Origin of the sequence: Streptococcus mitis, from assembly GCF_946190375.1 — a bacterium.
Lineage (GTDB): Bacteria > Bacillota > Bacilli > Lactobacillales > Streptococcaceae > Streptococcus > Streptococcus mitis_CJ.
This window is the reverse complement of the sequence record NZ_CAMIAF010000007.1, coordinates 1-57,671: the sequence shown is the minus strand read 5'-3', so window position 1 is coordinate 57,671 and position 57,671 is coordinate 1. Positions and strand designations below refer to the sequence as shown.

Below are 57,671 nucleotides of genomic sequence, written 5' to 3'. Positions count from 1 at the left end.
TTCTTTTTCTTCTTTATCAACATAAATCATCGTATCGACTTGATCTGTAAAGTTTGTATCCAGCTCCATGAGATTATGTTCTTTAAGGAAGTTACTGTACTCTTGATACTGAGCGTAAGACATTTGAATAGCAATGCCCGCCTGTTCCTTTATTTCAATGATGCCAATTTCTTTGACAGCTAAGGCAATACTGCCGGCGTAAGCACGAATCAGTCCTCCAGCGCCTAGTTTAATGCCACCAAAGTAGCGTGTCACTACCACACAGACATTGGTGAGGTTGTGATTTTCTAGTACCCCTAGCATGGGAACGCCAGCAGTACCACTAGGCTCACCATCATCACTTGTTCGTTTGATTTCACTACGTTCTCCAATAATGAAGGCAGAGCAGTTATGCGTAGCTTTGTAGTGCTCTTTCTTGATGGCAGTAATGAAGTCACGAGCCTCTTCTTCGCTATAAACACGCTTGGCATGACAGATAAAGCGGGATTTTTTGATTTCTTCTTGGACTTGTCCGTCCTCTTTAATTGTTCTAAATTCCATGATTTAATTGTACTAAAAAATCATCTAAAGTGCTAGTTTTTACGAATAAAGAAGTATGAAAGTAAATCCAAATTATCTCGGTCGTTTGTTTACGGAGAATGAATTAACAGAAGAGGAACGTCAGTTGGCGGAGAAATTTCCAGCAATGAGAAAGGAGAAGGGGAAACTTTTCTGTCAACGTTGTAATAGTACTATTCTAGAAGAATGGTATTTGCCCATTGGTGCTTACTATTGTCGGGAGTGCTTAATTATGAAGCGAGTCAGGAGTGATCAAGCTTTATACTATTTCCCACAGGAGGATTTTCCGAAGCAAGATGTTCTTAAATGGCGTGGTCAATTAACTCCTTTTCAAGAGAAGGTGTCAGAGGGACTGATTCGAGCAGTAGAGAAGCAAGAGCCAACTTTAGTTCATGCGGTGACAGGGGCTGGAAAGACAGAAATGATTTATCAAGTTGTGGCTAAGGTGATTAATAGGGGTGGTGCAGTGTGTTTGGCCAGTCCTCGCATAGATGTTTGTTTGGAGCTGTACAAGCGCCTGCAAGATGATTTTGCTTGCGAGATATCTTTACTACACGGAGAATCAGAGCCGTATTTTCGAACACCACTAGTTGTTGCGACGACCCATCAGTTATTGAAGTTTTATCAAGCTTTTGATTTGCTGATAGTGGATGAAGTAGATGCCTTTCCTTATGTTGACAATCCCACGCTTTACCATGCTGTCAAGAATAGTGTAAAGGAGAATGGCTTGAGAATCTTTTTAACAGCGACTTCTACCGATGAGTTAGATAGGAAGGTTCGTTTAGGAGAATTAAAAAGGTTGAGTTTGCCTAGACGATTTCATGGAAATCCATTGATTATTCCTAAGCCAGTTTGGTTATCGGATTTTAATCGCTATTTGGATAAGAATCGTTTGTCATCAAAGTTAAAGACTTATATTAAGAATCAGAGAAAGACAGCTTATCCGTTACTCATTTTTGCTTCAGAAATTAAGAAAGGGGAGCAATTAAAAGAAGTCTTACAGAAGGAATTTCCGCATGAGAAAATTGGTTTTGTGTCTTCAGTTACGGAAGATCGATTAGAGCAGGTGCAAGCTTTTCGAGATGGAGAACTGACAATACTTATCAGTACGACAATATTGGAGCGTGGAGTTACCTTTCCTTGTGTGGATGTTTTCGTAGTAGAGGCCAATCATCGTCTGTTTACCAAGTCTAGTTTAATACAGATTGGAGGACGTGTCGGTCGGAGTATGGACAGACCGACAGGAGATTTGCTTTTTTTCCATGATGGGTTAAATACTTCAATCAAGAAGGCAATTAAGGAAATTCAACAGATGAATAAGGAGGCGGGTCTATGAAGTGTTTGTTATGTGGGCAGATTATAAAGGCTGTTTTAACTTTCAGTAGTCTCTTACTTCTGAAGAATGATGTCTCCTGTCTTTGTTTAGATTGTGATTCTACTTTTGAGAGAATTGGAGAAGAGTACTGTCCAAACTGTATGAAAACAGGATTGTCAACGAAGTGTCAAGATTGTCAATTTTGGTGTAAAGAAGGAGTTGAAGTCAGTCATAGAGCGATTTTTACTTACAATCAAGCTATGAAGGATTTTTTCAGTCGGTATAAGTTTGATGGAGACTTCCTTTTAAGAAAAGTGTTCGCTTCATTTTTAAGTGAGGAGTTAAAAAAGTACAAAGAGTATCAATTTGTTGTAATTCCCCTAAGTCCTGATAGATATGCTGATAGAGGATTTAATCAGGTTGAAGGTTTAGTTGATGCAGCAGGCTTTGCGTATCTGGATTTATTAGAAAAGAGAGAAGAGCGAGCTAGTTCTTCTAAAAGTCGCTCAGAGCGTTTGGAGACAGAATTTCCTTTCTTTATTAAAAGTGGAGTCACTATTCCTAAAAAAATCCTACTTATAGATGATATTTATACTACTGGAACAACTATAAATCGTGTGAAGAGACTGCTGGAAGAAGCGGGTGCTGAGGATGTGAAAACATTTTCCCTTGTAAGATGAGGAAAAAATTTGCAAAAATAAAATGAAAGCGTTATAATGAAATCAGAAAAACAAAAATGTTTAGAAAGAAGGTACTCATATGATTAAATATAGTATCCGTGGTGAAAACCTAGAAGTAACAGAAGCAATTCGTGATTATGTAGTTTCTAAACTCGAAAAGATCGAAAAGTATTTTCAAGCTGAACAAGAGTTGGATGCTCGAGTTAACTTGAAGGTGTATCGTGAAAAAACTGCTAAAGTGGAAGTAACGATTCCGCTTGGCTCAATTACTCTTCGTGCAGAAGATGTGTCTCAAGATATGTATGGTTCAATTGACCTTGTAACCGATAAAATTGAACGTCAGATTCGTAAAAATAAAACAAAAATCGAGCGTAAAAATAAAACTAAGGTAGCAACTAGTCAATTATTTACAGATGCTTTGGTGGAAGATCCAAATGTTGTCCAATCTAGAGTTGTTCGTTCAAAACAAATTGATTTAAAACCAATGGATTTGGAAGAAGCTATTCTACAGATGGATTTGTTGGGACATGATTTCTTTATCTATGTGGATGTTGAAGATCAGACAACCAATGTGATTTATCGTCGTGAGGATGGCGAAATTGGTTTGTTAGAAGTTAAAGAATCTTAATTTCAATATGTGTAAAGGAAGGTTTACTGAATTGTAAACCTCCTTTTTCTTATAATTGATAGAATTACTGATTACACTTTTAAAAAGTCGCTTTTTGGTGGTTATTATGGTATAATGGGTGCCAAGAGGTTTGGAATGAAAAAATTTTATGTAAGTCCTATTTTCCCCTTAATATTAGGAATAGTGGCGTTCGGAGTGCTATCTGTGCAACTTGTTTTTGTAACGAATACACTGGTAACGCTATTTCTTTTGCTACTTATTTTGGGTTCATATATTTTACTATTCATCCATCAGAGAGACTACTACTCAAGGAGTGAAGTAGAACAAATCCAGTATGTAAACCACCAAGCTGAAGAAAGTTTGACAACCTTGTTAGAACAGATGCCTGTCGGAGTTATTAAATTAGACTTGTCGTCAGGTGAAGTTGAATGGTTTAATCCTTATGCTGAATTGATTTTGACTAATGAAGTGGGCGAGATTGATGTGGCATTAATTCAAACAATTATCAAGGCATCGGTAGGAAATCCAGGTTCTTATGCTACCTTGGGTGAGACCCGCTATTCGGTTCATATGGACAAGGTGTCTGGAGTTCTTTACTTCTTTGATGTGTCTGGAGAATACGAAGCGACTGTTGAGTTAGTAACGAGTCGACCTGTGATTGGGATCGTTTCCGTTGACAACTATGATGATTTAGAAGATGAAACATCGGAGTCTGATATCAGTCATATCAATAGTTTTGTAGCCAATTTTGTTTCAGAATTTGCTGGTAAACATGCCATGTTCTCCCGTCGAGTAAGTATGGATCGCTTTTATCTATTTACGGACTACACGGTGCTTGAGGGATTGATGAACGATAAATTTTCTGTTATTGATTCTTTCAGAGAAGAGTCGAAACAGAGACAGTTGCCCTTGACCTTAAGTATGGGATTTTCTTATGGTGATGGAAATCATGATGAGATAGGGAAAGTTGCATTGCTCAACTTAAACTTGGCTGAAGTGCGTGGTGGCGACCAAGTGGTTGTCAAGGAGAATGACGAAACGAAAAATCCCGTTTATTTTGGTGGTGGATCTGCGGCGTCAATCAAGCGTACAAGGACACGTACGCGCGCTATGATGACAGCTATTTCAGATAAAATTAGAAGTGTAGATCAGGTTTTTGTAGTTGGTCATAAAAACCTTGATATGGATGCTTTGGGTTCTGCTGTAGGTATGCAGTTATTTGCTAGTAATGTAACAGAAAATAGTTATGCTCTTTATGATGAAGAACAAATGTCGCCGGATATTGAACGAGCTGTTTCATTCTTAGAAAAAGAAGGAGTTACGAAGTTGTTGTCTGTTAAGGATGCAATGGGGATGGTAACCAATCGTTCTTTGTTGATTCTTGTAGACCATTCAAAGACAGCTTTAACTTTATCGAAAGAATTTTATGATTTATTTACCCAAACTATTGTTATTGACCACCATAGAAGGGATCAGGATTTTCCAGATAATGCGGTTATTACTTATATCGAAAGTGGTGCAAGTAGTGCCAGTGAGTTGGTAACGGAATTGATTCAGTTCCAGAATTCTAAGAAAAATCGTTTGAGTCGTATGCAAGCAAGTGTTTTAATGGCTGGTATGATGCTGGATACTAAAAATTTCACCTCACGAGTGACTAGTCGGACATTTGATGTTGCTAGCTATCTCAGAACGAGAGGAAGTGATAGTATTGCTATCCAAGAAATCGCTGCGACAGATTTTGAAGAATATCGTGAGGTCAATGAACTGATTTTACAGGGACGTAAATTAGGTTCAGATGTACTGATAGCAGAGGCTAAGGACTCGAAATGCTATGATACGGTTGTTATTAGTAAGGCAGCAGATGCCATGTTAGCTATGTCAGGTATTGAAGCGAGTTTTGTTCTTGCGAAGAATACACAAGGATTTATCTCTATCTCAGCTCGAAGTCGTAGTAAACTGAATGTACAACGGATCATGGAAGAGCTGGGAGGTGGAGGCCACTTTAATTTGGCAGCAGCTCAAATTAAGGATTCAACCTTGTCAGAAGCAGGTGAAAAACTGACAGAAATTGTATTAAATGAAATAAAGGAAAAGGAGAAAGAAGAATGAAAGTAATCTTTTTAGCAGATGTTAAAGGAAAAGGTAAAAAAGGCGAAATTAAGGAAGTACCAACAGGGTATGCGCAAAACTTTCTTATCAAAAAGAATCTAGCCAAAGAAGCGACTGCTCAAGCGGTAGGTGAGCTTCGTGGTAAACAAAAATCTGAAGAAAAAGCTCACGCTGAGATGATTGCAGAAGCAAAAGCAATTAAAGCCCAACTAGAAGCAGAAGAAACAGTTGTAGAATTTGTTGAAAAAGTTGGTCCAGATGGTCGTACCTTTGGTTCAATTACCAATAAGAAGATTGCAGAAGAACTGCAAAAGCAATTTGGAATTAAGATTGATAAACGTCATATTCAAGTACAAGCTCCGATTCGAGCAGTTGGTTTGATTGATGTACCAGTGAAAATCTATCAAGATATCACAAGTGTGATCAATCTTCGTGTGAAAGAAGGGTAAATTTACACTTTCTTGACAAGATTGTAAAAGGAAGGGAAGTCTGATGGCAGAAGTAGAAGAGTTACGAGTACAACCTCAAGATATCTTAGCTGAGCAATCCGTTTTAGGGGCTATCTTTATTGACGAGAGCAAGCTTGTTTTTGTGCGAGAATATATTGAGTCTCGAGACTTTTTTAAGTATGCCCATCGTTTGATTTTCCAAGCTATGGTCGATTTATCCGATCGTGGGGATGCCATAGATGCAACAACGGTTCGTACTATCCTTGATAATCAAGGTGATTTGCAGAATATTGGTGGCTTGTCTTACCTGGTTGAGATTGTCAATTCTGTGCCAACTTCTGCTAATGCGGAGTATTATGCTAAAATTGTTGCAGAAAAGGCTATGTTACGGCGATTAATCGCTAAGTTGACAGAGTCTGTCAATCAAGCTTACGAGGCTTCGCAACCAGCTGATGAAATCATTGCTCAGGCAGAAAAAGGCCTGATTGATGTCAGCGAAAATGCTAATCGAAGTGGATTTAAGAATATTCGAGATGTGTTGAATGTCAACTTTGGAAATCTGGAAGCTCGCTCGCAACAAACGACCGATATTACAGGTATTGCGACAGGCTATCGTGACTTGGATCATATGACGACTGGACTTCATGAGGAGGAGTTGATTATCCTAGCAGCCCGTCCGGCGGTTGGTAAGACAGCCTTTGCCTTGAATATTGCTCAGAATATTGGGACTAAGTTGGACAAAACAGTTGCTATTTTTTCACTCGAAATGGGTGCGGAAAGTCTAGTAGACCGTATGTTAGCTGCAGAAGGTTTGGTGGAATCCTATTCTATCCGTACGGGTCAATTGACTGATGAGGAATGGCAAAAGTATACCATTGCTCAAGGGAATCTAGCGAATGCAAGTATCTATATCGATGATACGCCAGGGATTCGGATTACAGAGATTCGTTCTCGTTCTCGTAAACTGGCTCAAGAAACGGGCAATCTTGGTTTGATTTTAATAGACTATTTGCAGCTTATCACGGGAACTGGTCGGGAAAATCGTCAACAAGAGGTTTCAGAAATTTCACGTCAGTTGAAAATTTTAGCTAAGGAACTGAAGGTTCCAGTAATCGCTCTAAGTCAGCTTTCTCGTGGTGTAGAACAACGTCAGGATAAGAGACCGGTCTTGTCTGATATTCGTGAATCTGGGTCTATTGAGCAGGACGCTGATATCGTAGCCTTTCTTTATCGCGACGATTACTATGAGCGTGGTGGTGAAGAAGAGGAAGGCATACCGAATAATAAGGTAGAAGTTATTATCGAGAAAAACCGTAGTGGAGCTCGTGGAACGGTGGAATTAATTTTCCAAAAAGAATACAATAAATTTTCAAGTATCTCAAAGAGGGAGGCATAAGATGTCAGATGCATTTACAGATGTAGCCAAGATGAAAAAAATCAAAGAAGAAATCAAGGCACATGAGGGACAAGTCGTAGAAATGACTTTGGAGAATGGTCGTAAGCGCCAAAAAAATAGATTGGGTAAGCTAATTGAGGTTTATCCATCCCTATTTATCGTTGAATTTGGGAACGTTGAAGGAGATAAACAAGCTAATGTTTACGTTGAATCCTTTACTTACTCAGATATCCTTACAGAAAAGAATTTGATTCATTATCTTGACTAAAGTGAGAAATTTTCTCACTTTTTCTTTTTTCTCCGAATAGTTTAAGTGAAGGCAATCTTCGATTTATATTATTTTTCAAGGAGGAAGAATGAAAGTTTTACCATTCAAAGTAACAGAGACAGGATTTTCTTTGAGAAAATCAGTTAAAAAGGTTGTTCCTTTTTTAGCAGTAGGATTGATGCTAGTAGCGAGTGATAGTGTATATGCCTATTCCTATTCTGGAGGAAATGGATCGATTGCGCGTGGGGATGATTATCCTACTTACTATAAAAATGGGAGTCAGGAAATTGATAAGTGGCGCATGTACTCTCGTCAGTGTACTTCATTTGCAGCCTTTCGCTTGAGTAGTGTCAATGGTTTTGAGATTCCAGGAGCTTATGGAAATGCGAATGAATGGGGGTATCGTGCTCGTCGTGAAGGCTATCGTGTAGATAGTGTACCAACGATTGGATCTATTGCTTGGTCTACTGCAGGAGGATATGGTCATGTTGCTTGGGTTTCAAATGTAATGGGGGATAATATAGAAATTGAGGAATACAACTATGGTTATACAGGATCCTACAATAAACGAATTATAAAAGCGAATACAATGGCAGGATTTATTCATTTTAAAGATTTGGATGGAGGGAATGTCGTAAGTAGTAGCAACGTATTCAATAGTCAACCTTTGTCTTCTTCAGGAGGAACACATTATTTTAAGAATAAGGCAGCTATTAAAAATCAACCTTTAGCTAGTGCAACTTCAATTGCCTATTATTCTCCAGGTGAGAGTGTTCATTATGATCAGATACTTGAAAAAGATGGGTACAAGTGGTTGAGTTATATATCTTATAGTGGAAGTCGTCGCTATATTCAGTTAGAGGAGGTTGTGTCATCGCAGATTCAAACAGAAGGTAGTTCCAATGATGTTCTGACTGTTGGTTGGAAAAAAATAAATGGTAGTTGGTATCATTTCAAATCAAATGGCTCTAAATCAACGGGCTGGTTGAAAGACGGTTCTAGCTGGTATTATTTGAAATCATCTGGTGAAATGCAGACAGGTTGGTTAAAGGAAAATGGTCTGTGGTATTATCTGGATAGTTCAGGAGCAATGAAAACAGGATGGTATCAAGTCTCTGGTAAGTGGTATTATTCTTACTCTTCAGGTGCCTTAGCTGTCAATACGACGGTGGATGGCTACAGAGTAAATAGTGATGGAGAACGAGTATAGAAAATTGGAGTAGGAAATTTTTCCTGCTCTTTTCTGTAAGCAGTTTCCTTGACATTTTTTTTATTTTGCGCTATCATATGTCCATATAATATATGGGAGTCTGTGTACAGTCTGAGAGGAAGTGTTAAACTTCGACCGCACCTGATCTGGGTAATGCCAGCGGAGGGAACGATACTTAGTCTATTCTTGACCTTTTTCCATATATGGTAAAGGTTTTTCTTTTTGTAAAAAGGAAAACGAGAAGAGGAGGTTTTTATGAAAGCAAGCATTGCCTTGCAAGTTTTACCCCTAACACAGGGGATTAATCGGATTGCTGTTATCGATCAGGTCATTGCTTATCTGCAAGCTCAAGAAGTGACCATGGTAGTGACACCATTTGAAACAGTCTTGGAAGGGGAGTTTGATGAGCTTATGCGCATTCTCAAAGAAGCGCTAGAGGTGGCAGGACAGGAGGCAGATAATGTCTTTGCCAATGTCAAAATAAATGTAGGAGAGATTTTAAGTATTGATGAGAAACTTGAAAAGTATACTGAGACGACACATTAGTCTATTGGGCTTTCTAGGAGTCTTGTCAATCTGGCAGTTAGCAGGTTTTCTTAAACTTCTCCCCAAGTTTATCCTGCCGACACCTCTTGAAATTCTCCAGGCCTTTGTTCGTGATAGAGAATTTCTCTGGCACCATAGCTGGGCGACCTTGAGAGTGGCTTTATTGGGACTGATTTTGGGAGTCTTGATTGCCTGTCTCATGGCTGTACTTATGGATAGTTTGACTTGGCTCAATGACCTGATTTACCCTATGATGGTGGTTGTTCAGACCATTCCGACCATTGCCATAGCCCCTATTCTGGTCTTGTGGCTAGGTTATGGGATTTTGCCCAAGATTGTCTTGATTATCTTGACGACAACCTTTCCAATCATTGTCAGTATTTTGGACGGTTTTAGGCATTGTGACAAGGATATGCTGACCTTGTTTAGTCTGATGCGGGCCAAGCCTTGGCAAATCCTGTGGCATTTTAAAATCCCAGTCAGCTTGCCTTACTTTTATGCAGGTCTGAGGGTCAGTGTCTCCTACGCCTTTATCACAACAGTGGTATCTGAGTGGTTGGGAGGCTTTGAGGGTCTAGGTGTCTACATGATTCAGTCCAAGAAACTGTTTCAGTATGATACCATGTTTGCTATTATTATTCTGGTATCGATTATCAGTCTTCTCGGTATGAAGCTGGTCGATATTAGTGAAAAATATGTTATTAAATGGAAACGTTCGTGAGATAAGAATGTTTCAAAAAAGAAAAGAGGAAATTGAAATGAAGAAAACATGGAAAGTGTTTTTAACTGTTTTAACAGCTCTTGTAGCTGTTGTGCTTGTAGCTTGTGGTCAAGGAACTGCTTCTAAGGATAATAAGGAAGCAGAACTTAAGAAAATCGACTTTATCTTAGACTGGACACCAAATACCAACCACACAGGGCTTTATGTGGCTAAGGAAAAAGGTTATTTCAAAGAAGCTGGAGTGGATGTTGATTTGAAATTGCCACCAGAAGAAAGTTCTTCTGATTTGGTTATCAATGGTAAGGCACCATTTGCAGTCTATTTCCAAGACTACATGGCTAAAAAATTGGAAAAAGGAGCAGGAATTACTGCCGTTGCAGCTATCGTAGAGCACAATACATCAGGAATTATCTCTCGTAAATCTGACAATGTAGCTAGTCCAAAGGACTTGGTTGGTAAGAAATATGGTACATGGAATGACCCAACTGAACTTGCTATGTTGAAAACCTTGGTAGAATCACAAGGCGGAGATTTTGAAAAAGTTGAAAAAGTACCAAACAACGACTCAAACTCTATCACACCGATTGCTAATGGAGTATTTGATACTGCATGGATCTACTATGGATGGGATGGAATTCTTGCTAAATCTCAAGGTGTAGATGCTAACTTCATGTACTTGAAAGACTACGTTAAAGAATTTGACTACTACTCACCAGTTATCATCGCCAACAACGACTATTTGAAAGATAACAAAGAAGAAGCACGTAAAGTCATCCAAGCTATCAAAAAAGGTTACCAATATGCCATGGAGCATCCAGAAGAAGCAGCTGATATCCTCATCAAGAATGCACCTGAACTTCAGGAAAAACGTGACTTTGTCATCGAATCTCAAAAATACTTGTCAAAAGAATACGCAAGCGACAAGGAAAAATGGGGTCAATTTGATGCAGCTCGCTGGAATGCCTTCTACAAATGGGATAAAGAAAATGGTATCCTTAAAGAAGACTTGACAGACAAAGGCTTCACCAACGAATTTGTGAAATAATGACAGAAATAAGACTAGAACACGTCAGTTATGCCTACGGACAAGATAGGATTTTAGAGGACATCAACCTGCAGGTGACTTCAGGAGAAGTTGTTTCTATCCTAGGTCCAAGTGGTGTTGGAAAGACCACCCTCTTTAACCTAATCGCTGGGATTTTAGAAGTTCAGTCAGGGAGAATTGTCCTTGATGGTGAAGAAAATCCCAAGGGGCGCGTGAGTTATATGTTGCAAAAGGATCTGCTCTTGGAGCACAAGACGGTGCTTGGTAATATCATTCTGCCCCTCTTGATTCAAAAGGTGGATAAGGCGGAAGCCATTGCCCGCGCGGATGAAATTCTTGCGACCTTCCAGTTGACAGCTGTACGGGACAAGTATCCTTATGAACTCAGTGGCGGGATGCGTCAGCGTGTAGCCTTGCTCCGAACCTACCTTTTCGGGCACAAGCTCTTTCTCTTGGATGAGGCCTTTAGTGCCTTGGATGAGATGACCAAGATGGAACTCCACGCTTGGTATCTGGAGATTCACAAGCAGTTACAACTGACAACATTGATTATCACGCATAGTATCGAGGAGGCCCTCAATCTCAGCGACCGCATCTATATCTTGAAAAATCGCCCTGGACAGATTGTTTCAGAAATTAAACTAGATTGGTCTGAAAATGAGGACAAAGAAGTTCAAAAGATTGCCTACAAACGTCAAATCTTGGTAGAATTAGGCTTAGATAAGTAGAAAAAGTGGGAGTTGGTGAAGATTATCCTTTACCAGCGTCCTTTTTCTTTTAAAAATGAGAAAATTTCGGTATAATAGTCAAAGATAGTCAAGGTTTAAAGAGAGAGGTGGGTTTGTAATGAGATTTAAAAATACATCGGATCATATTGAGGCCTACATCAAGGCGATTTTAGATCAATCTGGTATTGTAGAGTTGCAACGTAGTCAGTTGGCAGATACTTTTCAGGTTGTTCCTAGTCAGATTAACTATGTGATTAAGACACGCTTTACGGAAAGTAGAGGCTACTTGGTTGAAAGTAAGCGTGGTGGTGGAGGCTACATTCGTATAGGACGGATTGAGTTTTCTAGTCATCATGAAATGCTTAGGGAGCTGCTTTACTCAATTGGTGAGCGGGTCAGTCAAGAAATTTATGAGGATATTCTCCAGCTTTTGGCTGAGCAGGAATTGATGACCAAGCAGGAGATGAATTTGCTAGTATCAGTAGCTTTGGATCGCGTTCTAGGAGAAGAAGCTCCAGTTGTTCGAGCAAACATGCTACGACAGGTCATACAAGAGGTAGATAGAAAAGGGAAGTAAGATGAACTATTCAAAAGCATTGAATGAATGTATCGAAAGTGCCTACATGGTTGCTGGCCATTTTGGAGCTCGTTACCTAGAGTCTTGGCACTTGTTGATTGCCATGTCTAATCACAGTTATAGTGTGGCAGGGGCAACTTTGAATGATTATCCATATGAGATGGACCGTTTAGAAGAAGTCGCTTTGGAACTGACTGAAACGGACTATAGCCAGGATGAAACCTTTACGGAATTGCCGTTCTCCCATCGTTTGCAGGTTCTTTTTGACGAAGCAGAGTATGTAGCGTCAGTGGTCCATGCTAAGGTGCTAGGGACGGAACACGTCCTCTATGCGATTTTGCATGATGGAAATGCCTTGGCGACTCGTATCTTGGAGAGGGCTGGTTTTTCTTATGAAGACAAGAAAGATCAGGTCAAGATTGCTGCTCTACGTCGAAATTTAGAAGAACGAGCAGGCTGGACTCGTGAAGATCTCAAGGCTTTACGCCAACGCCATCGTACAGTAGCTGACAAGCAAAATTCTATGGCCAATATGATGGGCATGCCCCAGACTCCGAGCGGTGGTCTCGAGGACTATACCCATGATTTGACAGAGCAAGCTCGTTCAGGTAAGTTGGAGCCAGTCATCGGTCGGGATAAGGAAATCTCGCGTATGATTCAAATCTTGAGCCGGAAAACCAAGAATAATCCTGTCTTGGTTGGAGATGCGGGTGTCGGGAAAACAGCTCTGGCGCTTGGTCTTGCCCAGCGTATTGCTAGTGGGGATGTACCTGCGGAAATGGCTAAGATGCGCGTGTTAGAGCTTGATTTGATGAATGTCGTCGCAGGGACACGTTTCCGTGGTGACTTTGAAGAACGCATGAATAATATCATCAAGGATATTGAAGAAGATGGGCAAGTCATCCTCTTTATCGATGAACTCCACACTATCATGGGTTCTGGGAGTGGAATTGATTCGACTCTGGATGCGGCCAATATCTTGAAGCCAGCCTTGGCGCGTGGAACTTTGAGAACGGTTGGTGCGACCACTCAGGAAGAATACCAAAAACACATCGAAAAAGATGCGGCCCTTTCTCGTCGTTTTGCCAAAGTGACGATTGAAGAGCCAAGCGTGGCCGACAGTATGATCATTTTACAGGGTTTGAAGGCGACTTATGAGAAACATCACCGTGTGCAAATCACAGATGAAGCAGTTGAAACAGCGGTCAAGATGGCTCATCGTTACTTGACTAGTCGTCACTTGCCAGACTCTGCTATCGACCTCTTAGATGAAGCGGCAGCAACAGTGCAAAATAAATCCAAGCATGTGAAAGCAGACGATTCAGGTTTGAGTCCAGCTGACAAGGCCTTGATGGATGGCAAGTGGAAACAGGCAGCTCAGCTAATCGCAAAAGAAGAGGAAGTGCCTGTCTATAAAGACTTGGTGACAGAGTCTGATATTTTGACTACCTTGAGTCGATTGTCAGGCATCCCAGTCCAAAAACTCACCCAAACAGATGCTAAGAAATACCTGAATCTGGAAGCTGAATTGCACAAACGTGTCATCGGGCAAGATCAAGCTGTTTCAAGCATTAGCCGTGCCATTCGCCGTAATCAGTCTGGTATTCGTAGTCACAAGCGTCCGATTGGTTCCTTTATGTTCCTAGGACCCACAGGTGTCGGGAAGACCGAATTGGCTAAGGCTCTAGCAGAAGTCCTCTTTGATGACGAATCAGCTCTTATCCGCTTTGATATGAGTGAGTATATGGAGAAATTTGCAGCCAGCCGTCTCAATGGAGCTCCTCCGGGCTATGTGGGGTATGAAGAAGGAGGGGAGTTGACCGAGAAAGTTCGCAACAAACCATACTCTGTTCTCCTCTTTGACGAGGTAGAAAAAGCCCACCCAGACATCTTTAATGTTCTCTTGCAGGTCTTGGATGACGGTGTCTTGACCGATAGCAAGGGACGCAAGGTTGACTTTTCAAATACCATTATCATTATGACGTCAAACATTGGTGCGACAGCCCTTCGTGATGACAAGACAGTTGGATTTGGGGCAAAAGACATTCGTTTTGACCAGGAAAATATGGAAAAACGCATGTTCGAAGAGCTGAAAAAGGCTTATAGACCTGAGTTTATCAACCGTATTGATGAAAAGGTGGTCTTCCATAGCCTATCTAGTGACCATATGCAGGAAGTGGTGAAGATTATGGTCAAACCTTTAGTGGAAAGTTTGGCTGAAAAAGGCATTGACTTGAAATTACAAGCTTCCGCACTGAAATTATTGGCAAATCAAGGATATGACCCAGAGATGGGAGCTCGCCCACTTCGCAGAACCCTACAAACAGAAGTGGAAGACAAGTTGGCAGAACTTCTTCTCAAGGGAGAATTAGAGGCAGGCAGCACACTTAAGATTGGTGTCAAAGCAGGCCAGTTAAAATTTGATATTGCATAAAAACGAGGTCGGGATAAAGTTCCCGACCTCTTTATGTACTATCATGAGATGGTTTTGTGTTGCGACTGTTTTTAGGGATGGCTATTTTTCTTAGAATTGCTCATGATGCGAATGAATAAATCTTTGTATTTATATTTTAAATAGGTTTCATGTAAGTACAATAAAGTTATATCTACAATCATAAAAATGGTTATTAGGTAAAATAAATCAAATGTAGTCTGAGCATAGCGAACTGCAGACTGATAAGAACAGAAAGCTCCCAAAATCACTCAAGGAAGATACTTGTAATACTTATTTAGCATAAGAATGCACCTCCTATATTCTATTTCAATGTTATTATATTCCTTTGTACTTAAAGTTTTAAGCGATTACACAAGAGTAATTTAAAAATATTACTCAAAATAGGAATTTTTTTCTGTTTTATTACGAATAGAAGAGTAGGAGGAGTAAAGGTGTTTAAATTATGTGAGATTTTTAAAATAGTTTAAACAAATTGTTGACATGTTTAAAATGTAATGTTACAATTATATTACAAAAAGATTTCTTTATATTTCTAAAACATTACAAAGGAGTGGAAAAATGAAAAAGAAAACCTATATCAAATTGATGGCAGCAACTGTATTGGCTTCTACCTTGCTATTGGGAGCTTGTGGAAATAAAAAGGAAACAACTCAAGCAAGCAGTTCTGCTAAGACAAGCCAATCATCAAGTTCTAAAGCAGCTTCTGCTAGCAAAGAAAGCAAGACTCAGAAGTCCTCAAGTTCAGTTTCATCTGAAAAGGCCAAGGCGTCTACTGACCAGTCTGTAGCAACACCAACACCAGAGCAAAGACAAGGTCAAGAGGTGTCTAATCAACAGGCAGCTAGTCAACAAACGCCTGCTCAGACTCCTTCAACTCAACAGGCTCCTCAAGCCCAGTCTAACCAATCAAGCTATGACCCAACAACTGACCGTAAACTTCAAGACAAGCAAGCAGAGCAGAATAAACGCTACAAGGGTGTTTTAGCCATGGTAGACGGTGATTTCTCAGCAGCAGCGGGCAATTGGAAGGGAGCAAATGGCGAAAATATCACAGTTTCATCAGGTGGTCAATTTACAGTAGAATCTTCTGATGGAAAGAAAGAAAATTACTCTATCAAAGGCTACTCTTATACTCTTGATGGTGGCAAGTATAATGCCAAAATCGGTGGAGGGAGAGTCATCCAAATTACAACAGGAGCGGATGGTAAGGTTTCCAGTGTTGCTTTAAATCAATAATAACCCTCAGTATTTGAATTTTTATAATCAAAGAAAATCCGTCAGCTCAATAAGAGTTGACGGATTATTTTATACTTATACTTGGGTTAAAAATTCTTCTGTAGTAAGAATTTGAGCAAATTCATCTTGTAGAGAAAGGAGATTAATCTCATGGATAGTCTCAGGAGAGATGGCCTGACCGTTTTTGTTAGATAGGGTAAAACTGGCAGTGGCATCTGCTAGTAAAGTGACTTTAAAACCAAGATTTGCTGCCATTCGTGTCGTAGTAGATACACAGTGAGGCAGAGTCAAACCAACAACGACTAAATGACCAATCTGATTTCTTCGTAAATATGTTTCAAGATTTGTTCCAATAAAGGCGCTATTAACTGTTTTTTGAAAGACAGGTTCGGAAGCAACTGGTTCAAATCCACTTTTAAACTCCTGATTTTGTTTGTTATGAAATTGCGACTGAGGATTGTCAGATATGTGTTGAACGTGTAAGACTGGAAGACCGTGTTTACGAAAGTATGCCAGTACCCTCAATGCTTGTTGTTCAGCTTGAGGGTTGTTTCGTTCTCCCCAGATAGGGTTATCAAATGCTTTTTGCATATCGATAATCAGTAGAGCAGTATGAACCATTTTATGCCTTATCCAATTGCAAGAGAGCCTCAATCTCTGCTAGGGTGCTAGCTTGTGAAATGGCTCCACGGAGTTTGGCAGCGCCAGATGTTCCACGGAGGTAGTGAGGAGCGAGGCCACGGAATTCACGAACTGCTACGTTTTCCCCTTTGAGGTTAATCAAACGTTTCAAGTGTTCGTAGGCGATTTTCATCTTGTCTTCAAAGGTCAAATCAGGTAGGATTTCTCCTGTTTCAAAGTAATGGTTGATTTGGTTAAAGAGGTAAGGATTTCCCATGGCTGCGCGGCCAATCATGACTGCGTCAGCACCAACTTCTTCGATACGCTGTTTGGCTTCTTGGACAGTACGGATATCACCGTTGGCGATAAATGGAATCTTGGTCAAAGCTTGAGCGACCTTGTGAAGGGTCTCAAGGTCTGCGTGACCTGTATACATTTGCTCACGGGTACGGCCATGCATGGCGAGGGCAGAAACGCCTGCAGCTTCAGCAGCGAGGGCATTTTCTACTGCAAGAGACGGGTCAGCCCAGCCTGTACGCATTTTGACAGTAAGTGGAATATCAAGGACAGACTGGACCTTGTTGATGATAGAGTAAATCTTATCTGGATCCTTGAGCCACATAGCACCAGCTTCGTTCTTCACGATTTTGTTAACTGGGCAGCCCATGTTGATATCCACGATATCGGTCTTAGTGTTTTCTTGGATGAATTCTGCTGCGCGTGCTAGGCTGTCTTCATCACTACCAAATAGTTGGATAGAGACTGGGTTTTCTCCTTCATCGATATGAAGCATGTGCAGGGTTTTTTCATTGTTGTATTGGATTCCCTTGTCAGAGACCATCTCCATGACAACGAGTCCAGCCCCAAGCTCTTTTGCGATAGTACGAAAGGCTGAGTTGGTGACACCAGCCATAGGTGCTAAAACGGTACGATTGGGAATCTCAACATTGCCAATCATAAAGGGTGTATTAAGATTTGTCACGAATGAGTTCCTCCAGGTCGTTTTCATCAAAGTTGTAAGTAGTTTGGCAGAATTGACAAGTGATTTCTGCCCCGTGGTCTTCCTCTTTCATTTCCTGTAGGTCTGAGCTTGGAAGGCTGGCAAGAGCGTTCATAAAGCGTTCATGGCTACAGTCACATTGGAAACGGATTTCTTCTTCAGAAAGAAGCTTGTAGGCCTCGTCACCGTAGATAGCCTTGAGGAGGGCTTCGATATGGTCTTCACTTTCCAGAAGGGTTGAGATAGCTGGCATTTCTTGGATGCGTTTTTCAAAGCGAGCAATCTCTTCTTCCTTGGCTCCTGGCAAGACTTGAACTAGGAAACCACCTGCAACCTTGACCTTGTCTTCCTCGTCCAAAAGGACATTGAGGCCGACTGCTGAAGGTGTTTGTTGGCTTTCAGTCAGGTAAAAGGCAAGGTCTTCACCAATTTCTCCAGAGATAAGGGGAGTCATAGAGTTGTAAGGATTTCCAGTACCGTAGTCTGTGATAACGAGGAATTGACCGTTTCCAACAAAAGGTCCGACTAGAACTTCACCAGTTGCAGTCTTTTTGATGTCAACACCAGGATTTTGAACGTAGCCTTTGACGTTCCCCTTGGTATCAGCGACCGTGATAATGGCACCAAGAGAGCTAGAGCCCAGCACCTTAACTGTTAGTTTAGTATTTCCTTTTTCATTGGCTACGAGAATCTGGCTAGCGATAAGAGTTCGACCAAGCGCTACAGTTGAGCTAGCTTGGGTTTGGTGTTTTTCTTGAGCAGTGCGGACGGTTTCCGTGCTATCAAGGACAAAAGCACGAAAGGCTCCGCTTTCTGATATAGTTTTAATAATTTTATCCATAGCTACTATTTTAGCATAAAAATGCTCAAATGGGGAGCCGTGTGTTTGCTGATTTTCAGGATAATGGACCAGGAAATCAGCAGGTAAATAAAAAGAGAAACAGATTATTTCAGCATTTGTAAGATTTATGCTATGCTTAAGGTAGAAAATGAAAGGGGTAACAAATGTATTTAGGAGATTTGATGGAAAAGGCTGAATCTGGCCAATTTTCAATCCTTTCCTTTCTATTACAAGAGTCTCAGACGACTGTCAAGGTTGTAATGGAGGAAACAGGATTTTCAAAAGCAACCCTAACTAAATATGTCACCCTGCTCAATGATAAGGCTTTGGATAGTGGTTTAGATCTGAATATCTCCTTTGAAGATGAAAATCTGCGTCTGTCAATCGGTGCAGCTACCAAGGGGAGAGATATTCGGAGCTTGTTTTTGGAGAATGCTGTTAAATACCAAATTTTAGTCTATCTTCTCTACCATCAACAGTTTTTGGCCCATCAACTGGCTCAAGAATTGATGATTAGCGAGGCTACACTTGGTCGCAACTTAGCTAGTTTAAATCAGATTTTGTCAGAATTTGACTTATCCATCCAAAATGGACGTTGGCGAGGTCCAGAGCATCAGATTCGCTATTTCTATTTCTGTCTTTTCCGTAAGGTTTGGTCCAGTCAGGAATGGGAAGGCCACATGCAGAAACCAGAGAGAAAACAGGAAGTTGCTACACTAGAAGAAATCTGCGGTGCGAGTTTGTCTTCGGGGCAGAAGTTAGACTTGGTTCTATGGGCTCACATCAGTCAACAGCGTCTTCGGGTTAATGCCTGTCAGTTCCAAGTGATAGAAGAAAAAATGCGAGGGTATTTTGACAATATTTTCTATCTTCGTTTGCTGAGAAAGGCTCCTTCCTTTTTTGCCGGGCAACACCTTCCTCTAGGAACTGAGGATGGTGAGATGATGATATTCTTCTCTTTCCTCCTATCCCATCGCATTCTTCCTCTTCATACAATGGAATATATCCTTGGTTTTGGAGGGCAGTTGGCAGATTTACTGACGCAATTGATTCAAAAAATGAAGAAGGAGGAGTTGCTAGGTGATTATACAGAGGATCACGTTACCTATGAACTCAGTCAGCTTTGTGCTCAAGTCTATCTCTATAAGGGCTATATTTTACAGGACCGCTACAAGTACCAGTTAGAGAATCGTCATCCTTATTTGTTGATGGAACATGATTTTAGGGGAACGGCAGAGGAGATTTTTCATGCTCTACCTGCCTTTCAGCAGGGGACGGATTTGGATAAGAAAATTCTCTGGGAATGGCTCCAGTTGATCGAATATATGGCTGAAAACGGTGGCCAGCATATGCGGATTGGTCTGGATTTGACATCAGGTTTTCTTGTCTTTTCAAGGATGGCAGCCATTTTGAAACGGTATTTGGAATACAATCGTTTTATCGCCATTGAAGCCTATGATTGTACTCGGCATTATGATTTGCTGGTTACCAATAACCCGATTCATAAGAAGGAACAGACCCCAGTTTATTATTTAAAAAACGACTTGGATATGGAAGATTTGGCAGGGATTCGTCAGTTATTATTCACTTAAAAGGCTTGGTTGTTCCAGGTCTTTTTTGTGAAATTCACACAATCTCCTCACATTTTTTAAAAAATTAAAAAAAGTTGATGAACAAGAAAGCGCTTTATTTTGTATACTAGTAAGTGTAAAGAGGAAACATCCTCAAGATCTTTATCAGGAGGACAGCACATGTCACAAGAAAAATTCATTATGGCCATTGACCAGGGAACTACAAGTTCTCGTGCCATCATTTTCAACAAAAAAGGGGAAAAGGTTAGCTCGAGTCAAAAAGAGTTTACCCAGATTTTCCCTCAGGCAGGTTGGGTTGAACACAATGCCAATGAAATTTGGAACTCTGTTCAGTCAGTTATTGCGGGAGCTTTCATCGAAAGTGGTGTCAAGCCAAATCAAATCGAAGCAATCGGGATTACTAACCAGCGTGAAACAACTGTCGTCTGGGATAAGAAAACAGGACTTCCTATCTACAACGCTATTGTTTGGCAATCACGTCAGACAGCTCCTTTGGCTGAGCAACTAAAAAGCCAAGGTTATGTGGAAAAATTCCATGAAAAGACTGGTTTGATCATCGATGCTTACTTCTCAGCGACTAAGGTTCGTTGGATTTTGGATCATGTAGAAGGAGCTCAAGAGCGAGCAGAAAAGGGTGAATTGCTCTTTGGTACCATTGATACTTGGTTGGTTTGGAAATTGACTGACGGTGCGGCTCACGTGACGGACTACTCAAATGCAGCCCGTACCATGCTTTATAACATTAAAGAACTCAAATGGGATGATGAGATTTTGGAAATTCTCAACATTCCGAAGGCTATGCTGCCAGAAGTTCGTTCTAACTCTGAAATTTACGGTAAGACAGCGCCATTCCATTTCTATGGTGGACAAGTGCCAATCTCAGGTATGGCTGGGGACCAACAAGCAGCCCTCTTTGGACAGTTGGCCTTTGAACCAGGTATGGTCAAGAATACTTATGGAACAGGTTCTTTCATCATCATGAATACTGGTGAAGAAATGCAGTTGTCTGAAAACAACCTATTAACAACCATTGGTTACGGAATCAACGGCAAGGTTTACTATGCCTTGGAAGGTTCTATCTTCATCGCAGGAAGTGCTATTCAGTGGCTTCGTGACGGTCTTCGCATGGTTGAAAATTCACCAGAATCTGAAAAATACGCTCGTGATTCTCACAACAATGATGAAGTTTATGTCGTTCCAGCCTTTACAGGTCTAGGTGCTCCATACTGGAACCAAAACGCTCGCGGTTCTGTCTTTGGTTTGACTCGTGGAACAAGTAAAGAAGACTTTATCAAGGCAACTCTTCAATCTATCGCTTATCAAGTGCGTGACATCATCGACACCATGCAGGTAGATGCTCAAACAGCTATCCAAGTCTTGAAAGTAGACGGTGGTGCAGCTATGAACAACTTCCTCATGCAGTTCCAAGCTGATATTTTGGGAATCGATATCGCACGCGCCAAAAACTTGGAAACAACAGCTCTAGGGGCAGCCTTCCTAGCAGGTTTGTCAGTAGGCTACTGGAAAGATTTGGATGAGTTGAAACTCTTGAACGAGACAGGAGAACTCTTTGAGCCATCTATGAACGAATCTCGCAAGGAACAACTCTACAAGGGCTGGAAGAAGGCTGTAAAAGCAACGCAAGTCTTTGCGGAAATCGATGACTAATACTGGAAGAATAAAGCAACTTAGTTAGAAAGTGTGTAAATATGGAATTTTCAAAGAAAACACGTGAATTATCAATTAAAAAAATGCAGGAACGTACCTTGGACCTCTTGATTATCGGTGGGGGAATTACAGGTGCTGGTGTAGCCTTGCAGGCAGCAGCTAGTGGTCTAGATACTGGTTTGATTGAAATGCAGGACTTCGCAGAAGGAACATCCAGCCGTTCAACAAAATTAGTTCACGGAGGTCTTCGTTACCTCAAACAATTTGACGTAGAAGTTGTATCAGATACGGTTTCTGAACGTGCAGTGGTTCAACAAATCGCACCACACATTCCAAAACCGGACCCAATGCTCTTGCCAGTTTACGATGAGGATGGAGCGACCTTTAGCCTCTTCCGTCTTAAAGTAGCTATGGATTTGTACGACCTTTTGGCAGGAGTTAACAACACACCAGCTGCAAACAAGGTTTTGAGCAAGGAAGAAGTCTTGGAACGCCAACCAAACTTGAAGAAAGAAGGTTTGGTAGGAGGTGGGGTTTACCTTGACTTCCGTAACAACGATGCGCGACTCGTGATCGAAAACATCAAACGTGCTAACCAAGACGGTGCCCTCATTGCTAACCACGTTAAGGCAGAAGGCTTCCTCTTTGACGAAAGTAGCAAGATTACAGGTGTTGTAGCGCGTGATCTCTTGACAGACCAAGCCTTTGAAATCAAGGCGCGTCTGGTGATTAACACAACAGGTCCTTGGAGCGACAAGGTACGCAATTTGTCTAATAAGGGAACCCAATTCTCACAAATGCGCCCAACTAAGGGAGTTCACCTAGTCGTGGATTCAAGCAAGATTAAGGTTTCACAGCCAGTTTACTTTGACACAGGTTTGGGTGACGGTCGTATGGTCTTTGTTCTCCCACGTGAAAACAAGACTTACTTTGGTACAACTGATACAGACTACACAGGTGATTTGGAACATCCAAAAGTAACTCAGGAAGATGTAGATTATCTACTTGGCATTGTCAACAACCGCTTCCCAGAAGCCAACATTACCATTGATGATATCGAAAGCAGCTGGGCAGGTCTTCGTCCATTGATCGCAGGCAATAGCGCTTCTGACTACAATGGAGGAAATAACGGAACCATCAGTGATGAAAGCTTTAACAACTTGATTGCGACTGTTGAATCTTATCTCTCTAAAGAAAAAACGCGTGAAGATGTTGAATCTGTTGTCAGCAAGCTTGAAAGTAGCACATCTGAGAAGCATTTGGATCCATCTGCAGTTTCTCGTGGGTCTAGTTTGGATCGTGATGACAATGGCCTTTTAACCCTTGCTGGTGGTAAAATCACAGACTACCGTAAGATGGCTGAAGGAGCTATGGAGCGCGTGGTTGACATTCTCAAAGCAGAATTTGACCGCAGCTTTAAACTCATCAACTCTAAGACTTACCCTGTTTCAGGTGGGGAATTGAACCCAGCAAATGTGGATTCAGAAATCGAAGCCTTTGCGCAACTTGGAGTGTCACGTGGTTTGGATAGCAAGGAAGCTCATTACCTAGCAAATCTTTACGGTTCAAATGCACCGAAGGTCTTTGCTCTCGCTCACAGCTTGGAACAAGCGCCAGGACTCAGCTTGGCTGATACCTTGTCCCTTCACTATGCAATGCGCAATGAGTTGGCTCTTAGCCCAGTTGACTTCCTTCTTCGTCGTACCAACCATATGCTCTTTATGCGTGATAGTTTGGATAGCATCGTTGAGCCAGTTTTGGATGAAATGGGACGATTCTATGACTGGACAGAAGAGGAAAAAGCAGCTTACCGTGCGGATGTTGAAGCAGCTCTTGCTAACAACGATTTAGTAGAATTAAAAAATTAAGAAAAAGGAAAAGAGGTGGAGGGCAGGACTCCTTGTCGCCCGCCCCTTCTTTTTAATGGAGACAGAAAGATGATGAATGAATTATTTGGAGAATTTTTAGGGACTTTAATCCTGATTCTTCTAGGAAATGGTGTAGTTGCTGGTGTGGTTCTTCCAAAAACCAAGAGCAACAGCTCAGGTTGGATTGTGATTACTATGGGGTGGGGAATTGCAGTTGCGGTTGCAGTATTTGTATCTGGCAAGCTCAGTCCAGCTCATTTAAACCCAGCTGTGACCATCGGTGTGGCCTTAAAAGGTGGTTTGCCTTGGACTTCCGTTTTGCCTTATATCTTAGCCCAGTTCGCAGGGGCTATGCTCGGTCAGATTTTGGTTTGGTTGCAATTCAAACCGCATTATGAGGCTGAAGAAAATGCAGGCAATATTTTGGCTACTTTCAGCACAGGACCAGCTATCAAAGATACTGTATCAAACTTGATTAGTGAAATCCTAGGAACTTTTGTATTGGTATTAACAATCTTTTCTTTGGGTCTTTACGATTTTCAGGCAGGTATCGGAACCTTTGCAGTGGGTACTTTGATTGTCGGTATCGGTCTATCACTAGGTGGGACAACAGGTTATGCCTTGAACCCTGCGCGTGACCTTGGACCTCGTATCATGCACAGTATCTTGCCAATTTCAAACAAGGGAGACGGAGACTGGTCTTATGCTTGGATTCCAGTTGTGGGACCTGTTATCGGTGCAGCCTTGGCCGTGCTTGTATTCTCACTTTTCTAGTTTATACTCAATGAAAATCAAAGAGCAAACTAGGAAACTAGCCGCAGGTTGCTCAAAACAATGTTTTGAGGTTGCAGATAAGACTGACGAAGTCAGTCACATATATACGGCAAGGCGACGTTGACACGGTTTGAATTTGATTTTCGAAGAGTATTAGAAAACAATTATTTTGATAGAGCTTAGGCGAGAGCTCAATTTCAGCAAAAAATACAGTAAATCTTCTCACAATAAAACACATAGTATCAAGTTTTTCAACACCTGATACTATGCGTTTTTTGATTTTAAGACTTTTTCCCAGTCTCTTTTTCGATTGAAGATGTAAGTATTCTAATAACTAACTTCTTAGTACTAGCCAACAACGATAATCATAATTCCTCATAAAATTAGGAATAATAAAGGCAATAGTTTTTGTTTTTTCATGTGAAATACCTCACTTTTATTTTCTTCTATTTTATGCTAAAATATTAAAAATTAAAAACTATTCCCATATATGCTTGTTGGAGAGATGCTATGAAAAAATTTGGAGAAATTTTTAAAAAGTTTCGAGAATCTAGAGGTTTTCGCTTGAAAGATGTCGAAAAAGCTGGTATATCAACATCACAGCTCTCACGTTTTGAAAAGGGAGAGACTGATTTAACCATTTCAAAATTTATGGCTATTTTGGATGAAATTAACATGCCTATTGATGAATTTATGTATGCTGTTCATGATTTTCATCGTGATGAACTGAACGAACTCTTATCAAAGGTTAGGCATTTTGTATCAAATCATGATGTTGATGGGTTGAAAAAACTACTTTATTCTCAGATAGAGTCAGATTCTAAACAAGAGAAATTTCATAAGCTTAACATTATTTTATTAAAAATTCGTTTACAAGATTTATCGGGAGAAGCTTATTATTCTGGTGATGATTTATCTTATCTAACTGATTATCTATTTAGTGTTGAATACTGGGGATACTATGAATTATTGATTTTTTCAAATACGTTAGATGTCCTAAAACACGATGTCTTCATGGTGTTGGCTAGAGAGATGTCTAGACGTTCTGATTTCTACAAAGAAATTCCAAACAATAGACGACTGATTTCATCTATGCTATTAAACGGATATATCACATGTATTGAAAGAGAAAAATTTCTTGATGCGTTGTATTTTGAAAAGCGATTAAACCAATGCTTTTTCACTGAAACTGAAATTTATGAGCGCTTGGTATTCCAGTATGCCCAATATCTATATCGCTATAAAAAAGAGACGAATTGCAAAGCAATTATTGAAATGAGGAAGTGTGTTGGAGCAATGAAATTAGCGGGAAGTAACCATTTGGCAAAGAATTATGAAAGGCACTTAGAAAAAATTTTAGCAGATAAAGGGTAGTGTGCAGATATGGGAAAGGAGGTATCTCGAAGTAATATTTTGGTAGAATTGTCTTTAGAAATTTCAATTACGGTTGTTTTATCAGTTCATTGTATTTGAGCGATAGGATTTTTCGAAATTGTTACCATAATTATGAATTTTGAGGTATTTAATATGCAAGTTCTATCTACATATATTTTAAGAAAGAAAAGTGAAACAGGAGAATTATTTTTCAATAGTAAAAATAATCACTTTTAATAAACAGCATCATATATAGGTTAATTAAATTATTGTATAGTCTCAGTTGGAGTTAATTTGTTTATAACTTTTAGACTGAGGCTTTTATATCTATTCGCTTTCTTTTAGATAGGCTTATTTATGAAATTTCTAAAATACATTAAAACTAATATTTTTATCTATTTTCTAATAGGAGTGCTTTTGAATAGCGGGATGGCTTTAATAAAGCCATTGTTATTGGATAAGCTATTGAATATTCGTGAAGAGCAACTTACAATTGGTACAATTTCATACTTTGTTTTATATGGCCTGTGTTTACACCTGTTTTTTTATAGTACGATGTTGCTAGCAAATTTTGTCAGTAATAATCTGCAGCGTCATCTGCAAATTCGCTTAAAAGATCAGCTTATTAAGAAACTATTTTTGAAAGAAAACGTTGTATATGATGAAAAAGTTTCAATTGTTACACAAGATATGGAACTGCTCTATAATCGCTTCTTTTTACCCCTGGATATGATAGTTGGAAGAGTTTTTATACTTTGTACAACGATTGTTTTTATTTTGGTGCAAAATTTTTGGCTTGGTCTTGTTTTTATCGTGTTTTCTTTTCTTCGACCATTACCTCAATGGGTAATGAATAATCGTTTAATGAAAAGTGGTGCAAATTTTTCGGAAATGCAAAAAGCTTTTCATCTATCTGTAGGAGATTTTTTTAAGGGAGCAGATACGATATATTTTTATGGTGCTAGTAAAGAAAACTTTGCTAAGATGAGAAAAAACAACGAGTGTTACGAGAATGCTCGTTGGAAAAATGAATGGACTAGTAATGTCGTTTATTTTTTCAATGGTCCTTTAGAATTCCTTAGTCAGGTACTACCTCTTGCACTTGGTCTTTTATTACAAAAGAGTGGTATAGAGTTAACAACAGCTAGTTTGGTCTCTATGTATATAGCTACAATGAATCTTAGCGGACCTATTCAAAGAATTATGTATAGCATATCTGATATACAGCGATCGCAAACAGTGAAAGAAAAAATATTTTCATTATTGGAAGAATCTTGTTTAGAAACATCATATCCGACAGTCGAATCTTTAGCTGAGCTAGTTTTGGAGGGCGTTTCAAAACAGGTTGGAGAGCAAGTGCTCTTTTATGATTTGTCACTTAGATTAACTAAGCCAAGTAAAGTTTTAATAAAGGGAGCCAGTGGTACCGGAAAGTCAACTCTCCTACAGTTGGTAGCAGGAAAGATAAGTCCGAATAGTGGTAGAATTATCGTACGTGATAAATCAGGTCGAGAATTTACTCATTATCAAGGGAATATCGCTTATATCTCTCAGAATCCATTTTTCAGACATGGGACAATCCGAGAAAATTTAACATTAGGACAGGAGATTTCAGATAAAGAATTACTCTGTTGCCTAGAACAAGTTGGCTTAACGAATGAAATCACCAATATCTTGGATTATCAACTGATAAACAATGGAGAAAACATTTCAGGTGGACAACGTTTACGACTTGAATTAGTTCGCTGTCTGCTTCGACAAAAAGACATTGTGTTGGCGGATGAGGTTACATCATCCTTAGACAAGGACAATGCATATCAAGTGCGCCAGTTACTTTTGCAGTTGCCTATCATTTTGATTGAAGTTGCTCATCATATTGATTCAGAAACGGTTTATAATCAAGTAATTGATTTGGGAAAATATAGAATAAAATAAATAGACTTGTTCGACATTTTGCTAGCCATAATATACATGCTATATTATAGATTGTTTTAGCTGATTTAAAGATGTGAGAACTAAAAACTATGGCTAAGTTGGAATGTTAAAAATTCAATTTCTGACCACCTAATCTTGTGTCAAATAGTTATCAAACAAAGTCTACTATACCATTTATCAGTTAAATATTTTTATGTTAAGGGAGCGCTATATGTCTAATTCATTTGTCAAGTTGTTAGTCTCTCAATTGTTTGCAAATTTAGCAGATATTTTCTTTAGAGTAACCATCATTGCTAACATATACATTATTTCAAAATCAGTAATTGCCACATCACTAGTTCCTATTTTAATAGGGATATCCTCTTTTGTTGCTAGTCTTCTAGTTCCTTTAGTTACTAAAAGACTAGCGCTAAATAGGGTTTTATATTTATCCCAATTTGGAAAGACTATATTATTAACGATACTGGTAGGAATGTTTACTGTAATGCAATCCGTAGCGCCTTTGGTAACCTATCTATTTGTTGTAGCAATTTCAATATTAGATGGTTTTGCAGCACCTGTTTCCTATGCTATTGTGCCACGCTATGCGACCGATTTGGGTAAGGCTAATTCAGCCTTATCAATGAGTGGTGAAGCTGTTCAGTTAGTGGGTTGGGGATTAGGTGGACTCTTGTTTTCAACAATTGGTCTCTTACCTACCACGTTTATCATTTTAATCTTGTATATCATTTCTAGCTTTTTGATGTTATTTCTTCCTAACGCTGAAGTGGAGGTGTTAGAGTCAGAAACTAATCTTGAAATTTTGCTCAAAGGTTGGAAGTTAGTTGCTAGAGATCCTAGATTAAGACTTTTTGTATCAGCAAATTTATTGGAAATTTTCTCAAATACGATTTGGGTTTCGTCTATCATACTTGTCTTTGTAACTGAGTTATTAAATAAAACGGAAAGTTACTGGGGATATTCTAATACAGCATACTCTATTGGTATTATAATTAGTGGCTTAATTGCTTTTAGGCTATCTGAAAAGTTCCTTGCTGCTAAATGGGAAAGTATTCTTTTTCCTCTTGTAGCTATGGCAATAGTGACACTGACTATTCTATATTTTCCAAACGCACAGATGTTTTTATTATTTTCAGCTTTAGTTGGTATGTTATCGCAGCTAAAAGAAGTTCCTGAAACTGTATTTCTTCAGGAAACAGTAGAGGAAAATCATTTGGTTAATGTCTATTCCGTTCTTGAAGTGATTTCGACATTAGCATTTTCAGTATTTGTTTTGCTAATGAGCTATATTACTGAGAGTTTTGGTATTAGCATCAGTTTTTGGCTATCAGCCATTTGTCTGATGATAGAAGCTATTTTAATTTATATCAGACGAGACTATTTTAAATGAGAGACCGGGTAAGAAGTCTTTAAAAATCAGAAAAGCGCATAGTATCAGGTGTTGAAAAACTTGATATTGTGCGTTTTATTATGGAAAGCTTCCCTTCATTTTCTACTGAACTTGAGTTTTTGCCCAGGATCACTCTATTTGAAATATACATAGAAAAACCGCATAATCCTTAAAATAAACTGAAATCTACTGAAAATCTACGGCAAACAATTGAAAAATTACCCTATAAAGTGGTACAATAGTAGAAAAATACTATAGTAAGAGTCTATCTTATTTAGCAAAAATTACAGAAATGAATGGTTTTTCTTGATGAAACAGAGAAAAGAATTGTACCTCTTTCTTGGTCGGACAGCCTTGTATTTTCTTATCTTTCTAGGGCTGCTTTACTTTTTTAGCTATCTTGGCCAGGGTCAAGGAAGCTTTATCTATAATGAATTTTAACTTGAAGGAGAATCCCTATTGTGTCAAATAAACCAATAGCAGATATGATTGAAACCATTGAGCATTTTGCTCAGACCCAGCCTAGCTATCCTGTTTACAATGTTTTGGGACAGGAACACACTTATGGAGATTTAAAGACTGATTCGGATAGTTTGGCTGCAGCTATTGACCAACTGAATTTACCAGAGAAGTCTCCTGTGGTTGTTTTTGGCGGCCAAGAATATGAAATGTTGGCAACCTTTGTAGCGCTGACTAAGTCAGGTCATGCCTACATTCCAATTGATAGCCATTCGGCCTTGGAGCGAGTTTCAGCTATTTTAGAAGTAGCGGAGCCAAGCTTGATTATTGCTATCTCAGACTTTCCATTGGAGCAGGTTTCTACGCCAATGATGACTCTAGCTCAGGTTCAAGAAGCCTTTGCTCAAGGGAATAACTATGAAATTACGCATCCAGTCAAGGGAGATGATAATTACTATATCATCTTTACTTCTGGTACGACTGGTAAGCCAAAGGGGGTGCAGATTTCCCATGATAACCTCCTCAGCTTTACCAACTGGATGATTACGGATAAGGAATTTGCGACGCCAAGTCGTCCGCAAATGCTGGCTCAGCCACCTTACTCTTTTGACTTGTCTGTCATGTACTGGGCACCGACCTTGGCATTAGGTGGTACGCTTTTCGCTCTTCCTTCAGCTATTACTCAGGACTTTAAGCAACTCTTTGCGACCATCTTTTCATTGCCAATCGCTATCTGGACATCAACCCCTTCTTTTGCAGATATGGCCATGTTGTCTGAAGACTTTAACAGCGAGAAAATGCCAGGAATCACGCATTTCTACTTTGATGGTGAAGAATTGACGGTCAAAACAGCTCAAAAACTGCGCGAGCGTTTCCCAAATGCCCGTATTATCAATGCCTACGGTCCAACAGAAGCGACAGTAGCTCTGTCAGCAGTTGCCGTGACAGATGAGATGTTGGCGACTCTCAAACGTCTACCAATCGGCTATACCAAGGCTGATTCTCCAACCTTTATCATTGACGAGGAAGGCAATAAATTGCCAAATGGCGAACAGGGAGAGATCATTGTTTCTGGGCCAGCTGTTTCAAAAGGATATATGAACAATCCTGAAAAAACAGCGGAAGCCTTCTTTGAATTTGAAGGTCTACCAGCCTACCATACAGGAGATGTGGGAACTATGACAGATGAAGGCTTACTTCTCTACGGCGGACGCATGGACTTCCAGATTAAGTTCAACGGTTACCGCATTGAGTTAGAAGATGTCTCTCAAAACCTCAACAAGTCTCGCTTTATCGAGTCTGCTGTTGCTGTTCCACGTTATAACAAGGACCACAAGGTACAAAATCTACTGGCCTATGTCATCTTAAAAGACGGTGTTCGTGAGCAGTTTGAGCGTGATATCGATATTACCAAGGCCATCAAGGAAGATTTGACAGACATCATGATGTCCTACATGATGCCGTCTAAATTCCTTTACCGAGACAGTTTGCCACTGACTCCAAATGGAAAGATTGACATCAAAGGATTGATTAACGAGGTGAACAAGAGATGATGGAGTTCTTTCAACAGCTTCCTCATTTAGAGCCATACGGCAATCCTCAGTATTTTGTCTATGTGATTGCTGCAACCTTGCCTATCTTTATCGGCCTCTTTTTCAAGAAACGCTTTGCCTGGTATGAAGTGTTGGTTAGTCTCTTCTTTATCGTCACCATGTTGGTAGGGGGGAAGACTAATCAGTTGGCTGCCTTGGGTATTTATCTGTGCTGGGAAATATTGCTCGTACTCTTCTACAAGCATTATCGAAAAAGTAAGGATGGCAAGTGGGTCTTCTACCTAGTTAGTTTTCTGTCCCTCCTTCCGATTATCTTTGTTAAGGTGCAGCCAGCTATCAATGGAACGCAGTCTTTGCTTGGCTTTTTGGGAATTTCTTATCTGACCTTTCGTTCGGTTGGGATTATCATCGAGCTGAGAGATGGAGTGATTAAGGATTTTACGCTCTGGGAATTCCTCCGTTTTCTTCTCTTCATGCCGACCTTTTCAAGTGGTCCAATCGATCGCTTTAAGCGATTTAATGAAAATTATCAGACCATTCCTGAGCGAGATGAGTTGATGGATATGCTGGATGAATCCGTTCGCTATATCATGTGGGGATTTTTGTATAAGTTTATCCTAGCTCATGTTTTAGGAGAAACCTTGCTACCTCCTCTGAAGAATCTAGCTCTGCAGTCAGGTGGCTTCTTTAACCTCTATGCTTTGGCAGTTATGTATACATTTGGTCTGGAGCTCTTCTTTGACTTTGCAGGTTACTCTATGTTTGCCTTGGCTATCTCAAACTTAATGGGAATCCGTAGCCCTATCAACTTTAATAAGCCCTTTCTGTCTAGGGATTTAAAAGAGTTTTGGAATCGTTGGCATATGAGTCTGTCTTTCTGGTTCCGTGACTTTGTCTTTATGCGAATGGTGATGGTATTGACCAGAAAGAAGGTCTTTAAAAATCGCAATGTAACCTCAAGTGTGGCCTACATTGTAAATATGCTGATTATGGGATTTTGGCATGGAGTGACTTGGTACTATATCGCTTATGGACTCTTTCATGGGATTGGGCTGGTCATCAATGACGCTTGGGTTCGCAAGAAAAAAACGCTCAATAAGGAGCGGAAAAAAGCAGGGAAGCCTGCTCTACCTGAGAATCGCTGGATTCAGTTGCTTGGCATGGTTGTCACCTTCCATGTCGTCATGCTGTCATTCTTAATCTTTTCTGGATTCTTGAATGATCTATGGTTTAAAAAATAAAAGGAAATAAAATATGGATATCAAATCAGAAGTTATCGAAATTATTGATGAGTTGTTTATGGAAGATGTTTCTGACATGATGGATGAAGATCTTTTTGATGCAGGTGTCTTGGATAGTATGGGAACGGTTGAATTGATTGTGGAGATTGAGAACCGTTTTGACATTCGTGTCCCTGTGACAGAGTTTGGTCGCGATGACTGGAATACAGCTAATAAAATCATAGCTGGTATTGTGGAGCTACAAAATGCTTAAACGCTTATGGATGATCTTCGGACCGGTCTTGATAGCTGGTTTGTTGGTTTTTCTGCTCATTTTCTTTTATCCTACTGAGATGCGTCATAATCTAGGCGCTGAAAAACGTTCAGCGGTGGCTACTACTATCGATAGTTTTAAGGAGCGAAGTCAAAAGGTTAGAGCCTTATCTGATCCAAATATGCGTTTTGTTCCCTTCTTTGGTTCTAGTGAATGGCTTCGTTTTGACGGTGCTCATCCTGCGGTATTGGCAGAGAAATACAATCGCTCTTATCGCCCCTATCTTTTAGGACAGAGGGGAGCTGCATCGCTTAACCAGTATTTTGGGATGCAACAGATGTTGCCACAGCTGGAGAATAAACAAGTTGTGTATGTTATCTCACCTCAATGGTTCAGTAAAAATGGCTATGAACCAGCTGCCTTCCAGCAGTATTTTAATGGAGACCAGTTGACCAGTTTTCTGGAAAATCAATCTGGAGATCAGGCTAGCCAGTATGCAGCGACTCGCTTACTGCAGCAGTTTCCAAATGTAGCTATGAAGGACCTGGTTCAGAAGTTGGCAAGTAAAGAAGAATTGTCGACGGCAGACAATGAAATGATTGAATTATTGGCTCGGTTTAATGAACGCCAAGCTTCCTTTTTTGGTCAGTTTTCAGTTAGAGGCTATGTCAATTATGATAAACATGTAGTTAAGTATTTAAAGACTTTGCCAGACCAGTTTTCTTATCAAGCTATAGAAGATATTGTTAAAGCAGATGCTGAAAAGAATACTTCCAATAATGACCTAGGAATGGAAAATTATTTCTATAATACGCAGATCAAGAAGGATTTGAAGAAATTAAAGGACTCTCAGAAAAGCTTTACCTACCTCAAGTCGCCAGAGTATAATGACTTGCAGTTGGTTTTAACACAGTTTTCTAAATCTAAGGTCAACCCGATTTTTATCATTCCACCTGTTAATAAAAAATGGATGGACTATGCTGGTCTACGAGAGGATATGTACCAACAAACGGTGCAGAAGATTCGCTACCAGTTAGAAAGTCAAGGGTTTAACAATATAGCAGATTTTTCAAAAAATGGTGCTGAACCTTATTTTGTAAAAGATACAATTCATATTGGTTGGTTGGGCTGGTTGGCTTTTGACAAGGCAGTTGATCCTTTCCTATCCAATCCCACACCAGCTCCGACTTACCATCTGAATGAGCGCTTTTTCAGCAAAGATTGGGCGACATACGATGGAGATATCAAGGACTTTCAATAGATCATAATATAGAAGAGTTCAAGAATGAAGCCTATTTTCACGTTTTTTCTTGACTCTTTTTTTGCTTGTGATATAATTAACTGGTAAACAAAATTTCAAAGAATAGTATTTTTCTCTTAAAAAAGAGAAGTCTAAAAGGAAAGGAGTCAGATATGAGACAGCTAGCGAAGGATATCGATGGCTTTTTGAATGAGGTGATTTTACAGGCGGAAAACCAACATGAAATCCTAATAGGTCATTGCACTAGCGAGGTGGCCCTGACCAATACTCAGGAGCACATCCTCATGCTCTTGTCGGAGGAATCTTTAACCAATTCAGATTTGGCTCGTCGTCTCAATGTCAGTCAGGCGGCAGTTACCAAGGCCATTAAGTCTTTGGTCAAGGAAGGGATGTTGGAAACATCTAAAGATCCTAAGGATGCGCGTGTGATTTTTTATCAGTTGACTGATTTGGCTCGTCCAATCGCTGAGGAGCACCATCATCACCATGAGCATACACTTTTAACCTATGAACAAGTAGCGACTCAGTTTACTCCAAATGAACAAAAAGTTATTCAGCGGTTTTTGACTGCTTTAGTAGGAGAAATCAAATAATGAGATATATTACGGTAGAGGATTTGTCCTTCTATTATGATAAGGAGCCTGTTCTTGAACATATCAATTATAGTGTTGATAGTGGGGAATTTGTTACCTTGACAGGGGAGAATGGGGCAGCTAAGACGACACTCATCAAGGCCAGTCTTGGAATCCTCCAGCCACGCATTGGAAAGGTGACCATTTCAAAGACAAATACGCAGGGTAAGAAATTGAGAATAGCCTATCTTCCTCAGCAGATTGCTAGTTTTAATGCAGGTTTTCCAAGTACGGTTTATGAATTTGTCAAGTCGGGTCGCTATCCACGAAAGGGTTGGTTCCGTCGTTTGAATGCTCATGATGAGGAGCATATCAAGGCTAGTTTGGACTCAGTTGGTATGTGGGAACACCGAGACAAACGCTTGGGGTCTCTATCTGGGGGACAAAAGCAGCGAGCGGTGATTGCGCGTATGTTTGCTTCTGACCCAGATGTGTTTATCCTAGATGAACCGACAACGGGGATGGATGCAGGAAGTAAAAATGAATTTTACGAACTCATGCACCACAGTGCCCATCATCATGGCAAGGCTGTTTTGATGATTACCCATGACCCTGAAGAAGTTAAGGACTACGCGGACCGCAATATTCATCTAGTCCGTAACCAAGACTCGCCATGGCGTTGTTTCAACGTTCATGAGAATGATCAGGAGGTGGGCCATGCTTAGTTTGTTATCTTATGACTTTATGCAGCGTGCCTTTCTGGCGGTTATTGCTATGAGTCTTTTCTCGCCAGTATTGGGAACCTTCCTTATCTTGCGTCGTCAGAGTTTGATGAGTGATACCCTCAGCCACGTCTCGCTTTCGGGTGTAGCTTTTGGTCTGGTCCTAGGGATTTCTCCGACTATTTCAACTATTGCTATTGTCTTGATTGCGGCGGTCTTTCTGGAGTATCTCCGTACGGTTTACAAGAGCTTTATGGAAATCGGGACAGCTATCCTCATGTCAACAGGACTGGCTGTTTCTCTGATTGTCATGAGCAAGGGGAAAAGTTCTAGTTCTATGAGTTTGGACCAGTATCTTTTTGGTTCAATCGTGACTATTAGTGAAGAACAGGTCATTTCCCTCTTTGTCATTGCGGCGGTTGTTTTGATTTTGACCTTCCTCTTCCTTCGTCCTATGTATATCTTGACCTTTGATGAGGATACGGCCTTTGTGGATGGCTTGCCAGTTCGTACCATGTCCATTCTTTTTAACATGGTGACGGGGGTGGCCATTGCCCTTATGATTCCTGCTGCGGGAGCTCTTCTGGTATCGACCATTATGGTCTTGCCAGCTAGTATTGCCCTGCGTCTGGGGAAAAACTTTAAATCGGTTATGCTGCTAGCCAGTGCTATTGGATTTTTGGGAATGGTGGCAGGACTCTACATTTCCTACTATGCAGAAACACCTGCAAGCGCAAGTATTACTATTATTTTTGTAACTGTCTTTTTACTGATCAGTTTAGTAAGACGTTTTATCAAATAGGAGACTAATGTGAAAAAAATTAGCTTATTGCTAGCCAGTCTATGTGCCTTGTTTTTAGTGGCTTGTTCCAATCAAAAGCAGGCAGATGGTAAACTAAATATTGTGACAACCTTTTACCCTGTCTATGAATTTACTAAGCAAGTCGCAGGAGATACTGCTAATGTAGAACTCCTCATCGGTGCTGGTACAGAACCCCATGAATATGAACCGTCTGCCAAGGCAGTTGCCAAAATTCAAGATGCAGATACCTTCGTTTATGAAAATGAAAATATGGAAACATGGGTTCCTAAATTGCTAGATACCTTGGATAAGAAAAAGGTCAAAACCATCAAGGCGACAGGAGATATGTTGCTCTTGCCAGGTGGCGAGGAAGAAGAGGGAGACCATGACCATGGCGAAGAAGGTCATCACCATGAGTACGATCCCCATGTTTGGTTATCACCAGTTCGTGCTATTAAACTTGTAGAGCACATCCGTGATAGCCTATCAGCAGATTATCCGGATAAAAAAGATACCTTTGAGAAGAATGCTGCTGCCTATATAGAAAAATTACAAGCCTTAGATAAGGCTTATGCAGAAGGCTTGTCTCAAGCCAAACAAAAGAGCTTTGTAACGCAACACGCAGCCTTTAACTATCTTGCCTTGGACTATGGACTCAAACAAGTCGCAATCTCAGGCCTTTCTCCAGATGCAGAGCCATCAGCAGCTCGCTTGGCAGAATTGACAGAGTACGTCAAGAAAAATAAAATCGCCTATATCTACTTTGAGGAAAATGCCTCACAAGCCCTTGCTAATACACTTTCAAAAGAAGCAGGTGTCAAAACTGATGTCCTCAATCCTTTAGAAAGTCTGACAGAAGAGGACACCAAGGCGGGAGAAAATTACATCTCCGTGATGGAGAAAAACCTCAAGGCTTTGAAACAAACAACAGACCAAGAAGGTCCAGCTATCGAACCTGAAAAGGCAGAGGATACCAAGACAGTTCAAAATGGTTACTTTGAGGATGCAGCTGTCAAGGACCGCACCTTGAGTGACTATGCAGGTAACTGGCAATCAGTTTATCCTTTCCTTGAAGATGGTACGTTTGATCAAGTCTTTGACTACAAGGCTAAGTTGACTGGTAAGATGACTCAGGCTGAGTACAAGGCTTACTATACAAAAGGCTACCAGACAGATGTCACTAAGATCAACATTGCTGATAATACTATGGAATTTGTTCAAGGTGGACAAAGTAAGAAATTCACCTACAAGTATGTTGGTAAGAAAATCTTAACTTACAAGAAAGGCAATCGTGGCGTGCGCTTCCTCTTTGAAGCCACAGATGCTGACGCTGGACAGTTCAAATATGTTCAGTTTAGTGACCACAATATCGCCCCAGTTAAGGCAGAACATTTCCATATTTTCTTTGGAGGCACAAGCCAAGAAGCTCTCTTTGAAGAAATGGATAACTGGCCAACCTACTACCCAGATAACCTATCTGGACAAGAAATCGCCCAAGAAATGTTGGCGCATTGATGAGAAACCGACCAGTTCATAGGAGCTAGTCGGTTTTTGGGTACTAGATAGCTAGCTTCATTATAGACCTTTCAGAACTTTAAAAAATAAATAAAACTCTTGAAATATCTGGGCCTGTATGTTAGAATAAACTTGATAGGCAAGGTTCATTAGAACACCAAAGCCCCTAACTATTGCAGTAGTTAAGGGCTTTTTTGACGTATCTTAGCGATTTAACGGGTGTTGATAGGCTAGTCAGTCGGTCGGTCTACTTCTTACCATCTAGCCATTTGCAGACGAAATACAAGATAATTCCTGCTATGACGTCCGCTATAATAGTAAGAACGAGCTCTGGGGCAAGGTTCATTAGTTTCACCTCCTCTCACGAACCCATAGGAACGTAATCGGTAACCGATGACAAAAATAGTATATCACATTAAATTTAGATCATCAAGATTGCTTAATTCTTGAAATATAGGGGATAGGCAAAAAGTCTTTAAAATCAAAAAACGTATAGTATCAGATGTATAAAAGCTTGATGTTATATCAATTATAAAAGTGGATAGGAAAGTTTTCTGATTATCAGAATTCCTTCCTATCCACTTTTTGAAGATTGTAAGTTAGCCTAATTTTATGTAGAATCAGCTTATTTGTTTTATTTATCAAAACCTTGCAAGGCTTTTTGGCGTTCTTCTACTTGACCTTTAGCATCTAGTTTATTACCACCGTATACAGCTGATTCCCATGATCCGTACATTGGATTTGGGAAGATGATGAATTTTTCACCGAATTCTTTTTGCAATTCTTCAAGTTGTTTATCACGGTCAGATTCAGAAGTCTTAGAAAAATCTGCAAAGTCTACGAGGTTATCACCAAACAATAAGATAAGATTTGTTTTTTCTTGAACTTTTTGGCGACGACCTTCTTTGGATTTTACACCACTTTCTAAGAACATGAGATGATCACGTCCTTGAACAGGAATTCCTTCACTTTCTAGATTTTTAATAGTAGCATCTACTTGATTAGATGAGCGGTCAGAAATATAGTAGATTTGGACACCGTTTTGATCAGCAAATTGAAGAAAATCCTTGGCACCTGGGACAGCTTTTGCTGCAGCTTTTTGAACCCAAATATCCCAATTTTCGGGTGTGAATGCTGTACCATCTTTGACATTTTGTACTTGATAAGGGCTATTATCTAGGACAGTTTCATCCAAGTCTAAAACGATAGAGTAAGGTTTGTCTGATTCTGTTTTGAGCAATTCCTTTAGGTGATTTGTTGCAACGTTATAACCCTGTATGTATAAAGCTTTAGTTTCAGCTGATTTTTGATACCAAAGAGTTGACATAGTGTTTTCTCTTGACCGTAGTTGGTCATATGTCAATGTAATCTGATTATCAGATGAGCTATTATTGTTTGTCTGTGTTTCTGTAGACTTTGTTGCACAACTAGCCAATAAGACGACAGAAGCAAGTGTAGAAAGGATTGTAACAGTAGTTTTTGCTGTTTTCATGAAATATCTCCTATTCATTCATTTCAATAAATAGTATAGCACGAGAGAAAAGTTAAGGCAAGTTATTCCCTGACTATGGATGAAGATTCTATAGAAGTTAATGTAATGAAAAAAGCGATTGCTGACTTGAAATGTAGTTTCACCTCTAATTATTGACATTTCAGGAAAAATCGCAGTAAAAATTACACAGCCTTCTTTAAATGTGCTATAATACAGGAAAAATAATAATGGAGGTCACGATAATGGCAACATTTTTGATGATTTTTGTGGTGGTTTGTGTGCTCCTATTGGTGATAGTCACACTGAGTACAGTTTATGTGGTTCGTCAGCAGTCGGTGGCGATTATTGAACGCTTTGGGAAATATCAAAAGGTTGCCAATAGCGGTATTCATATTCGCTTGCCTTTTGGAATTGACTCGATTGCAGCGCGGATTCAGTTGCGCTTGTTGCAAAGCGATATTGTGGTTGAGACCAAGACCAAGGACAATGTGTTCGTTATGATGAATGTAGCGACCCAGTATCGTGTCAATGAGCAGAGCGTAACAGATGCCTACTATAAACTCATGCGTCCAGAATCTCAGATTAAATCTTATATCGAAGATGCCCTTCGCTCTTCCGTTCCCAAATTAACCTTGGACGAATTGTTTGAGAAAAAAGATGAGATTGCCCTTGAGGTTCAACACCAAGTAGCGGAAGAAATGACAACTTACGGTTATATTATCGTGAAAACCTTGATTACCAAGGTCGAACCTGATGCAGAAGTTAAGCAATCCATGAATGAAATCAATGCGGCCCAACGTAAGCGTGTTGCAGCGCAAGAATTGGCTGAAGCTGACAAGATTAAAATCGTCACTGCAGCTGAAGCCGAAGCAGAAAAAGACCGCCTTCATGGTGTGGGGATTGCCCAACAACGTAAGGCGATTGTGGATGGATTGGCAGAGTCTATCACCGAACTCAAGGAAGCCAATGTTGGCATGACAGAAGAACAAATCATGTCCATTCTTTTGACTAACCAGTATTTGGATACCTTGAATACCTTTGCCTCTAAAGGAAACCAAACTATCTTTTTACCAAATACGCCAAATGGTGTGGATGATATCCGTACTCAAATCTTGTCAGCCCTTCGCGCTGAGAAGAAATAATAGACTAAAGAGCTTGGCAACAGGCTCTTTTTGCATTGCATTTGTTAAGAAAAGCAAAGAACATTGATATACATTTAACTAAAATTATTGTATGTTATTTCCCTTAATTTGGAATGATAAGGGAATAACTAGAAAGATTTGTGAATACAAATTATTTCTGATATACTAACTATACAGTAATAATGAATGATAGGATATGGGATGAAAGAATTTCAATTTGAGAGAAAGCAGCGTTTTTCTTTGAGAAAATATACAATAGGAGCTTGTTCGGTCTTGCTAGGAACGAGTTTATTTTTTGCTGGTATGGGGGCTCAACCCGTACAGGCTACAGAAACGACTTCAACACTAATTTCAAGTCATTACTTGGATGAGCAGGATTTACCTGAAAAGTTGAAATCTGAGTTGCAATGGTTTGAAGAGAATAAAATTGAGGTAAAAGAGGGAAAAGAATACTATTTTGTCTATCGAAAATTGGCTACAAGATTACCAGAAACAGGTCTGTTTTCTAATGATGGGATGTTTATCTTGGGAGCAGGATTATTATTGCTTTCCTTCACTTTAATCAAGAGAAAAAAGGGAGCGTCTTACTTCCTTGTGACAGTCTTTGCTGTTGGTGGCTTGGGAGCATCCATCTCTGCTTTAGAAAATCTGGTAGAATTGCAACCAGCCCTTGTTAAGAGAGTAGAAGGTCAGTTTTTACCAAGTCCTGAAACAGTTCAAGGATATGAATTTACGGGATATTATTTGGTAAGAGATAGTGCTAGCAAGGAACTTTCTGTTGATAAGGTAGAGTCGCCAGTATTATCTCAAAAGGAGGAAAGTTCAGAATCTCAGTCTAAGAAGATTGTACCACAGTTGGCATCTCATTTTAGCTCGACTGAAGACCTTGTGCAATCTCCTCAACCATCCTACGCAGTTGAGCATGTTTTAAATCCAACTCCTGAAAAAAGTATGAGTATTGAGTCTAAAAAAGTACCAGATGAAGGAATGAAAACTGTTATTGAAGACAAGCCAGAACTGGAAGTTAGGATAGGGGAGATAGAGTTTGAAACTCAATTTCAATCTGACCCAACTCTGGCTAAGGGAGAAAAAAGAATTTCTATAGAAGGTGCCAAGGGACAAGAACGAATCTTAACAGAAGTAAGGATTATTGATGGTGTGGTTACGCGCAATGAAATAGGGAGAGAGGTGCTTCGTGAACCAGTTACTCAGGTGATTCTGGTTGGGACAAAAGATAAGGCATCTCAAGAAAATGGTATAAGCCTAGCCCCGGAAGTCCAACCACCTCTTCCGTCTTATGAGGGCGGTGTTTCCGGCGAATCCTTGGTGGAACCGTCCCTTCTATCTTATGAAGGCGGTGTTTCCGGTGAGTCCTTGGTAGAACCAGCGCTTCCCTCTTATGAAGGTGGTGTTTCCGGTGATCCTTCGGTAGAGCCGTCTCTTCCATCTTATGAGGGCGGTGTTTCCGGCGAGTCCTTGGTGGAACCGTCCCTTCCCTCTTATGAAGGCGGTGTTTCCGGTGAGTCCTTGGTAGAACCAGCGCTTCCATCATATGAAGGCGGTGTTTCCGGTGAGTCCTTGGTAGAACCAATGCTTCCATCTTATGAAGGCGGTGTTTCCGGTGAACCTTCGGTAGAGCCGTCTCTTCCATCTTATGAAGGCGGTGTTTCCGGTGAGCCTGAGATACAGGAGACTCTCCCAGAGTATAAAGAAGACACTCAACTTCCTCAGACCAAAGTGGAGACCAAAGCCGTCCCTTATGAAACCGTTTATGAAAAGAATGAGGAACTAGACCACGGCGTTACAAGAGTAAAAATTCCGGGTGTTGAGGGACAAGAACAAGTTACTACTACTTATACTAAAGATCAAGCAAGTGGAAATATTTCTGAGAATAAAACTGTCAAAATAGTAGCTAACAAAGTTGATCAAGTTGTAGAAGTTGGAACTAAACCGAGTGTTGAAACTACTGTCCTATCTCATAAAACGATTTACCAAGTGAATCCTGCTTTGGAGTTCAGACAAGAGAAAGTAGCGGTTGCAGGGCGTGATGGTTCGGTGGAAACTAGGACGACTTATCAACTAGACAAGGCAACAGGTCAGGTGACGGTATCTGATACTACTAAACAAGTAAATTCAGCAGTCGATAAAGTGATTCAAGTTGGTAATGTGGAAAAAGTAATACAACCGATTTCTGTTACCGAGGAGCGAAGAGAGGATCCTTCTCTTGCTAAAAATATGGAAAAGATAGCTTCTGAGGGTGAAGTTGGTGAAAATACACTTACCAGAACCTACGCCATCAATGAACAAACTGGTGAATTGGTTAATCCCCAAGAAGCGAGCCAAATAACAAAACCAATGAAACCGAGAGTTGTTTTAGTTGGTAGTCAGGAGGATAAACCACACTTACTTCCAGCTAATAGTGAGAGAGAAGATGCTGTGGATGTGTCTGCTCTGACCACAAGCGCGAGCTCAGTAGACTTCTTACATGACAGTAAACTAAAAGCACAGTTGGAGCCTGTCTATGATCCTCGAGATATTATAACAAGGAGAATTGCGCTCAGAAAAACACACCCAAATATCACTGACCAAGAAGTCAAAGATATGTTGCGCACAGAGTATCTTCAAAAACTGTCAATTCAAGAAAGCTTTGATCAGACGAAGACGCAAGCTGAGTCAAGTTTCAAAAAGATAGCCTCGCATACATTGGGAATTATAGGAGATACCCCTGAAAATCGCAGCAAGGTCAAACAAGAGCTTGAACAATACAAAGAGCAGATCTTGTTGGGACTGTCTTATATCAATCGTTTTTATAATATTCAATTTGGGGACACGAATATTCGTGATATTCTGGCCTTTAATCCAAGTTCATTTGGTAATAAGACAATGACAGCCTTAGATAGTTTGAAGAAACTAGGATCTATGTCTTATGAAGAGATGAAGTTGACCAATAGTCCTCAAACATTTACAAAGTATTTATCTACCATTACAGGTAAGGCTAGCTTGAAGGAATTTTTAGACAGCAATCGCCAACTATTTACGTCAGATGATGCGGATACTTGGCTTAAAAAATCTAGCCAAGCTATGATTGTTGAAAAATCATCTAAGGAAAATCCTTCAGCGCATGTCGGTCTGTATAGCAAGTTGACAGCTGGGGAAAAGGATCCTCGTAAACAAGAGGCTAATATGGCTGCTATTTTGGGACTTTTGAATGTGAAAGAACCAAATGTTTACGTGATTAGTAATATGGCGACGATTACTTATGGTAATATTGGTTCCTATATAGATACTTCTCTTGCCCAGTCTAATCCAACTAAGTACCAGGCTGAGCTTGCTAGAGTCAAGTCTTTAATTGAAAAGGCGGCTGTACAACAAGCCAACTATGTTGATACTCTTTATCGTATAACAAAACCAGAAAATCGTGATAAGTTGCTGACAAATCGCTTGATTATTGATACGATGAAGAAATATACAAGTAATCCGAATGCACAGATTGATAGCACTTGGTCACCAGCTACTGGTAGTGGAGCTGATAAGGGAGTCGACCAGTTTATGACTCCTATGAATTACTATTCTCCAGTAAGTAAGGTGGGAGCTGAGGCTAATGGATTAGGTGTCCGTTACTTTATAGATAGGGTTTTGGATGATAGAGGTTCAGCGACTTATTCTCATGAAATGACGCACTTACTAGATAGAACGGTCTTGTTTAATAATCACGGTCGTCGAGATGGTACAGGAGCAGAGTTTTATGCGCGTGGTATTTTTGAAAACTCCTATAATCCAGAAAAGGATACTTATTTCAATCTCAACTTTGTATATGATGAGAGTGATAAGAATGGATTTTACAATAAAACACCTGATCGATTTAAAACAGCAGAAGATTTGAAATCTTATATGAAGGGAAGTTTCGATGTCCTTTATACTCTAGATTACCTAGAAGCTGAAGCAAGTAAAGGCTTATCTGCAGAAGACAAGATGAGTTATTTCAAAAAAATAACGCCAATCACTTCAACAGGTCCTAGAACTTGGGTAGATTACCGTAATACAGCAGTTAAACCGACTCATAAGAGTGAGGAGATTCAAGCTCTGACCTTAGAAGATGCCAAAAAATTGACAGATATTGATAGTTTGATTGACAATCATATCCTAGTCAATCGTTATATCATTGCTGGTTTTTCAGATAAAGGTAAAATTGCAGCAAATGGTTACTATACTGTTGATATGTTTGATACCATTTATGGTGTTAGTCAAAATGACTCTGGTATGAGTGGGGATATCACCTTTAGAAAACAAGCCTTTGAATTGATGGCTGCTTTGGGCTATTATGAAGGATTTGTACCTTATGTATCAAATCAATACAAACAAGCAGCAGAGTCTGAGAACAAGCCTTTATCTGATATTTACATTTTCAATAAAATTTTGAATGGTAAGAGTTATGCTGAGTTTAAAAAAGCACAGTTTAAGGAAAGGGTAGCTAAGATTGATCAATTGAAACCTTTGACAATCCAATATGAAGGTCAGCAAATAAGTCTGACAGGTCAGAAGTTAAGTGAATTGATGCATAAAGCTGTCCAAGAGGAGTTGAAACAGATAAAAGCAGGAAATATCACGGCTAAAAAGTTTGAGCTTATCGAAACACCAGTTCAAAAACTGAAAAAAGCGATTTATAAAGCTTATCTCAAAGATTCAGATGACTTTAGACAATCGATTTACAATAGTTAAGACAAAAGGAACATCTCTCTGGAATGAACATTCAGAGGGGTGTTTTTTGGGCTCTTGTAAGGTTCGACCTTATTTCTTGAAAATTAAAGTTTGCTTGAATATGGAATGATTTTCAGACTCCTCCACAAATTATAGAATCTTTTCTGAGTATTTAGGGAGTGATGGAGGACGTATTGAAAGCGCTTTTGTTTTGTGCTATAGTCAAGTAAATCGAATCGTTTAAAGAGGAATGCTTGTATGAGAAGAGAAGAAGTTTTACGAAATCACTGGTTTTTTAGTCAAGAGGTGGGGAAAGAAGAAGCCTTGGTGTCGGATTTTCAGAGGGAAAATTGGCAGGCTATTCAAGTGCCACATGACTGGAGTATTTACAATGATTTTGATCAGTATTCGCCAGCGCAAAATGAGGGTGGACAGCTAAATGGTGGTCAGGCCTGGTACCGTACACAGTTCTACTTGGAAGATGATACCAGTCTTGTATCAGTACGTTTGCTCTTTGATGGAGTTTACATGAATGCCCAAGTCTATATAAACGGGCAAGTGTTGGGCTATTATCCCAATGGCTATACACCCTTTTCTTATGATATCACGCCTTATCTAAGAAATGATGGTACAGCCAACCAGCTTGCAGTTTTTGTGGACAATCAGCAACCTAGCAGTCGTTGGTACTCTGGTAGCGGTATTTACCGAGAAGTAAAATTGTTGATTACAGATGCAGTTCATATAGATTTATATGGGATTAAGATAGAAAGTCCCAAGCTCGAGGAACAAAGAGATGGATGGGTTGAAACTCAGCTTGAAAGCAAGGTTTCAAATGACGGGCCTCAGTCTGTGTTGGTATATTTAGAACAGAGTATCTGGTATGAGGGACAGCGTATTTCTGACTGGCAGGCAACAGACTCTGCAATGATCGAGCCTGGGGAAAAACATCATTTCAAACAAGCCATATCAATTTTCCAACCTTTGCTTTGGGATATTGATCATCCTTACCTTTACCAATTGAAGAATCGCCTTTACAAAAATGGAATTTTAGTTGATGAAGAAGAGGAGACCTTTGGTTACCGTTATATGGATTGGCAAGCGGATAAGGGTCTCTTTCTAAATGGTCGCTGGTTGAAGATTCATGGGGTTTGTCTCCACCATGACTATGGAGCGCTGGGAGCTGTGGGAAACAGGTCAGCTACTGAGAGACGATTGCGCCAGATGAAGGAAATGGGTGTCAATGCGATTCGAATCACCCATAATCCAGGCAGTAGCATCTTGCTAGATGTGGCTGCCAAAATGGGCCTACTCATCCAAGAAGAAGCCTTTGATACCTGGTATGGAGGCAAGAAAGAATATGATTATGGTCGCTTTTTTGAGGAAGAAGCGACTCATCCAGAAGCGAAAGCAGGCGATTTCTGGTCAGATTATGATTTGCGCACTATGATTGAACGTGGTAAGAACAATCCAGCTATCTTTATGTGGTCCTTGGGAAATGAAGTCAGTGAAGCAAATGGCGATGCTCATTCATTGAAGACTATCAAACGCTTGCTAGGAAGGGTCAAGGAAGTGGATGATAGTCGTTTTGTGACCATGGGAATGGATCAATTCCGCTTTGGCGATGGTTCTGGAGGTCATGAAAAGATTGCTGATTTGTTGGATGTAGTGGGTTTGAATTACTCAGAAGACAATATTGATGGGATTCGCAAAAGACATCCCAAGTGGCGACTTTACGGATCTGAAACCTCATCGGCTACAAGGACGCGTGACAGCTATTTTCGCCCAGATAAGGAATGGGTTGGGGATAATCGCCGCTTGCGAAATTTTGAACAGTCGGACTATGGCAATGATCGGGTTCCTTGGGGGAAGACAGCGACGGCTTCTTGGATAGCAGATAGAAATCGTCTAGACTATGCAGGTCAGTTTATCTGGACAGGAGTGGACTATATTGGTGAGCCGACTCCTTGGCACAATCAAAATGACACGCCTGTCAAGAGTTCTTATTTTGGGATTGTGGACACAGCAGGGATTCCTAAAAATGACTATTATCTCTATCAAAGTCAGTGGTTGGATCTGGATCAGCATCCTATGGTTCATATTTTACCCCACTGGAATTGGGAAATCCACAAGAGTTATCAACAAGTTGTGGATAAGTATGGGGATATCCCTGTTAGAGTGTATTCAAATGCTAGTTCAGTAGAGCTATTTCTCAATGGAAAATCCCAAGGCAGAAAGACTTTTCAGGAAAAATGGACTTCAGATGGTAGAAAATACCAAGAGGGACAAGGTTATGACCAGCTCTATCTTGAATGGCGTTTGCCCTATCAACCGGGAGAATTGCGTGCTGTGGCCTATGACCGTAAAGGTCAGCTTGTGGCAGAAGATAGGGTGGTGACTGCAGGTAAGCCAACCAAAATCGGGTTACATGCCGAGAAATCACAACTGGAGCCAGATGGGCAAGACCTCCTCTATCTCTATTTTGATGTATTGGACAAGGATGGAAATTGGGTGCCGACTGCTTCCAATCAACTTCATTTTGAAATTGAAGGCCCTGCTCGCATTGTAGGTGTGGATAATGGTAGGCAGGCCAGTCGTGAACGTTACAAGGCTCAGAAAAATGGTCGGTTTAAGAGGAAAGCCTTTCATGGCAGGGGTGTTGTTTTAGTTCAGAGCTTGGAGCAGGTGGGTCTAGTGAGAGTAAAGGCTAGTGCCAGAGGACTAGAGACAGCAAGTTTTGATCTCTTAGTGGGAGAGGCTTTTGATTGCCAGCCAGTGAAAAACCAGCGCTTATTTGAGATTCGAGTGGACAAGCAGGCAGGATTACAAGAAGGGGCTTCCCCAGCTATTGGACTTTATCCACAAACTGTGGATAACCCTGTGAACAAGGTGGGGAATAGTGAAGTGATTTGGGAGACGAGTGGTAGTGCCCACGCCATTATCAAGCAGGGAGTGCTTCATTGCTTGTCTGCAGGAGACTTGGTTATTAGTGCTATTTATCAAGGGAAGGCCTATCAAACTCATTTGCAGGTGGCAGAAAATACCTCACTAGGGCAAGCAGTTTCTGTACGACCACTTCGCTTGTATACAGCTAAGGGAACTTATCCACAGTTGGCATCTTCAGTTTTGGTGGACTATGAGTTTGGCGGTGCAAAACGAGTAAAGGTTGTTTGGGAGGCAATCTCGGAAAAAGATCTGGAAAACTTTCATGAATTTACGGTATCTGGTCATCTTGAGGGGCTGGATATAAAGGCTTCTGCTCAGATTTGTGTTCAAGGGATTTGTGCTATTAATCCTGAAAGGGTCTGGACGCTTGTCAAGGAAGCCCCACACTTACCAGACCGAGTCAAGCTAGTCTTATCAGATGGCAGACGAGATACGGCCAAGGTGACTTGGGATGAGCTTGATTCTCAAGTCTATGCTCAGGTAGGAGAATGCGTTCTCACAGGACAGGTAGCGGGCTGTGAGTTGCCAGCAACAGTCACTATTCATGTGACAGATGCTAGTGTAGATGGGGAAGTTATTTCCAATCAGTGGACAGGGTCCAACCTGCCTCTGGTTTTTGCTTCTCATTCAGAGCCAAATCACCCAGCCTCTTACCTCAATGACAAGGTCATTGCTCGGAAAAAATCGACAGCCAATACTTGGATTGACAAGTCAGAGCAAGCCAGCGTGGGCATTCTTTTTGGAGACGCAGGCATTTTAAAACCGCGATTTGTGGATAACGTGACCTTGTATTATGTTGAGAATCAAGAATACGTGGCGATGGAGCCTACTTTTATTGATTATTATGTAGGGAATGAGCCTACTTTACCTCGGACTCCCAACCATTTGGATAAGGATTCCTTGCTCAAGCCAGAGGAGAATTGGCGCCCTGTATCAGCTATTAGAAAAGTTTCAAGTGATAAGGATGAGGAGCTTCGTTTTGAATTTGATAAGGTGGAAACCTATGCCCTTCGTCTTCGATTTGAAGGTTTGACCAGTCCCCTAGCGCTAACAGAATTGCAAGTACATGCCAAAAAAGTAAAGAAAAGTGTAGATAGGAAGTAGTATGGTAAGAGAAATAAAACCGCATGGGCCCTTGCCTAGTCAGGCCCAGCTAGAGTATTTAGAGGATGAACTAGCAGCCTTTATCCATTTTGGCCCAAATACCTTTTATGATCAGGAATGGGGGACAGGTCAGGAGGATCCTGAACGCTTTAACCCGACACAGTTAGATGCGCGTGAGTGGGTTCGAGTGCTCAAGGAAACGGGCTTTAAGAAGTTGATTTTGGTGGTCAAGCACCACGATGGCTTTGTCCTCTATCCGACAGCTCACACAGATTATTCGATCAAGGCCAGTCCTTGGAGGAATGGAGAGGGGGACTTGCTCCTTGAAGTATCCCAAGCTGCCACAGAGTTTGATATGGATATGGGGGTCTACCTATCGCCGTGGGACGCCCAAAGCCCCCTCTATCATGTGGACCGAGAAGCGGACTATAATGCCTATTATCTGGCTCAGCTGAAGGAGATTTTATCAAATCCTGCCTATGGAAATGGAGGGAAATTTGCTGAGATCTGGATGGATGGTGCCAGAGGAGAGGGCGCTCAAAAGGTCAATTATGAATTTGAAAAATGGTTTGAAACCATTCGTGACCTGCAGGGCGATTGCTTAATTTTTTCAACAGAAGGCACCAGTATACGCTGGATTGGCAATGAACGAGGGTATGCAGGTGATCCTCTATGGCAAAAGGTGAATCCTGATAAACTAGGAACAGAAGCAGAGCTGGACTATCTTCAGCACGGAGATCCCTCGGGCATGATTTTTTCAATCGGAGAGGCAGATGTTTCCATCCGGCCAGGTTGGTTTTACCATGAAGAGCAGGATCCTAAGTCACTTGAGGAGTTGGTCGAAATCTATTTTCACTCAGTGGGGAGAGGAACCCCGCTCCTACTTAATATTCCGCCGAATCAAGATGGGCTCTTTGATGCAAAGGATATTGAACGACTTTATGAATTTGCGACCTATCGCAATGAGTTCTATAAAGAAGATTTGGCTCTGGGAGCTAAGGTATCTGGTCCAGCTCTTTCCGCAGACTTTGCTTGTCACCATCTGACAGATGGCCTTGAAAGCAGCTCTTGGGCAAGCGATGCAGACCTGCCCATCCAGCTAGAACTAGACTTAGGGTCACCTAAAACTTTTGATGTAATTGAGTTAAGAGAAGATTTGAAGTTAGGGCAACGAATCGCTGCTTTTCATGTGCAAGTAGAGGTGGATGGTGTCTGGCAGGAATTTGGTAAGGGCTTTACAGTTGGTCATAAGCGTCTCCTGCGAGGTCCGCTAGTAGAGGCACAGAAGGTGCGCGTGATGATTACAGAGTCACAGGATTTACCTGTATTGACCAAGATTTCCCTCTATAAAACTCCTAGATTATCACAAAAAGAGGTTGTTCAGGGACTAGCATTTGCAGAAAAAAGTCTAGCTGTGGCAAAGGGAGAGACTCTTCATTTTAGGATTGAACGTAGCGAAAGTAATACTCCTTTGGAGGCTAAGATTTCGATTCAACCGGGGACAGGTGTCCATGGTGTCGCCTATCAGGACGAAATTCAAGTCCTTCAATTCCAAGCTGAGGAAAGCAAAAAAGATTTGACCATACCAACCCTGTATTTTGCTGCTGATAAGACCTTAGATTTCTATCTGAATCTAACTGTTGATGGACAGTTGGTTGATCAAGCTCATATTTTAGTTGAAACGAGATAAAATATCTTCACAATTCATTTCCTTTTCGAATAAATAGATAGAACCATCGAATCTAGCAAAATTAGATTTTAAAATATGGTATAATAGAAGGAGGAAATGGATGATTTTAAGACATCCGGGCATCAGCCCAACCCATGACTTGGTTGCTAAGAAAATCTTTAGCAATCCAGAAATCACTTGTCAGTTTATTCGCGATATGCTGGACTTACCAGCTAAAAATGTGACCATTTTGGAGGGGAGCAATATTCATGTACTACCTTCCTTGCCGTACTCGGCCCAGGATTTCTATACCAGTATAGACGTCTTAGCGGAGTTGGACAATGGGACACAAGTAATTATTGAAATTCAAGTTCATCATCAGAATTTTTTCATCAATCGCCTGTGGGCTTACCTGTGCAGTCAGGTCAATCAAAATCTTGAAAAAATTCGTCAACGTGAAGGTGATACTCACCAGAGCTACAAACACATTGCCCCAGTATACGCTATTGCTATTGTAGATAGTAATTACTTCTCAGATGACTTGGCTTTTCATAGCTTTAGCATGCGAGAGGACACGACAGGTGAAGCCTTAACCATCACAAATAATGAACAAGAAAACCATTTGGTCAAGATGGCATTCTTGGAATTAAAAAAATACAGAGAAACCAGCAAGGATAGCGTTCGCAAGCCGTGGTTGGAGTTTTTTGGTAACAAGCCCTTTACCCAACAACCTGAGCGAGCCATCAGCCAGGCAGACCAACTGCTGGACTACAAGAGCTGGTCTGAGGAGGACAGGAAAATGTTTAGTCAACTACGTATGCGAGAAGAACAGGCATTGTTGGCACAGGACTATGCCTTGGAACAAGCTGAAGAAAAAGGTTTAAAGCGTGGTCTTGAACGTGGAAAACTTTTTGTCTTCTTAGACATGGTTCGCCAACATGTTTTAACTTCTGAATTTGCGAGTGAGCAATTAGGCATGACCGTGGCTGAGTTTGAAGAACTCTTGAAAGACCATCATAAATAAGACCTAAAAATACAGAGAAACCAGCAAGGATAGCGTTCGCAAACCGTGGTTGGAGTTTTTTGGGAATAAGCCCTTTACCCAACAACCTGAGCGAGCTATCAGCCAAGCAGACCAACTGCTAGACTACAAGAGCTGGTCTGAGGATGACAGGAAGCTGCTTAGTCAACTACATATGCGCGAAGAACAAGCCTTGTTAGCACATAACTATGCCTTGGAACGAGCTGAAGAAAAAGGCTTAGAACGTGGTCGCGCAGAAGGTATTGAACAAGGTTTAGAGCGCGGGAAAGTTGAAGGAAGGGAAGAAGGGAAACTTTTTGCCTTTCTGGATATGGTCCGTCAAGGTTTTCTGACTTCCGAGGTTGCGAGTGAGCAATTGGGAATGACTGTCGCTGAGTTTGAGGCCTTGTTGTAAGTAGAAAACGATGACATGTTACCGAAATGAGGTGGCATGTTTTATTTTGGGTTCATATTTTTTACGGATAATTTTTTCTTATGCAATGCAAAAATAGTTTATTTCACCCCTCAAACTTATTTATTTTACCACTAATCCTATATGAATACGCTATCTTTATGAATGAATGTTAAAAACTTGAGAAATTAATAGAATAACTTTGCATTATTTATTCACGAAAACGCAAAAAAATACTAATAGAATTTATCTGAAAATTCCTTACTTTCCCAAAACGCTTTTTTTTTTTTTGCGAAAATTTCAAATCAAATTATTTGCATATATATTGAAAATAAGATAAAATGTAAATTGTAGATTTCTGTATGCAGGTGTCATGTGGAAATCAAATCAATTAACCTCACAAAAGGAGAAAAGAAAATAATGGAAAACAAACCATCTATGAGTCGTGTTGAACGTCTGCACCGCGAAAAGGTCACGCGTTACTCGATTCGTAAATATAGCTTTGGAGCGGCTAGTGTAGCGGTCGCTGCTCTTTTCATGTTCTTAGGTAATGGAGCTGTATCTGTCCAAGCGGATCAAATCCAACCTGGAGACACAGCTGTTGCTCCGTCAGCAACTCCAACTTTGGATAAGGCCCAACTTGAAAGCTATATTTCAGAAATTGAAACAAAACTTTCTAACGGTTCTTACGATAACAAAACAGAAGAATCTGTAGCATTATTAAAAGCAGACCTAGAAGCTGCAAAAACTACATTAGCAAACGCAACAACTCAAGCTGAATTAACAAAAGCTTACAGAAAACTTTTCCTTACAGCTAACTCTAAATTAAGAAGCAAACCTGTAGAGAAAAAAGAAACTCCAGCAGTAGACACAACCGAAGGTAAAGAAACTGTAGGTAAGTCAGCTGAAAACACAGAACCAAAAGCTGGAACTAACTCAATCGAAAATACCGGTTCAAAAGACGAACGTAACGGGAAAGAATTAGATAAAAATAATGATTTCCGTACAGTAAATACTAAATCTAAGAATACAATTTATTCTACTGATAGTGAAATTACAGGAACAGGTACACCAGGAGCAACCGTTAAAGTGACTGTTAAAAATCCAGAAGGAACAACAGTGATTTCAGAAGAGACGACAACAGTTGGCGCGGATGGAAACTGGAAACTTGCTTTAGACAAAGGATTGAACAGTAACGAAGCATTATTTGGAGCAAGTGAAGCAGCCAGAACATTCTATGCTCCTAAGAACAAGGTTGAAGTTACACAAACTGTTAATGGTGTTGAAAGCGAAAAGGCAGACTTAGAAGTTTCTATTGGTGAATCAAAAATCTTACCATCAGAGGCAGCTAAAGATAAAACTAGTGTTGTCGCTGGAGCTAAGAAAGTTGTACTAACAGTTCCACACGATACAGGATATTCATATTTCTGGTACAAAGATAAAGAAACAAATTCAGCACCTCAAGTGACATTGAAACGAGGCGAAGACAGAGGATGGTCTATTACAGAAAATCCAGAAAGAGCAACTATTGAATCTGTTGACCACGGTAAATTTGTTGATACAATTACATTAACACTGACAAAACCAGTTGCTGAAGGAAATAATAACATTCAAATCATTTCGCATAATGGTTCAGCTTCTCATGGAAGTTTCTCAGGGAAATATTCAGTTAATGTAACTAACGAAGCACCAGTAGTATCATCAGCAACAGGTTCAGATGAAACAGTAGTGCCTATGGGAGGAAATGTAGATCTTTCAACTCTTGCTAAAGTAACAGATCATGAAGATGATCAAAACGCAACATTGGGTGCCAAAGGTACAGCTACAGTAGTATCTATCAATGGAGATACTAATAAAACAACTCTAGAAGCTGCAGATTTTGGAGTAGGTGGTACAACACACACCGTTCAATATAAAGCAGTAGATAGCCAAGGTAAAGAATCTGCAGTTTACACTCATACGATAAAAGTGCAAGGAGCTGCTCCAGCAGTAAATACTAAATCTAAGAATACAATTTATTCTACTGATAGTGAAATTACAGGAACAGGTACACCAGGAGCAACCGTTAAAGTGACTGTTAAAAATCCAGAAGGAACAACAGTGATTTCAGAAGAGACGACAACAGTTGGCGCGGATGGAAACTGGAAACTTGCTTTAGACAAAGGATTGAACAGTAACGAAGCATTATTTGGAGCAAGTGAAGCAGCCAGAACATTCTATGCTCCTAAGAACAAGGTTGAAGTTACACAAACTGTTAATGGTGTTGAAAGCGAAAAGGCAGACTTAGAAGTTTCTATTGGTGAATCAAAAATCTTACCATCAGAGGCAGCTAAAGATAAAACTAGTGTTGTCGCTGGAGCTAAGAAAGTTGTACTAACAGTTCCACACGATACAGGATATTCATATTTCTGGTACAAAGATAAAGAAACAAATTCAGCACCTCAAGTGACATTGAAACGAGGCGAAGACAGAGGATGGTCTATTACAGAAAATCCAGAAAGAGCAACTATTGAATCTGTTGACCACGGTAAATTTGTTGATACAATTACATTAACACTGACAAAACCAGTTGCTGAAGGAAATAATAACATTCAAATCATTTCGCATAATGGTTCAGCTTCTCATGGAAGTTTCTCAGGGAAATATTCAGTTAATGTAACTAACGAAAAACCAACACTTGCTTCTAAAAATGGTCAAACAGAAACTACAGTAAATGTAGGAGATAATGTAAATCCAGCATCGCTTGTTACTGTAGCAGACCATGAAGATGATAAAGATGCAACACTTGGAACTAAAGTACGTGCTGAAGTAATCTCAGTAAATGGAGATGAATCTGTTAAAACTGTAGACACAACAACTGCGGGAAGTTACGTTGTTAAATATAAAGCGATTGATAGCCAAGGAAAAGAATCAGATGAATTAACTCATACAGTTATTGTAAATCTTGATAAACAACCTGCAATTAACGCAGTAGAACAAGCTGCTATTGCACAAATTGAAAAAATCAATGGTAATAAAGCTGCAACCAAAGAAGAAAAAGATGCAGCAATTGCTAAAGTAAACAATGATAAGAAGGCAGCTCTTGACGCAATTAATGCTGATACTGTTAAAACTCAAGATGCTCTAACTCAAGCACAAAACGCAGGAACTGATGCAATCGCAAAAGATAACCCAGTAGTAGCTGCAAAACCAGAAGCTAAGAAAGCAGTTGATGATGCTCTTAAAGCTAAAGAAGCAGCAATTGACGCTCGTACTGATTTAACAGATGACGATAAGAAAGCCGCTAAGGATGCAGCTAAAGCAGCCGCTGATAAAGCTAAAGAAGCAGTCGATGCAGCAACAACAGATGCAGAAGTTACTAAAGCTAAAGAAGCTGGAACTAAAGCAGTTGCAGATGTAACTCCAGTAGCCAAAGCGGAAGCTAAGAAAGCAATTGCAAAAGCATTAGAAGATAAAAATAGCGAAATTGATAAGCGTACTGACTTAACAGATGAAGAAAAAACTGCAGCTAAGAAAGAAGCAAAAGATAAAGCTGATGCACAATTAGCGAAAATTAATGAACAACCTGATGCAGCAGCTACACCAGCAGCAGCTAAAACAGCTCAAGATGCAGTGGATGCGGCTAAGAAAACAGGTGTAGCTGAAGTTACAGCAGTAAATCCAGTAGCAGTTAAGAAACCAGCAGCTAAGAAAGCGATTGACGATGCACTTAAAGCTAAAGAAGCAGCAATTGACGCTCGTCCAGACTTAACTGATGACGAGAAGAAAGCCGCTAAGGAAGAAGCTAAAGCAGCCGCTGAAAAAGCTAAAGCAGCAGTCGATGCAGCAACAACAGATGCAGCAGTAGACGCAGCTAAGAAATCAGGTGTAGATGAAGTTGCAGCTGTAAATCCAGAAGCAGTAACTAAACCAGCAGCCAAGAAAGCAATCGAAGATAAATTAGCAAAACAATTGGAAGATATTGCTAACACTCCAGATGCAACTGATGAAGAAAAAGCAGCAGCCGCTGAAAAAGCAAAAGCAGCCGCTGAAGCAGCAAAAGCAGCAGTTGATAAAGCAACGACAGATGCTGCAGTTAAAGCTGAAAAAGATAAGGCTGTTGGCGAAGGAGATACTAAAGGTACAATCGATGAACTTCCTGTTGTAGAAGATAAGCCAAATGCTCGTAAAGCAATTGATGAAGAAGCAACAGCTAAGAAAGCAGAAATCGATGCGCGTAACGATCTAACTCCTAAAGCTAAAGCTAAATTAAAAGCTAAAGCAGATAAAGTTGCTGAAAAAGCAAAAGCAGCAATTGATGCAGTAACTAGTGTAGAAGATGTTAATACAATAGAAGAAGCAGATAAAGCAGCTATTAAAGCAATTGGAGATATCAATAGACCAATCGATAAAGTTCTAGTAAAAGACCCAAGTGCATTAACAGATGAAGAAAAAGCTAAAGTCTTAGAAGAAGTTAAGAAAGTTAATCCGACAGCTAAAGAGGTTAAATATGATGAAAATGGAAACATCGAAGTAACAACAGAAGCTGGCGATAAAGGAATTATCAATCCAACAAAATTAGTGAAAACTGAGGACCAGTTAGATAACGGTAAAGGTGGAAATGATATTCATAAACCACTTGATAAAGTTCTAGTAAAAGATCCAAGTGCATTAACAGATGAAGAAAAAGCTAAGATTGTTGCTAAAGTTGAAGAAGTAAATCCAGATGCTATCGTAACAATAGATGAAAACGGAACTGTTTCTGTTTCTACTTCAGATGGTAAAACTGCTGCAATTCCAGCATCAGATTTAGTAAGAACTAAAGAAGATACAGCAAAAGCTGGAGCAGGTAACTCTAATATTGTTAAACCAGCAGACAAAGTAGTTGGTGAAGCAAATGATCCAGATGATCAAGCTAAAGTAGAAGCAAAATTAAGAGAATTAAACCCAGAAACTAAATCTGTTAAATTTGACGAAGATGGTAATGCGACAGTTACTCTAAAAGATGGAACTACAGCAACAATCCCATCAGAAGATTTATTCAGATCAGAAGCAGATGCAACTACACCAAATGCAGGAAATGACATTGTAAACCCAGCAGATAAGACTGTAGTAGCAAATCCAGCTAAACTTACAGATGCTGAGAAAAAAGCAATTGAAGATAAAGTTAAAGCAGTAAATCCAGGTGCAACTGTAGTAGTAGACGACAAAGGAAACGCAACAGTCACAACACCAGAAGGTAAGACAGCGGTAATTCCAGCAACAGACTTAACTAAGTCAGCAGCAGATGCAGCTAAGCCAGAAGCAGGAAACAACGTAAACAAACCAGCAGATAAGACAGCAGTTAAAGATCCAGCTAACTTAACTCCAGAAGAGAAGAAAGCGATCGAAGATAAAGTTAAGGCTGTAAACCCAGATGCAACAGTAGCAGTAGACGATAAAGGAAATGCGACAGTCACAACTCCAGAAGGTAAGACAGCTGTAATTCCAGCAGCAGACTTGACGAAAGATCCAGAAGCTGCAACTAAACCAAATGCAGGTAACGACATCGTTAAACCAGCAGATAAGACAGTAGTAGCAAATCCAGAAAAACTTACAGACGCTGAGAAGAAAGCGATCGAAGATAAAGTTAAAGCTGTAAATCCAGATGCAACAGTAGTTGTAGATGATAAAGGAAATGCGACAGTCACAACTCCAGAAGGTAAGACAGCTGTAATTCCAGCAGCAGACTTGACGAAAGATCCAGAAGCTGCAACTAAACCAAATGCAGGTAACGACATCGTTAAACCAGCAGATAAGACAGTAGTAGCAAATCCAGAAAAACTTACAGACGCTGAGAAGAAAGCGAT

At 40.2% G+C, this 57,671-nt stretch carries 43 protein-coding genes and 1 pseudogene (1 of these 44 running past the window's edge); 38 read left to right on the top strand and 6 right to left on the bottom strand.

Going from position 1 to position 57,671, the window contains the following annotated elements; all coding sequences use genetic code 11:
- Window positions 1-540, bottom strand: partial view of a YigZ family protein gene (locus tag N8M09_RS04485; RefSeq protein WP_261064115.1) — the 5' portion only. The gene continues 96 nt to the left of window position 1, outside the view; 540 of the gene's 636 nt are visible here — the first part of the coding sequence; it begins with the start codon at window positions 538-540; the stop codon falls past the left edge of the window.
- A gap of 55 nt (window positions 541-595) precedes the next feature.
- Between N8M09_RS04485 and N8M09_RS04480 the strand changes: the two genes are divergently transcribed.
- From N8M09_RS04480 to N8M09_RS04415, 14 genes are all read left to right on the top strand, one after another.
- A complete protein-coding gene (locus N8M09_RS04480; protein ID WP_261064113.1) occupies window positions 596-1,894 on the top strand; it encodes an ATP-dependent helicase ComFA in 1,299 nt (432 codons plus the stop codon).
- Entirely contained in the window at window positions 1,891-2,553 is a 663-nt protein-coding gene (locus tag N8M09_RS04475; RefSeq protein ID WP_261064109.1) for a ComF family protein, read from the top strand. Before N8M09_RS04480 ends, N8M09_RS04475 begins: the two co-directional genes overlap by 4 nt.
- A 79-nt stretch (window positions 2,554-2,632) precedes the next feature.
- On the top strand, window positions 2,633-3,181 hold the full coding sequence (gene hpf / locus N8M09_RS04470) for a ribosome hibernation-promoting factor, HPF/YfiA family (RefSeq protein ID WP_261064107.1): 549 nt from the start codon (window positions 2,633-2,635) through the stop codon (window positions 3,179-3,181).
- A gap of 135 nt (window positions 3,182-3,316) precedes the next feature.
- Window positions 3,317-5,290, top strand: coding sequence for a DHH family phosphoesterase (locus N8M09_RS04465; RefSeq protein WP_261064105.1), 1,974 nt, complete (start codon window positions 3,317-3,319; stop codon window positions 5,288-5,290).
- The gene (rplI, locus tag N8M09_RS04460; RefSeq protein WP_000864214.1) at window positions 5,287-5,739 is read left to right on the top strand and encodes a 50S ribosomal protein L9; all 453 of its coding nucleotides are present in this window, start codon (window positions 5,287-5,289) and stop codon (window positions 5,737-5,739) included. Before N8M09_RS04465 ends, rplI begins: the two co-directional genes overlap by 4 nt.
- A gap of 43 nt (window positions 5,740-5,782) precedes the next feature.
- Complete coding sequence (gene dnaB, locus N8M09_RS04455; protein WP_261064103.1) at window positions 5,783-7,135, top strand: replicative DNA helicase; 1,353 nt, start codon at window positions 5,783-5,785, stop codon at window positions 7,133-7,135.
- A 1-nt stretch (window position 7,136) separates the two neighbouring features.
- On the top strand, window positions 7,137-7,403 hold the full coding sequence (locus tag N8M09_RS04450) for a Veg family protein (protein ID WP_001278169.1): 267 nt from the start codon (window positions 7,137-7,139) through the stop codon (window positions 7,401-7,403).
- An 88-nt stretch (window positions 7,404-7,491) separates the two neighbouring features.
- Window positions 7,492-8,613: a choline binding-anchored murein hydrolase CbpD gene (gene cbpD / locus N8M09_RS04445; RefSeq protein ID WP_261064101.1), complete on the top strand. Its 1,122-nt coding sequence runs from the start codon at window positions 7,492-7,494 to the stop codon at window positions 8,611-8,613.
- Between the two features lie 255 nt (window positions 8,614-8,868).
- Entirely contained in the window at window positions 8,869-9,159 is a 291-nt protein-coding gene (locus tag N8M09_RS04440; RefSeq protein ID WP_261064098.1) for a thiamine-binding protein, read from the top strand.
- Complete coding sequence (locus N8M09_RS04435; protein ID WP_161683551.1) at window positions 9,122-9,880, top strand: ABC transporter permease; 759 nt, start codon at window positions 9,122-9,124, stop codon at window positions 9,878-9,880. Before N8M09_RS04440 ends, N8M09_RS04435 begins: the two co-directional genes overlap by 38 nt.
- Window positions 9,881-9,917: 37 nt before the next feature.
- A complete protein-coding gene (locus N8M09_RS04430) occupies window positions 9,918-10,925 on the top strand; it encodes an ABC transporter substrate-binding protein (protein WP_000754561.1) in 1,008 nt (335 codons plus the stop codon).
- Window positions 10,925-11,653 carry an ABC transporter ATP-binding protein gene (locus N8M09_RS04425; protein WP_261064094.1) on the top strand — a complete coding sequence of 243 codons (729 nt, stop codon included), beginning with the start codon at window positions 10,925-10,927 and terminating at the stop codon, window positions 11,651-11,653. The genes N8M09_RS04430 and N8M09_RS04425 overlap by 1 nt, the downstream gene beginning before the upstream one ends.
- A 118-nt stretch (window positions 11,654-11,771) precedes the next feature.
- Complete coding sequence (locus N8M09_RS04420; RefSeq protein ID WP_261064093.1) at window positions 11,772-12,230, top strand: CtsR family transcriptional regulator; 459 nt, start codon at window positions 11,772-11,774, stop codon at window positions 12,228-12,230.
- 1 nt (window position 12,231) lies between these two features.
- Window positions 12,232-14,664 (top strand): ATP-dependent Clp protease ATP-binding subunit, encoded by a 2,433-nt coding sequence (locus tag N8M09_RS04415; RefSeq protein ID WP_261064091.1) that lies wholly within the window; start codon window positions 12,232-12,234, stop codon window positions 14,662-14,664.
- Window positions 14,665-14,735: 71 nt separating this feature from the next.
- Here the strand turns inward: N8M09_RS04415 and N8M09_RS04410 are convergent, their stop codons facing one another.
- Window positions 14,736-14,933, bottom strand: coding sequence for a hypothetical protein (locus tag N8M09_RS04410; RefSeq protein ID WP_261064089.1), 198 nt, complete (start codon window positions 14,931-14,933; stop codon window positions 14,736-14,738).
- Window positions 14,934-15,243: 310 nt separating this feature from the next.
- On the opposite strand from N8M09_RS04410, the gene N8M09_RS04405 reads away from it, so the two are divergent.
- On the top strand, window positions 15,244-15,921 hold the full coding sequence (locus N8M09_RS04405) for a hypothetical protein (RefSeq protein ID WP_261064087.1): 678 nt from the start codon (window positions 15,244-15,246) through the stop codon (window positions 15,919-15,921).
- A gap of 75 nt (window positions 15,922-15,996) precedes the next feature.
- Here N8M09_RS04405 and N8M09_RS04400 read toward each other — a convergent pair whose 3' ends face one another.
- The 3 genes from N8M09_RS04400 to hslO are packed head-to-tail and all read right to left on the bottom strand — an operon-like array spanning window position 15,997 to window position 18,383.
- Window positions 15,997-16,542: a cysteine hydrolase family protein gene (locus tag N8M09_RS04400; protein WP_261064085.1), complete on the bottom strand. Its 546-nt coding sequence runs from the start codon at window positions 16,540-16,542 to the stop codon at window positions 15,997-15,999.
- Window position 16,543: 1 nt separating this feature from the next.
- Window positions 16,544-17,524 (bottom strand): tRNA dihydrouridine synthase DusB, encoded by a 981-nt coding sequence (gene dusB / locus N8M09_RS04395; protein WP_000183308.1) that lies wholly within the window; start codon window positions 17,522-17,524, stop codon window positions 16,544-16,546.
- The gene (hslO, locus tag N8M09_RS04390; protein WP_261064082.1) at window positions 17,511-18,383 is read right to left on the bottom strand and encodes an Hsp33 family molecular chaperone HslO; all 873 of its coding nucleotides are present in this window, start codon (window positions 18,381-18,383) and stop codon (window positions 17,511-17,513) included. Before hslO ends, dusB begins: the two co-directional genes overlap by 14 nt.
- 164 nt (window positions 18,384-18,547) lie before the next feature.
- Here hslO and N8M09_RS04385 point away from each other — a divergent pair, with 164 nt between their 5' ends.
- The 16 genes from N8M09_RS04385 to adcA all read left to right on the top strand — a co-directional run bounded on the left by N8M09_RS04385 (window position 18,548) and on the right by adcA (window position 37,362).
- A complete protein-coding gene (locus N8M09_RS04385) occupies window positions 18,548-19,975 on the top strand; it encodes a helix-turn-helix domain-containing protein (RefSeq protein WP_261064080.1) in 1,428 nt (475 codons plus the stop codon).
- Between the two features lie 159 nt (window positions 19,976-20,134).
- A complete protein-coding gene (gene glpK / locus N8M09_RS04380; protein WP_261064078.1) occupies window positions 20,135-21,643 on the top strand; it encodes a glycerol kinase GlpK in 1,509 nt (502 codons plus the stop codon).
- A 41-nt stretch (window positions 21,644-21,684) separates the two neighbouring features.
- The gene (gene glpO, locus N8M09_RS04375; RefSeq protein WP_261064076.1) at window positions 21,685-23,511 is read left to right on the top strand and encodes a type 1 glycerol-3-phosphate oxidase; all 1,827 of its coding nucleotides are present in this window, start codon (window positions 21,685-21,687) and stop codon (window positions 23,509-23,511) included.
- Between the two features lie 69 nt (window positions 23,512-23,580).
- Complete coding sequence (locus tag N8M09_RS04370; protein WP_261064075.1) at window positions 23,581-24,285, top strand: MIP/aquaporin family protein; 705 nt, start codon at window positions 23,581-23,583, stop codon at window positions 24,283-24,285.
- A gap of 510 nt (window positions 24,286-24,795) precedes the next feature.
- On the top strand, window positions 24,796-25,659 hold the full coding sequence (locus N8M09_RS04365; protein ID WP_261064072.1) for a helix-turn-helix domain-containing protein: 864 nt from the start codon (window positions 24,796-24,798) through the stop codon (window positions 25,657-25,659).
- A gap of 357 nt (window positions 25,660-26,016) precedes the next feature.
- A complete protein-coding gene (locus N8M09_RS04360) occupies window positions 26,017-27,594 on the top strand; it encodes an ATP-binding cassette domain-containing protein (protein ID WP_261064070.1) in 1,578 nt (525 codons plus the stop codon).
- A 211-nt stretch (window positions 27,595-27,805) separates the two neighbouring features.
- Entirely contained in the window at window positions 27,806-28,984 is a 1,179-nt protein-coding gene (locus N8M09_RS04355; RefSeq protein ID WP_261064068.1) for a ryptide export MFS transporter, read from the top strand.
- A 309-nt stretch (window positions 28,985-29,293) separates the two neighbouring features.
- Window positions 29,294-29,425 carry a teichoic acid D-Ala incorporation-associated protein DltX gene (locus tag N8M09_RS04350; RefSeq protein WP_000813667.1) on the top strand — a complete coding sequence of 44 codons (132 nt, stop codon included), beginning with the start codon at window positions 29,294-29,296 and terminating at the stop codon, window positions 29,423-29,425.
- A 20-nt stretch (window positions 29,426-29,445) separates the two neighbouring features.
- Window positions 29,446-30,996, top strand: a complete 1,551-nt coding sequence (gene dltA, locus N8M09_RS04345) for a D-alanine--poly(phosphoribitol) ligase subunit DltA (protein ID WP_261064067.1) — start codon at window positions 29,446-29,448, stop codon at window positions 30,994-30,996.
- Window positions 30,993-32,237, top strand: a complete 1,245-nt coding sequence (gene dltB, locus N8M09_RS04340) for a D-alanyl-lipoteichoic acid biosynthesis protein DltB (protein WP_261064064.1) — start codon at window positions 30,993-30,995, stop codon at window positions 32,235-32,237. Before dltA ends, dltB begins: the two co-directional genes overlap by 4 nt.
- 13 nt (window positions 32,238-32,250) lie before the next feature.
- Window positions 32,251-32,490: a D-alanine--poly(phosphoribitol) ligase subunit DltC gene (dltC, locus tag N8M09_RS04335; protein WP_000351967.1), complete on the top strand. Its 240-nt coding sequence runs from the start codon at window positions 32,251-32,253 to the stop codon at window positions 32,488-32,490.
- A complete protein-coding gene (gene dltD, locus N8M09_RS04330) occupies window positions 32,483-33,751 on the top strand; it encodes a D-alanyl-lipoteichoic acid biosynthesis protein DltD (RefSeq protein WP_261064061.1) in 1,269 nt (422 codons plus the stop codon). Before dltC ends, dltD begins: the two co-directional genes overlap by 8 nt.
- Window positions 33,752-33,903: 152 nt before the next feature.
- On the top strand, window positions 33,904-34,344 hold the full coding sequence (gene adcR, locus N8M09_RS04325; protein ID WP_001249312.1) for a zinc-dependent transcriptional regulator AdcR: 441 nt from the start codon (window positions 33,904-33,906) through the stop codon (window positions 34,342-34,344).
- On the top strand, window positions 34,344-35,048 hold the full coding sequence (locus N8M09_RS04320; protein ID WP_001269496.1) for a metal ABC transporter ATP-binding protein: 705 nt from the start codon (window positions 34,344-34,346) through the stop codon (window positions 35,046-35,048). The genes adcR and N8M09_RS04320 overlap by 1 nt, the downstream gene beginning before the upstream one ends.
- Complete coding sequence (locus tag N8M09_RS04315) at window positions 35,041-35,847, top strand: metal ABC transporter permease (RefSeq protein WP_000950030.1); 807 nt, start codon at window positions 35,041-35,043, stop codon at window positions 35,845-35,847. Before N8M09_RS04320 ends, N8M09_RS04315 begins: the two co-directional genes overlap by 8 nt.
- Window positions 35,848-35,856: 9 nt before the next feature.
- The gene (gene adcA, locus N8M09_RS04310; RefSeq protein WP_261064059.1) at window positions 35,857-37,362 is read left to right on the top strand and encodes a zinc ABC transporter substrate-binding lipoprotein AdcA; all 1,506 of its coding nucleotides are present in this window, start codon (window positions 35,857-35,859) and stop codon (window positions 37,360-37,362) included.
- 634 nt (window positions 37,363-37,996) lie between these two features.
- Here adcA and N8M09_RS04305 read toward each other — a convergent pair.
- The gene (locus N8M09_RS04305) at window positions 37,997-38,854 is read right to left on the bottom strand and encodes a 5'-nucleotidase, lipoprotein e(P4) family (protein WP_261064057.1); all 858 of its coding nucleotides are present in this window, start codon (window positions 38,852-38,854) and stop codon (window positions 37,997-37,999) included.
- A gap of 257 nt (window positions 38,855-39,111) precedes the next feature.
- On the opposite strand from N8M09_RS04305, the gene N8M09_RS04300 reads away from it, so the two are divergent.
- From N8M09_RS04300 to N8M09_RS04270, 7 genes and pseudogenes are all read left to right on the top strand, one after another.
- The gene (locus N8M09_RS04300) at window positions 39,112-39,996 is read left to right on the top strand and encodes an SPFH domain-containing protein (protein ID WP_004235732.1); all 885 of its coding nucleotides are present in this window, start codon (window positions 39,112-39,114) and stop codon (window positions 39,994-39,996) included.
- A 201-nt stretch (window positions 39,997-40,197) separates the two neighbouring features.
- Complete coding sequence (locus N8M09_RS04295; RefSeq protein WP_261064055.1) at window positions 40,198-44,715, top strand: ZmpA/ZmpB/ZmpC family metallo-endopeptidase; 4,518 nt, start codon at window positions 40,198-40,200, stop codon at window positions 44,713-44,715.
- Window positions 44,716-44,952: 237 nt separating this feature from the next.
- Window positions 44,953-48,741 carry a DUF4982 domain-containing protein gene (locus N8M09_RS04290; RefSeq protein WP_261064053.1) on the top strand — a complete coding sequence of 1,263 codons (3,789 nt, stop codon included), beginning with the start codon at window positions 44,953-44,955 and terminating at the stop codon, window positions 48,739-48,741.
- A gap of 1 nt (window position 48,742) precedes the next feature.
- Window positions 48,743-50,431, top strand: a complete 1,689-nt coding sequence (locus N8M09_RS04285) for an alpha-L-fucosidase (RefSeq protein ID WP_261064051.1) — start codon at window positions 48,743-48,745, stop codon at window positions 50,429-50,431.
- A 100-nt stretch (window positions 50,432-50,531) separates the two neighbouring features.
- On the top strand, window positions 50,532-51,434 hold the full coding sequence (locus tag N8M09_RS04280) for an Rpn family recombination-promoting nuclease/putative transposase (protein ID WP_261064049.1): 903 nt from the start codon (window positions 50,532-50,534) through the stop codon (window positions 51,432-51,434).
- A gap of 7 nt (window positions 51,435-51,441) precedes the next feature.
- Window positions 51,442-51,846 (top strand): annotated as a pseudogene (locus tag N8M09_RS04275) (RpnC/YadD family protein); the annotation flags it as partial.
- A gap of 417 nt (window positions 51,847-52,263) precedes the next feature.
- Window positions 52,264-57,671 (top strand): DUF1542 domain-containing protein (locus N8M09_RS04270; protein ID WP_261064047.1); only part of this gene is annotated, 5,408 nt, incomplete at its 3' end.

Bases quoted from the DNA above. Each gene is read 5' to 3' on its own strand.
- N8M09_RS04480 (WP_261064113.1), top strand. From the start codon at position 596: ATGAAAGTAAATCCAAATTATCTCGGTCGTTTGTTTACGGAGAATGAA.
- N8M09_RS04475 (WP_261064109.1), top strand. From the start codon at position 1,891: ATGAAGTGTTTGTTATGTGGGCAGATTATAAAGGCTGTTTTAACTTTC.
- hpf (WP_261064107.1), top strand. From the start codon at position 2,633: ATGATTAAATATAGTATCCGTGGTGAAAACCTAGAAGTAACAGAAGCA.
- N8M09_RS04465 (WP_261064105.1), top strand. From the start codon at position 3,317: ATGAAAAAATTTTATGTAAGTCCTATTTTCCCCTTAATATTAGGAATA.
- rplI (WP_000864214.1), top strand. From the start codon at position 5,287: ATGAAAGTAATCTTTTTAGCAGATGTTAAAGGAAAAGGTAAAAAAGGC.
- dnaB (WP_261064103.1), top strand. From the start codon at position 5,783: ATGGCAGAAGTAGAAGAGTTACGAGTACAACCTCAAGATATCTTAGCT.
- N8M09_RS04450 (WP_001278169.1), top strand. From the start codon at position 7,137: ATGTCAGATGCATTTACAGATGTAGCCAAGATGAAAAAAATCAAAGAA.
- cbpD (WP_261064101.1), top strand. From the start codon at position 7,492: ATGAAAGTTTTACCATTCAAAGTAACAGAGACAGGATTTTCTTTGAGA.
- N8M09_RS04440 (WP_261064098.1), top strand. From the start codon at position 8,869: ATGAAAGCAAGCATTGCCTTGCAAGTTTTACCCCTAACACAGGGGATT.
- N8M09_RS04435 (WP_161683551.1), top strand. From the start codon at position 9,122: ATGAGAAACTTGAAAAGTATACTGAGACGACACATTAGTCTATTGGGC.
- N8M09_RS04430 (WP_000754561.1), top strand. From the start codon at position 9,918: ATGAAGAAAACATGGAAAGTGTTTTTAACTGTTTTAACAGCTCTTGTA.
- N8M09_RS04425 (WP_261064094.1), top strand. From the start codon at position 10,925: ATGACAGAAATAAGACTAGAACACGTCAGTTATGCCTACGGACAAGAT.
- N8M09_RS04420 (WP_261064093.1), top strand. From the start codon at position 11,772: ATGAGATTTAAAAATACATCGGATCATATTGAGGCCTACATCAAGGCG.
- N8M09_RS04415 (WP_261064091.1), top strand. From the start codon at position 12,232: ATGAACTATTCAAAAGCATTGAATGAATGTATCGAAAGTGCCTACATG.
- N8M09_RS04405 (WP_261064087.1), top strand. From the start codon at position 15,244: ATGAAAAAGAAAACCTATATCAAATTGATGGCAGCAACTGTATTGGCT.
- N8M09_RS04400 (WP_261064085.1), bottom strand. From the start codon at position 16,542: ATGGTTCATACTGCTCTACTGATTATCGATATGCAAAAAGCATTTGAT.
- hslO (WP_261064082.1), bottom strand. From the start codon at position 18,383: ATGGATAAAATTATTAAAACTATATCAGAAAGCGGAGCCTTTCGTGCT.
- N8M09_RS04385 (WP_261064080.1), top strand. From the start codon at position 18,548: ATGTATTTAGGAGATTTGATGGAAAAGGCTGAATCTGGCCAATTTTCA.
- glpK (WP_261064078.1), top strand. From the start codon at position 20,135: ATGTCACAAGAAAAATTCATTATGGCCATTGACCAGGGAACTACAAGT.
- glpO (WP_261064076.1), top strand. From the start codon at position 21,685: ATGGAATTTTCAAAGAAAACACGTGAATTATCAATTAAAAAAATGCAG.
- N8M09_RS04370 (WP_261064075.1), top strand. From the start codon at position 23,581: ATGATGAATGAATTATTTGGAGAATTTTTAGGGACTTTAATCCTGATT.
- N8M09_RS04365 (WP_261064072.1), top strand. From the start codon at position 24,796: ATGAAAAAATTTGGAGAAATTTTTAAAAAGTTTCGAGAATCTAGAGGT.
- N8M09_RS04360 (WP_261064070.1), top strand. From the start codon at position 26,017: ATGAAATTTCTAAAATACATTAAAACTAATATTTTTATCTATTTTCTA.
- N8M09_RS04355 (WP_261064068.1), top strand. From the start codon at position 27,806: ATGTCTAATTCATTTGTCAAGTTGTTAGTCTCTCAATTGTTTGCAAAT.
- N8M09_RS04350 (WP_000813667.1), top strand. From the start codon at position 29,294: ATGAAACAGAGAAAAGAATTGTACCTCTTTCTTGGTCGGACAGCCTTG.
- dltB (WP_261064064.1), top strand. From the start codon at position 30,993: ATGATGGAGTTCTTTCAACAGCTTCCTCATTTAGAGCCATACGGCAAT.
- dltC (WP_000351967.1), top strand. From the start codon at position 32,251: ATGGATATCAAATCAGAAGTTATCGAAATTATTGATGAGTTGTTTATG.
- dltD (WP_261064061.1), top strand. From the start codon at position 32,483: ATGCTTAAACGCTTATGGATGATCTTCGGACCGGTCTTGATAGCTGGT.
- adcR (WP_001249312.1), top strand. From the start codon at position 33,904: ATGAGACAGCTAGCGAAGGATATCGATGGCTTTTTGAATGAGGTGATT.
- N8M09_RS04320 (WP_001269496.1), top strand. From the start codon at position 34,344: ATGAGATATATTACGGTAGAGGATTTGTCCTTCTATTATGATAAGGAG.
- N8M09_RS04315 (WP_000950030.1), top strand. From the start codon at position 35,041: ATGCTTAGTTTGTTATCTTATGACTTTATGCAGCGTGCCTTTCTGGCG.
- N8M09_RS04305 (WP_261064057.1), bottom strand. From the start codon at position 38,854: ATGAAAACAGCAAAAACTACTGTTACAATCCTTTCTACACTTGCTTCT.
- N8M09_RS04300 (WP_004235732.1), top strand. From the start codon at position 39,112: ATGATTTTTGTGGTGGTTTGTGTGCTCCTATTGGTGATAGTCACACTG.
- N8M09_RS04295 (WP_261064055.1), top strand. From the start codon at position 40,198: ATGAAAGAATTTCAATTTGAGAGAAAGCAGCGTTTTTCTTTGAGAAAA.
- N8M09_RS04290 (WP_261064053.1), top strand. From the start codon at position 44,953: ATGAGAAGAGAAGAAGTTTTACGAAATCACTGGTTTTTTAGTCAAGAG.
- N8M09_RS04285 (WP_261064051.1), top strand. From the start codon at position 48,743: ATGGTAAGAGAAATAAAACCGCATGGGCCCTTGCCTAGTCAGGCCCAG.
- N8M09_RS04280 (WP_261064049.1), top strand. From the start codon at position 50,532: ATGATTTTAAGACATCCGGGCATCAGCCCAACCCATGACTTGGTTGCT.